Raw genomic sequence first — 55,923 nt, 5'->3', positions numbered from 1 at the left:
AAGGTGGATGGCCAGTCCGCGATCGACGCCAAGCGGGTGGAGAAGATCCGCCAGGCGATCGCCGACGGCAGCTACCAGGTCAATCCGGCCGCCATCGCCGACAAGATGATCGCGCTCGACGCGCAGATCGCCGGCCCGGCGAAGCCGTAACCGCACGTCATGAGCAAGCTGCTGCACCACGAGCTCGAAGCCGCGCTGGACGCGGTGGTGGAGGACCTGCACCGGGCCGCCACCGAGCTTTCGGCCGCCCTGGTCGCCGAGCGCGAAGCACTCGTCGGCGCCGATGCGGCCGCACTCGACCGCGCCGGCACGCGCAAGCAGGCGCTGATGCAGCGGCTGGAAGAACTGGACGCCGAACGCGTGCAGATGCTCAAGCTCGAGCCGAACGCAGCCGCGCGCACCGAGTCGCGCTGGCGCGAGGTGCTCGAGGTGATCCGCGGATGCCAGGAGATGAACCAGCGCAACGGCAGCCTCGTCAACCAGCGGCTGGCGCAGGTGCGCGAGGCGCTGGCCGTGCTGAGCGGCCAGGGCGGCGACGTGCGCAGCGTGTACGGACCCGGTGGCGAAGTGCGCACGGCCTTGCGCTCGCACCACCTGGCCTCGGCCTGACCGATACGAGTCCCACGGACACCGCGCCGCGAGGCCGGTGGCGATCCACCCCAGGCGGCCTAGCCCGCGAGTAGATCAAGACATGAGCGATACCGCCGTTTCCGCCCAGTCCCGCCTTGCCGGCAACCGCGACATCCCGCTGCCGGTGGTACGGGTGCCGATGCTGGACCAGAAACGCGAGCTGTTCGCCTACGAGGTGATGTTCCACCGCCACGCCGGCGACGAGCACGAGCTGATGCAGCGGGTGCTCTCGACCCTGGCCGATGGCGCGCTGACCCGGCTGGTGCGCGGCAACCGCACCTTCCTTACCCTTTCGCGCGAACTGCTGCTGGGCCAGACCGACGTGCTGGCGCACCAGCCGCGTTTCGGGGTGGTGCTGCAGCCGTCGATGGCCGACGACCCCGAACTGATGGACCGGCTCAACAAGATGGCCCAGCGTGGCTGCCTGTTGATGCTGGACGTCGGCGCGGCCGACCTGCATGGCTCGGTCGCGTTCGAGGCACTGCTGCAGATCGTGCAGTTCGTGCGGCTGGACGCCCGCGCGCTGTCCCCCGAGCAACTGCGCGAACGCGCGCAGCAGCTGCACGAGCGTGGCATCTGGGTGATCGCCGGCCAGGTCGACGACCACGCCACCTATCACCGCTGCCTGGAGCTTCCGCTGCAGGCGATCCAGGGCCGCTACCTGCTGATCCCCGACCAGGTGGAAGTGCCGGTGCTTTCGGCCAACCGCCTGTCGATGCTGCGCCTGATGCGCGAACTGCAGGAAAACAGCCCCGGCCCGGTGGAGCTCGGCGACATCATTCGCAACGACGCGATCCTTTCCTACAAGCTGCTCAGCTGCGTGAACTCGGCCTATTTCGGCCTGCCCAAGCAGCTCAAGTCCGTGCAGCAGGCGGCGATCTTCTTCGGCGTCACGCGCATGCGCAACTGGATCTACACCATGTCGCTCGGCGGCATGGACGACCGGCCGCCGGAGCTGTTGCGCACCGCGTTGATCCGCGCGCACATGTGCGAGCAGCTGGCTTCGCACATGCCGCGCCAGCAGAAAGAGATGGCTTTCACCGTCGGCCTGTTCTCCCTGCTGGACGTGCTGATGTGCGCGCCGATGGAGTTCGTGCTCGAACAGCTCCCGCTGGTGCCCGAAATCCGCGAGGCGCTGGTCGGCAACCGCGGTCCGTTCGGCCCGCTGCTGGAACAGATCCACGCGTGGGAAGCCGGCCAGCTGAGCGGCCAGGCCCAGCCCCAGCAGATCCAGCGAATGGCCGGCATCTACCTGGAAGCTACCCAGTGGGCGGACCAGGTGTACGCCTTCGCCGAGCCCAAGGCGCCGGCCGTCGCGGCCTGAGTCCCGCGGACGCGTCCCTCCTCGCCGGGGCCCCGAAAGGGGCCCTTTCCCGTCAGGGCCCAGGCTCCATCGCTGCACTGCCATCTGCAGGCCTTCGCGGGGCAAGGTTCCCGGACGAGGCGCCCTCCTTCGGTCCTTCCCCGCGCGTGGGGAAGGTGCCGACAGGCAGATGGGGCGCTCTTGAGCGGGACGCCCGGGCGAGCCTTTCGCAAGGCCTCCCCGTCCGTCCTTAGGGCACGTTCCCCCGTGAACGGGGGAAGGATTTCAGAATGGGGCGCTGCGCTTGCCGGAGCTTCCCGCGACCGCGGAGCGCCCGATCAATGCGCCCGGTCCGGCCGCCCCATCCGCCGGTGCAGCAAGACCACCACCAGCACGCCGGCGGCCGTCACCGCGAGCCAGCTCAACACGGGTGGCCAGTCACCGCCAAGCCAGGACGCGCACGACACCGCACCGATCGCCGTCACGCCCACGGCCGGCGCCAGCGCCACGTCGCCGACGCGCTGGCGGCGTTCCCACAGCAACAGGAACGCGCCCAGCGCGGCCAGCAGGATCGCGCCGAGACGACGCGCGACCGTGAACTCCGGCGGATCGGGCACGTCGGGCAGCACGTCGCTGAGCGAACGCTCGCCCACCTGCACCTGGTAGCCCTGGTCGTCCGCCTGGCTGGCCCGCACCAGCCGGTCGCCATCGAGGCGGGCGAAGATCGTGACCGGCTGCACCGGCACCGCCTGCCAGCTCACCCGTACGTCGCCCAGCCGCGGCGAGCCGGGGTCGACGCTGGTGGTGAGGTAGTCGTGATAGAGACTGAAGCTCGCGGCCAGGTTGGCCGGCAGGCGCGACGGGTCCGGCGCCACCGTTTCCGTGCCGGGCAGCGCGCGCACCAGCAGCGGTCCCAGCGCAAAGCCGCCGACCTGCACCTTGCCTGCCACCAGGCGCTGGCCCTGCAACGGCATGGTTTTCGGGTTGGCGTGCCCGCGCGGCTGCTTGAACCGGCCCGTGTCCTGCAGTTCATCCGACCAGTCCAGCTCGTAGTGCACGTCGTCGCCGACATGCACCTCGCGCCACTGGAACATTTCCACGCGGCGGGTAAGCACGGGCGTGGATACGGTCAGGTTGAAGTCCGCATCGTGCGGCGCCTCGATCACTTCCGGCGTGCCCGAAACCAGCACCATGCTGCCGTGCTGTCCCGGTTGCGGCCCGCCCGAGCCGACCTGGACCACGTCGCCGCCGTGGCGCGCCGCGGCCAGGTGATGCAGCAGCAGGCCGCGCTCTGTGACCGCCGCCAGTCCCAGGCCCGCAATCAGCAGCACGGCGCCGATGCCGCGCAGCAGCAGAGCCCGCGTGCCGACCCGCAGGTGGCGCCTCACCCCATCGCCCCGGCAGGCTGGCCACGCAGCCTCGCCTGTTCGTCCGTCGTGCCGAAGCGGCCGCGGTCATCGCGGGTCACCCTGGCCAGGGCGCAGGCGTGGTCATGGGTGAAGAACAGCCGAACGCCGCGCGCGAGCTTGTCTTCGAGGAAGCCGCGTTTCTCGTCGATCAGGGTCTCCGGCGCGCGGTCGTAACCCATGGTGATCGGCAGGTGCACCCAGGGCCGGCCCGGGATCAGGTCCGCGCAGAACACCACGCCGCCGACCTCGGACAGCATCAGCCCGGGCGTGTGGCCGTCGGAAAAGTGGAAGCGCACCGATTCGCCGAGCGCCTTCGAGTGCGGTCCTTCGACCAGCTCCAGCCGGCCGCTGGCTTCCAGCAGCCCGGCCAGTTCGGGAATGAACGAGGCGCGGTCGCGCGGGTGCGGCGACTGCGCGCGGCGCCAGTGCTCGGCACCAACGATGAAAGTGGCGTTGGGGAACAGCAGCCGCGGCGGCTGCCCTTCCGCCCACGGCGCCAGCAGGCCGCCGGCGTGGTCGAAGTGAAGATGGGAGAGGACCACCGCATCGATGTCCTCGTGCGAGAGGCCGGCTTCGGCCAGCGACTCGAGCAGCACGTGGCGGTCCTCGACCACGCCATAGCGCTCGCGCAGCTTCGGCTCGAAAAAGGCCCCGATACCGGTCTCGAACAGCACGTTGCGACCGTCCAGGTCCTTCACCAGCAGGCAGCGGCAGGCCAGCGGGATGCGGTTCTCCGCGTCCGGCTCGATCCAGCGCGCCCACATGGCCCGCGGCGCGTTGCCGAACATCGCCCCGCCGTCGAGTTTCTGGGTGTTGCCCTCAAGGGACCACAGCTGCATGACACGTCCCCTGTCCAAGGATGCTTCCCCGGATTCTACGCAGGGGGGGCACTGCTGTCTGCCGGGGGCGATGGTGGGGCGCAAGGCAAAGGCGCCCCCCCTTCCGCCTCCGGGCACCTTCCCCCGTTGAACGGGGGAAGGTGCCGACAGGCGGATGGGGGAAGCCTTGCGGGGAAGTGCGACCTACTGCACCTTGCCCAATCCCGAGGGCCGCCGCGGATCGCTGGCCGCCTGGAGCGTGTTGCTGCGGTGGTCCCAGGTGACCACGTTCATGAAGCCCCAGGGATCACGCGGGTGCAGCGTGTAGCCCATGCGCTCGAGCTCTTTCGTGGTGGCCGGGTCGAACACGCCCTGCTCCACGTCCACGCGATCGGGCAGGAACTGGTGGTGGTAGCGCTTCTGGGCAACGATGGCGCCGGCGTCCTTGCCGTCGATGAAGGCGAGGATGCCTTCGAGCACCTGGGTGATGATGGTCGAACCACCAGGCGAGCCGATCACCGCGGTGCGGTCCTGACCGATCACCAGGCTGGGCGACATCGAGGAAAGCATGCGCTTGCCGCCGACCGGCGCGTTGGCCTTGCTGCCGAGCAGGCCGTAGACGTTGGGCTTGCCCGGCACCAGGGCGAAGTCGTCCATCTCGTCGTTGAGCAGCACGCCGGTGCCGGCGGCGACGAAGGTGGAACCGAGCGTGTAGTTCACCGTCGAGGTGACGGCGATCATGTTGCCGTCCTTGTCGATGATCGAGAAATGCGTGGTGTGCGGACCGGGGTCGGAGGCGCCGGTGTGCGGCAGCATCGAGGAGGGCGTGGCCCTGTCCGGCAGGATGCTCTGGCGCAGGCCGTCGGCGTAGAACGGCGACAGCAGCATGTCCAGCGGCATCTTCACGAAATCCGGATCGCCGAGGTAATCGTTGTGGTCGCGGAAGGCGCGGCGCATCGCCTCGACCACGTAGTGCACGCGATGGGCGCGGTCGAGCTTGTCCATGTCCACGCCGCGCAGGATGTTGAGGATCTCGGCGATCGCCACGCCGCCGGAAGACGGCGGCGGCGCGGTGACGATGCGGTAGCCGCGGTAGTCCACGCTGATCGGCGCACGTTCCTTGACCTGGTAGCCGGCCAGGTCCGCCTCGGTCCAGTTGCCGCCGGCCGCGCGCACGGCGGCCACCAGCTTCCTGGCCACTTCACCCTGATAGAAGCCGTCGCGCCCCTCTTTGGCGAGGATCTCGAGCGTGCGTGCCTGGTCCGGGTCGCGCCAGAGCGTGCCTTCGACGGGCGGCTTGCCTTCGACGAAATACTTCGCCTCGGAGGCGGGCCAGCGCTTCAGATCGTCTGCACGCTCGGCGATCGCGTTGCGCAGGCGGCTGTCCGGCTTGAAGCCGTCACGTGCGGTGCGGATCGCCGGCGCCAGCGAGGCCGACAGCGGGAGCTTGCCGTAGTGCCGGGAGAGCCAGGCCAGGCCTGCCGGCTCGCCCGGAATGCCGGCCGAAAGTGGACCGTTCAGCGCCGCGTCGCGGTTGGGCGAGCCATCAGGATTGACGTAATCCTTGGCATCCACCGCCGCCGGCGCCACTTCGCGCGCGTCGATGAACACCTCGCGCCCGTCCGAGGCGCGCCGCAGCACGGCCATGAAACCGCCGCCCAGTCCCGAACTCTCCGGCTCGACCACCGACAGCGTGGACGCTACCGCCACCGCCGCGTCGAACGCGTTGCCGCCCCTGGCCAGTACTTCCAGGCCAGCGTTGGTGGCCAGGAAGTTGGCGCTGGCGATCGCGGCATGGCCGGGTTTCGGTGTTGCCGTGGTGGCGGGAGCGACGGGGTGCGCCTGGTGCGGCGGATCCGTTGCGAAGGCGGCGGTACTGGTCAGCAACAGGCTCAGCAACAGGGCTCGCCAACGCAGGGACAGACTCATGCCGTGGTCTCCTTGGCCATCAACTGGCGGTATTTCAGTTCGAGTTGCTCGCGCGTCTCGGCATGGCCCGGATCGAGGATGATGCATTCGACCGGACAGACGACCATGCACTGCGGTTCGTCATGGTGGCCCACGCATTCGGTGCACAGGGCCGGATCGATGACGTAATAGTCCTCGCCCATCGAAATGGCCTTGTTGGGGCACGCGGGCTCGCAGACGTCGCAGTTGACGCAGGTGTCGAGGATCTTCAGGGACATGGCGTCAATGGTAGCGCGGCGCGGCCATCCGTACCCGGGAAATCCCGTTCCGCGACACGCGCAGGGTGGGCTTCAGCCCACCTGGGGTTACACCGCGGCATGGGGTGGTGGGCTGAAGCCCACCCTACGTACCCGCAAACGAAAACGCCCGCGACACCTTGCGGCATCGCGGGCGTATCGAGCGCGTTGGCGCGTGGCTTACATCGCCACGAAGCGTACGGTCGCGCCGGTCGGCTGCAGCGCGGTCATCACGCGATCCTTGTCGGCCTCATCGCCGATGAACAGCACGATCACGTCCTTGAACGAACCCGGCTTGGCGCCCGCGAAGGCGGCGGTCACGAAGTCGGCGGTCTTGGTCGAGTTCGGGCCGGCAAAGGCCAGCAGGTTGCCCGGCAGCACGCCGCGGGCGATGACGTCCTGCACGTTGCTCAGCTGGCGGTCGTACTTGGCCTTGGCATCCTCGTCGTCGCCGGCCGGCACCAGGTAGGCGTAGGGGCGCTCGGCGGTCATGCCCTGCATGTTGTTCTGCACGATCTGGCCCAGGTAGGCGTTCCAGGCCTGCGCATCGTTCGGATTGGTCGGCTTGGGCGCGGCAGCCTGCTGGGTGGTCTGCTGGGTGTCGTCCTGGTTGTTGCAGGCGGACAGGGCCAGGCTGCCGGCCAGGGCGAAGGTTGCGGCGATCAGGAACTTACGCATGGGTGTCTCCCTGTGAGTGAGTGTGGGTTTGTCGCCAGCGCTGCCGCATGGCCTGTTGCACTGCCGGATGCACGAAACCGGAAATATCGCCGCCGAGGCGACCGATCTCGCGCACCAGCGACGAGGAAATGAAGCTGTACTGCTCCGCGGGGGTCAGGAACAGCGTCTCCGCCTGCGGGATCAGGTGCCGGTTCATGCTCGCGAGCTGGAACTCGTATTCGAAGTCCGACACCGCGCGCAGCCCGCGGATGATCACGCCCGCGCCCATCTCGGTGACGAAATCGGCCAGCAGGCTGTTGAAGCCACGCACCTCCACGTTGGGGAGGTCGGCCAGCGCCAGCCGCGCCAGCGTGATGCGCTCGTCCAGGCTGAAGCCGGGCCCCTTGCCCGAACTCTCGGCCACCGCCACCACCACGCGCTCGAACAGCGGCGCGGCGCGCGACACCAGATCGGCGTGGCCGTTGGTGATCGGGTCGAAGGTGCCGGGATACACGGCCAGGCGCTTGTTGACCGGGGCTTTGTTCACGTAGGGGCTGCAGCGCGAGAGTGGCGGCTAGCTTAACGGAAGCTCCGGGCAGCGGCGATAGAGCGCGTGGCGCACCTCGCCCGCTTTCCCCTCGCGGTGCAGCGACCAGTTCGCCGGCAGTGCCCGCACCTGATCACGCGGCGACTCGACATAGATCCAGGCCTGCGGCGTGAGCCAGCCGCCCTGCTCCAGCCGCTGCGCGAGTACCGGCCACAGGCCTGCGGCGAAGGGCGGATCCAGGAACACCAGTCCGAAAGGCGTTGCCGCGCCGTCCAGGAAGGCCGCCGCATCGGCGGCAGTCACCGTGCCCTCGACCTTCAGCCGTGCGAGGTTGTCACGCAAAGCCTTGGCCGCGCGTGCGTCGCGTTCGACGAAGCGCACCGCGCCGGCACCGCGCGACAGCGCCTCGATGCCCAGCGCGCCGGTTCCGGCGCACAGGTCCAGCGCCTGCACGCCGGCGATCACCGGCGCCAGCCAGTTGAACAACGTCTCGCGCACGCGCTCCGGCGTCGGTCGCAGCCCCGGCAGGTCGGGCACGTCCAGCCGCGAATTCCGAAGGCTGCCTCCGATGATGCGGATACGGCCGGTCACGCCCAGACCCCCTTGCAGGAGCGATCCCTGTGCGCGACCGCCCTCTTTGTGCAGGCCGGCATCGGTCGTCCCCGTGGACGGCACGAGCGCGAACGGCCCTCAGCGGGCAGTCTGGTAGCGGGTGATAGCATCCGCGCATTGTCTTGGAAACGCCGCCGCAATGCTCAAATTCTGGAAGAAGAAACCCACCGAAACGACTTCGGAGCAGCCGGCCGAACAGGGTCAGACGCCGCCGGGCGACGCGCACGCCGCCGACGCGACCGCCCTGGACAACGCCAGCCCGGTGCTGGACGAAGCGCGCGCCGAACTTGTCCCCGAGGAACCGGCCGTCGTCGACGAGCCGCCGCCGCCTGCGACCGTGGCCGAAACCGCGCCGGCCAAACGCAGCTGGCGCGAGCGCCTTGCCGGCAGCGGCTTCGCCAAGGGCCTCAGCTCGCTGTTCGTGCGCCACCCGAAGCTCGACGACGACCTGCTCGACGAGCTCGAAACCCTGCTGATCACTGCCGACGTCGGCGTGGAGGCCAGCACCACCCTGGTCGAGGGCCTGCGCAAGCGCATGCACAAGCGCGAATTCGCCGATGCCGACGCGCTGCTGGCCGCGCTGCGCGAAGCGCTGGTGGCGATGCTGGTGCCGGTGCAGCAGCCGCTGGACATCAGTGGCCGCAAGCCCTTCGTCGTGCTCACCGTGGGCATCAACGGCGTGGGCAAGACCACCACGATCGGCAAGCTCGCGCGCCGCTGGCGCGACGAGGGCCGCCAGGTGCTGCTCGCCGCCGGTGACACCTTCCGTGCCGCCGCGGTGGCGCAGCTGAAGACCTGGGGCGAGCGCAACAACGTACCGGTGATCGCGCAGGGCCAGGACGCCGATGCGGCCAGCGTGATCTTCGATGCACTGCAGGCCGCCCGCTCGCGGAACGCCGACGTGCTCGTCGCCGACACCGCCGGCCGCCTGCACACGCAGGGCGGCTTGATGGACGAGCTGTCCAAGATCGCCCGCGTGCTCAAGAAGATCGATGCCGATGCGCCGCACGAAGTGCTCATGGTGATCGATGGCACCACCGGCCAGAACGCGATCAGCCAGCTGCGCCAGTTCCAGCAGATCGTGGGCGTGACCGGACTGGTAGTGACCAAGCTCGACGGCACCGCCAAGGGCGGCGTGGTGTTCGCGCTGGCGCGCGAGTTCGGCCTGCCGATCCGCTTCGTCGGCCTGGGCGAAAGCGCCACCGACCTGCGCCAGTTCGACGCGCGCGCCTTCGTCGACGGCCTGCTGCCGGCCACGCTGGCGCGGACCTGAGCGGCGGATGTCGCGGCGGCTGCGCATCGCGCTGCTGGGCCTGGCTGGCGTCCTCGTCGCCGGGCTGGTGGCGTTACTGGTCACCGTCTATCTGCTGCTGCAGCCTGAGCGCTTCACCGCGATGCTGCAGGAGCAGGCGCGCCAGGCCGGGCTCGAGCTCAGCCTGGCCAGTCCCGCCAGCCCCACCCTGTTCCCGCGCCCGGCGCTGGAACTCGAGGGGCTCACGCTCACCGCGCAGGGCGCGACCATGCCGATCCTGCTGGCCGCCAACGGCCGCCTGGCGCTGCCCTGGAGCACCCTGTTCGGCGGTCCGACGGTCATCTCCCGGCTGGAAATCGATGCGCCGCGCGTGGATCTGGACGCCCTGCAGGCCTGGCTTTCCGGCTTGCCTTCGGGCGGCACCGGCGCACCCAACATCCCGCGCATCGACACCGGCGTGCGCATCGCCCGTGGCACCATCGTCAGCGGCAACAAGCTGCTGCTGCGCGATTTCTCGCTCGACGCCGGCAATCTGCTTTCCGGCCAGCCGTTCCCGCTGGTGATCTCCGCCAAGGACGCCGGCGGCACGCCGATGCAGCTGCGCCTGACCGCCACCCCGCGCATCCAGGGCAACGCGCTGCAGCTCAACGACATCGACCTGAACTTCACGCGCGGCGTCGCGCTGGCGATGAATCTGACCGGCGAGGCGCACTGGCACGGCGCCGCCGATGCCGCGGCCACGCTCGCCGGCTCGCTGGACCACGCCGACGCGGGACGCTATGACATCTCGCTGCAGCTGACCCCCGCCAACCAGAGCGACCCGCTGTTGCTCGCGCTCAAGCTCGACGGCCCGGGCAACCACCTGGAGCTGCGCCTGCCGCCGCTGGGCGTGGCGCGCTGGTGGTCGCACATCGGCGACGAGGAAGGCCCGCGGCTGGGCGTGCCGCCCGGCAGCGGGCACGTGGATGCGGCGACGCTGGATGTGGCCGGCGTGCACGTCGAAGGCCTGCAGATGACATTGACGCCCGCGCCGGCTTCCAGCGCCGGCCCGCCGGCGGCCCCGGCCAGCAGCGACGCCCGATGAGTTCCGCCCTCGCCGCCGACCTGCTGCCCTGGTTCGACCGCCACGGGCGCCACGACCTCCCCTGGCAAGCCGCCGCACCGGACGGCTGCCGCGACGCCTATCGCGTGTGGTTGTCCGAGGTGATGCTGCAGCAGACGCAGGTCGCCACGGTCATCCCCTATTTCCTGCGTTTCACCGGCGCGCTGCCGACGCTGCGCGACCTTGCCGCGGCCGACGAAGACCGCGTGCTCGCGCTGTGGTCGGGCCTGGGCTACTACCGCCGCGCGCGCTTCCTGCATCGCGCCGCGCAGCTGTGCGTGGAGCACCACGGCGGCGAGCTGCCACGCGACTTCGACGCGCTCGCCGCGCTGCCCGGCATCGGCCGCTCCACCGCCGGTGCGATCCTCGCGCAGGCGCACGGCCTGCGCTTTGCGATCCTCGACGGCAACGTCAAGCGCGTGCTCACCCGCTACCACGGCATCGAAGGCCACCCGGGCCTGAGCGCGGTCGAGAAGCAATTGTGGGAGCGCGCCGAGGCGCACACGCCGCAGGAGCGCGTAGCCGACTACACGCAGGCGATCATGGACCTGGGTGCCACCGTCTGCGTGCGCTCGCGCCCGTTGTGCCCGGCCTGTCCGCTGGCCGGCGGCTGCATCGCGCGTCGCGAAGGCCGCACCGCGCAGCTGCCTACGCCCAAGCCCGGCAAGACGCTGCCCACGCGCGGCACCACGATGCTCGTGCTGCGCGACGCTCGGGGCCGCGTGCTGCTGGAGCGCCGCGGCCCCAACGGCGTGTGGTCGGGCCTGTGGAGCCTGCCCGAAGCAACCGGTCACGAAGCCGCCTGGCGCCTGGCGCAGACGCACGCGCAGCTGGACGACGCGCAAGCGCTCACGCCCTTTGTCCATGTCTTCAGCCATTACCGGCTGGAAGTCGAGCCGCTGCTGTTCGACGGCGCGACAGGCCATCCCTCGATCGCCGATAATGCATCGCTGCGCTGGTACGCCCGCGACGAGTGGACGGACCTCGGACTGCCCGCTCCTGTGCGGACCTTGCTGGAATCACTGAGCCGCGATCCCGCATGCTCCTCCTGAGCCACGCCCCTTCCGATAAGCCCTCCCGAGCGCAGGCCGCGGACGGACGTCGAGGGACATCCGCCAGACCACGCACCGCTTCAACTCCGCTTGCCGCGCCAGCTACCCTCGGCGCGAACGCCACTTGAGCAACACCGGAAAACGCCATGCCCCGCACCGTCCACTGCGCCAAGCTCGGCATCGATGCCGAAGGCCTCGACTTCGCCCCCTGGCCCGGCCCGCTCGGCCAGCGCGTCTACGAGCACGTATCGAAACAGGCCTGGCAACAATGGCTGGCCCACCAGACCATGCTGATCAACGAGTACCGCCTGAACCCGCTGGAAGCGAAGACCCGCCAGTTCCTCGGCGAGCAGATGGAGAACTACTTTTTCGGAGGCGACGTCGCCCAACCCGCCGGCTACGTCGCTCCCGACGAGCCTTGACGCCCGCCTTCGCATCCGCTTAAATGCGCGGCTCCACGCAGCACGCATTCAAGCGTGGAAACTCTTCCCGGCCGGGTAGCTCAGTTGGTAGAGCAGGGGATTGAAAATCCCCGTGTCGGCGGTTCGATTCCGTCCCCGGCCACCAGGTGTCCAAAGGGCCTGCAGAGATGCAGGCCCTTTTCTTTTGCCCGCCGGTTGCCGTTCGGAAGCAACGCCCTCCTCGCCACGCGTTTCAGGCCGCTCATTTCACATGGCTTTCACCGGTTTAGACCGAACTAGCGCGGCTAGGCAAAGGGAATCGGCTCGTGAATCACCGAACCTGGACGTGTCTGCTGGCTGGCGGAAACCATCACGGAAAGATCGTCAGCAAGGTCACGGATGCCTCCCTCACGTTCCCGCCCTCCTTGAACGTCGACGGCGAGCTCTATCACCCCATGACGATGACCTCCGCGACCAGCGCCGGGCCGGAGTGGACAGGATCGTGCGTCATGGCGCACTGCTACGCCACGCTTGAACAGGTCAACGACGCCCATCGGCTGCTCCTGCTGAGCTGAAGCGGCCGCCTGTACGGCCGGTGCGCGATCAGGCCGGATCGGCGATCTCGCTCGCAGGCGCAGCCGGTTCGGGCACGAGCGCGACGAACAACTCGGCCAGCGCCTCGCCGCTGAAGGGCTTGCGCAGGAACGCATCCATCCCCGCCTCGCGCGCTCGCGCTTCCTCGTCGCCGCCGGAACGGGCGGTGACCGCGAGGATCGGAATGCGTCGGCCAGCCTCTTCGCGCTGGCGGATCAGGCGTGCGACCTGGAAACCGTCCACGCCGGGAAGATCCAGGTCCAGAAGGATGGCGTCGAAGCGCGACTGGTCCAGTTCGGCGAGCGCGCCCAGGCCGTTGGCGACGTAGCAGACGCGGTGGCGCTGGCGTTCGAGCTGGCCGCGGATGACCGCTGCGACGATCGCGTCGTCCTCGACCAGGAGCACGTGCAGCGAACGGCCGATCGGCGCGTGCGCGACCGCGATCGCGGCGGCGCCGCCGGCGGGTGGCTGCAGCGGCAGGCGCACGCGGAAGGTGGTGCCCTGCGCCACGCGCGACTCCAGCTCGATATCGCCTCCCATCATGCCGACCAGCTCCCGGCAGATCGCCAGTCCCAGGCCGCTGCCGGCGCGCCGTTGCGGTCCGTCGACCTGCTCGAAGCGCTGGAACAGCCGTGCCTGCGCCGATTCGGGAATGCCCGGGCCGGTATCGGCGATGCTGAAAACCAGGCCGTCGGCGTAGCGCTGCGCGCAGAGCTTCACGCTGCCGTATTCGGTGAACTTGAGCGCGTTGTGGGTGAGGTTGAGCAGCACCTGCTTGATGCGCACGGCATCGCCGACCACCCGGGGCGGCAGGTCGTCGGCCAGCTCCATGGCGAGCGAGAGGCGCTTGGCTTGCGCGTGGCCCAGTTGCAATTGCGCCACGTCGTCGACCAGCTGGCGCGGATCGAACGGCGCGAGCTCGAGATCGAGCCGTCCGGCCTCGATGCGCGCGAGGTCGAGCGCGTCGTTGAGCAGTTTCAGCAGCATGCCGCCGGAACGCTGCATGGCCAGCGTGTAGTCGCGCTGCTCGGGCTTCAGCGACGTGGTCAGCAGCAGTTCGGCCATGCCCATCACACCGGTCATCGGCGTGCGGATCTCGTGGCTCAGGGTGGCCAGGAACTGGGTCTTGGCCGCACTGGCCTCCTCGGCCAGGCAGCGCTGCTGCTCGGCCAGCGCGATCCTATGGCGCTGCGCGATGCGCCGGCGCCAGAACCGCAATGCCGTCCACACGCCCAGGACCAGGGTGATGGCGTAGGTCAGCCAGGCCCACCAGCGCGCCCACGGCGGCGCCTCGACATGGATGCGCAACGGCGTGCCCAGATGCGCCCAGGCGCCGCCGGCGCCCGCCGCCATCACGCGCAGCGTGTAGTCGCCCGCGCCGAGTCCGGCGAAGTCGCGCTGGCCGCGGCTGTCGACGTCGATCCAGCTGCTGTCCAGGCCATCGAGCCGGAAGCGGTAGCGGTTGGCCGAGGGATCGACGTAGGAAAACACCCTCGCCTCCACGCCCAGTTCGCGGTCGCGCCAGTCCACCTCGACCGGGCCGGGGCCCAGCGGCAGGTCGGTCAGCTTGCCGTGGCGACGCACCCGCACGCGGGTCAGCGCCAGCTGCGGCACCGTGGCCTGCTCGCACACGCGGTCGGGATTGAATGCGACCACGCCACCCAGCGTCGGCGCGTAGAGATTGCCATCAGGCATCAGCGCGAAGCCGCGCGAGAACTCGGTGTTGCTCAGGCCGTCCTGCAGGCCGAACGAGCGGAAGCGCCCCGTATCCGGATCGAAACGCCACAGCCCGTCGGTGCCGAAGATCCACACCCGCCCGCGCGCATCCACGCGCATGTCGACCACGCCGACCGAGGGCCAGCCGTGCGCCATGTCCACATGGCGCACCAGCGCCAGGCCGTCGCCGTGGTAGCGGTACTGTTCCAGCCCGTCGGGCGTGGCCAGCCACAGGCCGTCGGGCGAGAAGCTGAAGGCTTCCACCGAGATGCCGGTCGGTCCGCCGGGCACCGGCTCGAAGAAGCTGTGCGTGGGATCGAGCTGCATCAGCCCGCCCTCGCTGGCGTAGTAGAAAGTGCCGCGGTCGTCGAGCGTCATCTGCGCGCCCCACAGCATCTTGTCGTCGGCCTGGTGCATCGGCACGCGGGTCACCTCGAGCGTGTCGGGGTCGACGCGGAACAGGCCTTCGCGGAAGGTGCGCACGTACAGGCGCTGGTCGGGGCCGGGCTCGACTTCCAGCGGGCGGCGGAACATCAGGCCTTCGGGATCGACCGCCACGGCCTGCGGACCCTGGGTGCGGTAGAGCGTCCCCTGCACCGCGACCCACAGGCGCCCGCCCTTGCCTTCGGTCATGCCGAGCACGTCGCCGCGCAGGCCGGACAGTACGTGCTCGACCTCGCCGGTGTAGGGATCGAGCCGATCCACCCGGCCGTCGCGCTCGCCCACCCAGATGTGCCGGCCGTCGCGGCCGCGCGCCATGGTGGTCGCCACCGAGTCGCGCAGGCTGGCCGGGTTGTCAGGGACGTGCGTGTAGCGGCTGAAGCTGTACCAGCCCGGCGCCAGGTAGGCCACGCCGCCGTCGAGCGTGGTCACCCACAGGCCGCCTTCGCGGTCGACGTAGAGCTGCCACACCCAGGTACCGGGCAGGTTGCCGTAGAGCACCGGGCGGTTCATCACCGGGATGACCGGGCCATCCGGCCGCTCCTGCAGGAACAGGCCACGCTGGGTGCCGATCCACAGCCGCCCGGCGTGATCGCGGGCGCTGACCATCACGTTGGTGTCCGGCAGCGCGTCGCGGGCGACACGGTGGGCGCGGCCGTCCGGGCCCACCACCAGCAGCCCGCGCACGGTGGCGATGCGCACCTCCTCGCCGTTGCCGTCGATGCGCCAGGCATCCACCGTCTGCGCCGGATCGGCGGGCAGCACCTGGTGCCAGCTGCCATCGGCGTCGCGCCGGAAGATGCCATGGGCGCTGCCGACCCACAGCCGCTGGCGCGGGTCCACGTACAGCGCGGCCACTTCGCCGAAATCCGCTGGCGCCGGCCCGAGCAACGGGTTGACCACGTGCTCGAAGCTGCCATCGGCGCGCATCCGGTCCAGCCCGAAGCGGGTGCCTACCCAGAGGCTGCCGTCGGCCGTCTGCGCCAGCGCCCAGACCTTCTCGCTGACCAGGCTGCCGGGGTTGGCCGGATCGTGCTTCCAGTGGTCGAACTTGCCGGTGGTCGCGTCCAGCAGGTTCAGGCCGGCATCCAGGCCGGCGGCCCACAGTCGACCCTGCCTGTCGATCAACAGCGATGAGATGCCGTTGCCGGCCAGCGAGTCGGGATCGCCGGAGACGTGGCGGAAATTGCGGAACTCCACACCGTCGAAACGGGCAATGCCGTTCTTGGTGCCGAACCACATGGTGCCGTCAGGCCCCTGCACCGCGGTGTAGACCAGGCTGCTGGGCAAGCCATCGGCACTGCCGTAGCGGCGGAACTGAGGCGTCGGCAGGACCCGGTTCGGGGCCGCCACGGCCGGAGCGGAGGCCGGCGCGCTGGCGATCGCCGCGGGCGCCCCCAGCAGCAAGCCAATGCCCAGCAGCAAAGCGGACACCATGTGTTTTCCCCACACGCCTGAAGTCCTTCGCGGACGCATCGCTGTCCCCCGAGACTTCACGCTTTCGGCAAACCGCCGGATTCCCCTTCACGAAATGATGCCAAAAGCATCCCCCTGCCGCGACCTTTCCCGATGTACTAATATTAGTAACATGACCCTGACCCCCACCCGCCAGGCCCTGCTCGACTACCTGCGAGAGCACATCGCGGCACATGGCTACCCGCCCTCGCAGCTGCAGATCGCCGCCGCGCTGGGCCTGAAGCAGAACCGCTCGGCGCGGCTGCACCTGGAGGCGCTGGCGCGCGAGGGGCACATCGAACTGGTGCCCGGCCAGGCGCGCGGCATCCGCCTGCGCCCGGGCGAGCCGGTGCCGACGCTCACCGTGCCGTTGCTCGGCCGCGTGGCGGCGGGCCGGCCGATCGGCTCCGACGCCGAGGTGCGCCGCGAGGTCGCGCTGGACGCCTCGCTGTTCCGCCTCAAGCCGGACTACCTGCTGGAAGTGGTGGGTGAATCGATGCTGCTCGACGGCATCCTCCCCGGCGACCTGATCGGCGTGCACCGCACGCCCGAGGCACGCCACGGCCAGACCGTGGTGGCGCGGCTGGAAGGCGAGTTCACGGTCAAGCGGCTCGAGCACCGGGACGGTCATATCCGCCTGCTGCCGCGCAATCCCGCCTACGCCCCGATCGAGGTGGACCCGCGCGCCACCGACTTCGCCATCGAGGGTTTGTTCGCGGGGCTGGTGAGGCCCGGCTGATGAACGCCCACGCAGGCCGCGGCGGACGCGCGCGTCTCCCGGTGGCGGCCAGCATGGAAGGCCGCGCTCCGTCTCCCCCCATCCGCCCTGACTGGCGCCATCCATGGCGCTCGCCCCTACGGGGCCAGCTGCGCTGTTCCGCCGGCGCTCCAGGCGCCGGCAGGTCGGGCACCTTCCCCCCTCGAACGGGGGAAGGCTCGTCCTTGCAGCCGCGGGCTTCCGATCCTTCCCCCGCTTGCGGGGGAAGGTGCCCGCAGGGCGGATGGGGGGAGCCTTGCGACCACGCTGCATCTTGCGCCGCTCCCGCAGGGTGGGCTTCAGCCCACCATGGCCATAGGGAGCGGCGGCCTGCGGGAGCACGCGCATGAGCAACGTCGTCGCCCTCGATCACCTGTTCGACGCCCGCCGGCTCTGGCGCGGCCAGCCGCAAGCCCGTCCGCCCTCGCGCCAGCCGACCGGCTTCCCGCTGCTGGACGCCGCCCTGCCCAGCGGCGGCTGGCCCGAAGGTGCCTTGAGCGAAGTGCTGCTGCCACTCGATGGCATCGGCGAACTGACCCTGCTGTGGCCCACGCTCGCGCGTCTGACGCAGGCCGACGGGCTGGTCGCGCTGATCGCCCCGCCCTACCTGCCTTTCCCCGCCGCCTGGGCCAACGCCGGCGTGCGACTGGACCGGCTGCAGGTGGTGCGCGCCGAAGCGCGCGACGTGCCGTGGGCGACCGAGCAATGCCTGCGCTCGGCCGCCTGCGCCGCCGTGCTGTGCTGGCCGCAGCAGGCCGACGACCGCACGCTGCGCCGGCTGCAGCTGGCGGCGGAAACCGGCCAGTGCCTGGGGATAGCGATGCGCTCTGTCTCGGCGGCGGCCCATGCCTCGCCGGCGGCACTGCGCCTGGTGCTGGAAACCCGCCCCGCGCGCCTGCGCGTGCTCAAGTGCCGCGGTGGCAACCCGCCGGCGCAGCCGCTGCCCTGGCCGTTGCCGGCGGGCACGTCCGAAGCCATTCCGGACAGCCCGGTCACGGCTGTCCCGGATCGCGCCTGAGGGCCACGGCATGTTGTGGGCCTGCATCCTGTTGCCGCAGTTGGCGCTCGACGGCGTCCTCCGCCGCCACACCGCTCCGGAAGAACCGCTGGTGCTGGTCGACGGCCCCGTGCAGCGGCGCGTGCTGCGCGCGGTCAACGCCGCGGCCAAGGCACAGGGTCTGCGCGCGGGCCTGCCGCTGGCCACCGCGCAGGCGATCTGCGCGCGCTTTGCCACGGTCGAGCACGATCCGGTTGACACCACGCGCTGGCACGACTTCCTCGCCGCCTGGGCCTACCGCTACGGCGCGCAGGTCAGCCGGCAGATGCCGGCCTCGCTGCTGATCGAGGTGGAGGCGAGCTTCCGCCTGTTCGGGCCATGGCCGCGGATGGAAGCGCTGCTGCGCGAGGACCTGATCGCGCTCGGCTTCCGCCACCGCATCGCGCTCGCGCCCAACCCCTGGGCCGCGCGCGCGCTGGCCGGCGTGCACGACGGCCTGGCGATCACCCACGACGCGCCGCTGAAGCAGGCCCTCGGCCAGCTGCCGGTGGAACGCGCCGGCCTGCCGCCCGACGCGGCCGACAGCCTGCGCCGCATGGGCCTGCGCCGCCTAGCCCAGGTCTACGCCCTGCCGCGGGCTGCACTGGGCCGGCGCGTGGGCACCGATACCCTCGACCAGCTCGATCGCCTCAGCGGCACGCTCGCCACGCCGCTGGACTGCTACCAGCCGCCGGACCACTTCGAATCGCGCATCGAGTTCAACTACGAGGTGGGTGCGACCGGCCAGTTGCTGTTCCCGCTGCGCCGCATGACCGGCGACCTCGCCGCGTACCTCGCCGGTCGCGACGGCGGCGTGCAGCGCTTCGTGCTTCGTCTGGAACACGATCGCGGCGCCGCCACCGAAGTGCCGGTCGGCCTGCTCGCCCCCGAGCGCGACGCGGGCATGCTGTTCGAACTGGCCCGCGGCCGGTTGGACCTCGTGCAGCTGGCCGCGCCGGTGCGCGCCCTGCAACTGATCGCACGCGAGCTGCCGCCGTTCCTGCCGGCCGGCCGCGACCTCTTCGACGTGCGCCCGCAACAGGCGGTGCCGTGGGAACAACTGCGCGAACGCCTGCGCGCGCGGCTGGGCGACGACACCGTGCACGGCCTTTCGATCCACGCCGATCACCGTCCCGAACGTGCCTGGCGCGACCATGGCGACAGCGCCGACGCCCCCGCGTTGCCCCGCCCTGGCTGGCTGCTGCCGCAGCCGATTCCGTTGCGCGATCGCGAGCTGCGCATCCTGGCCGGCCCCGAGCGTGTCGAAAGCGGCTGGTGGGACGGCGACGTGCGACGCGACTACTACGTGGTCGAAACCGCCGCCGGCCAGCGCGCCTGGGCCTACTGTCCGGTCGGCGAGCGAGCGGGCTTCATGCTGCACGGATGGTTCGCATGAGCCTGCCGACCACGAGCCCGCGTTGCTGCCCGGCCGCGGCACTTCCTGCAGGAACGCACCCTGTGCGACCGCCATCCTTGCGTGCCCGCGGCGTACGGCGTTACCGGTCGCGCACAGGTGCGCTCTACCAGGAGCGGGCGGGAGGCTTGCGCCAGGGCAACCGTCTCGCGGGTGCATCCGCATGATCCCGGGCCAGGTTGCCGCCATGCATACCTTCCCTGCAGGACCGCACCCTGCGCGCGGCCGCCATCCCCACGTCCCCGCAACCCATGGTGTTACCGGTCGCGCACAACGTGCGTTCCTGCAAGGACGGAAGAGGCGCCGCCTGTCCGGAGCGCCCGGCAGAGCTGGAGGCTAACCGCATGAGCCTTCCCGACTACGCCGAACTCCATTGTCTTTCCGCCTTCAGCTTCCAGCGCGGTGCCTCGCTGGCGATCGAGCTGTTCGAGCGTGCCAGGCAACAGGGCTACAGCGCGCTGGCCATCACCGACGAATGCACGCTTGCCGGCATCGTGCGCGGGCTGGAAGCCTCGCGCGAAACCGGCGTCAGGCTGATCGTCGGCAGCGAGTTCCAGTTCGCAGACGGACCCCGATGCGTATTGCTCGTGGAGAGCCAGCAAGGTTACGCGCGACTGTGCCAGCTCATCACCACCGCGCGTCGCCGCGCACCCAAGGGCAGCTACGAAGCGCGACGCGAGGATCTGGGCGAAACCGCCGGCCTGCTTGCGCTGTGGCTGCCAGGCCCGCAGCCCGACGAGACCGAAGGCGCCTGGCTGAAGACGCGCTTCCCCGATCGCTGCTGGCTTGCGGTCGAACTGCACCGCGGTCCCGACGACGACGCACGCCTGGCGGACCTGCGCGCGCGCGGCGAGCGCCTAGGCCTGCCGCTGGTCGCCGCCGGCGACGCGCACATGCACGTGCGTGCGCGCCGCCCGCTGCAGGACGTGATGACCGCGATCCGCCACCACACCACCGTGGCGCAGGCCGGCCACAAGCTGTTCCCCAACGGCGAGCGTCACCTGCGCACGCGCCGTGCGCTTTCGGCCATCTATCCGTCCGACCTGCTCGCGACAAGCGTGGCGATCGCGCAGCGCTGCACGTTCAGGCTGGAGGAGCTCGAGTACACCTATCCCCACGAGCTGGTGCCCAAAGGCCACACGCCGGCCACCTGGCTGCGCCACCTGGTCGAGGAAGGCGTGCGCTGGCGCTGGCCGGCTGGCGAGAAGCCCGAGTGGCGCGCGCAGATCGAGAGCGAGCTGACCTTGATCCGGGCCAAGGACTACGAGTCCTATTTCCTCACCGTGCACGACATCGTGCACTTCGCGCGGTCGAAGGAGATCCTCTGCCAGGGCCGCGGCTCGGCCGCCAACTCGCTGGTCTGCTTCGTGCTCGGCATCACCGAGGCCGATCCGGAGACGAGCAACCTGCTGTTCGAGCGCTTCATCTCCGCCGACCGCGACGAGCCGCCGGACATCGACGTCGACTTCGAACACGAGCGCCGCGAGGAAGTGCTGCAATACGTGTTCGACCGCTACGGCCGCGACCGTGCCGCGCTCACCGCGGTGGCAACCGAATACCGCGGCCGCGGCGCGATCCGCGACGTGGCGCGCGCATTGGGCATGTCACCGGAACTGGCCGGCGAGCTTTCGTCCACGCTCGACCGCTGGAGCGGCGAAGTCCCACCGTCGGACCGCCTGCGCGAGCGCGGCTTCGATCCGGACACGCCACTGATCCGCCAGGTGCTCGCGCTCACCGTCCAACTGATCGGTTTCCCGCGCCACCTCTCCCAGCACCCGGGCGGCTTCGTCATTTCCGAGCATCCGCTCTCGACCCTGGTGCCGGTGGAGAACACCGCGATGGATGGCCGTACGGTGATCCAGTGGAACAAGGACGACCTGGACACGCTGGGCATGCTGAAGGTCGACTGCCTGGCGCTGGGCATGCTCACGGCGCTGCGCAAGACCTTCGACCTGTTGAAGGCGAACGGCCGCGGCGACTACACCATCGCCGGCATCAACAAGGACCACAAGGACGACAAGCCGACCTACGACATGATCAGCCGCGCCGACACCATCGGCGTGTTCCAGATCGAGTCGCGCGCGCAGATGGCCATGCTGCCGCGCCTGAAGCCACGCGCGTTCTACGACCTGGTGATCGAGGTTGCGATCGTGCGCCCTGGCCCGATCCAGGGCGACATGGTGCATCCCTACCTGCGCCGGAGGAATGGCGAGGAGCCGGTCGACTACCCCTCCGAGAAGCTGAAGGGCGTCCTCGAGCGCACGCTGGGCGTTCCCCTGTTCCAGGAACAGGTCATGCAGATCGCCATGGTCGCGGCCGGCTTCAACGGCAGCCAGGCCGATGCGCTGCGCCGCTCGATGGCCGCCTGGAAGCGCCACGGCGGGCTGGAGCCGCACCGCGACAGACTACTCGCCGGCATGCTGGAGAACGGCTACAGCCGCGAGTTCGGCGAGCACCTGTTCGAGCAGATCAAGGGCTTCGGCAGCTACGGCTTCCCCGAATCGCACGCGGCGAGTTTCGCCCTGCTCGCCTATGTCAGCAGCTGGCTGAAGTGCCATGAGCCGGCGGCGTTCGCCTGCGCACTGATCAACTCCGCGCCTATGGGTTTCTATTCGCCCGACCAGCTGTTGCAGGACGCACGGCGCCATGGCATCCGCACGTTGCCCATCGACGTGCGCCACAGCGACTGGGACTGCACTCTGGAGCCCGAGCGCGATGCACGGCTGCAGCCGGCGATCCGCATGGGCCTGCGGCTGATCCGTGGTTTCTCCGAAGCGACCGCCAGGGACATCATGGCCGCGCGCGAACGACGGCCGTTTGTCGACGTAGCCGATCTGAGCATGCGCGCGCAGCTCGACCGCCGCGACCAGGCCCTGCTCGCCGACTCCGGCGCCCTGCGCGCGTTGGCCGGCCATCGCCATCGCGCGCGCTGGGCGATCGCCGGCGTCGAACCGCAGCTGCCGCTGTTCCCCGGCTCCACGCCCGAAACCGAAGCCATCGCGCTGCCGCTGCCCACGCGCGGCGAGGACCTGCATGCCGACTACGCGCTCACCGGCACCACGCTGGGTCCGCATCCCCTGCGGCTGCTGCGCCCGCGGCTGCGCGCACGACACTACCGCGCCTCGAACGAGCTGGCCGGCGTGCCCAACGGCCGGCCCGTCCGCGTGGCCGGCATCGTCACCCTGCGCCAGCAGCCGCAGACGTCCAGCGGCGTCGTGTTCCTGACCATCGAGGACGAGTTCGGGCTGACCAACGTGGTGATCTGGAGGCGCGTGGTGCTGCGCCAGCGCCGCGTGCTGCTCGCGTCGCGGTTGCTGGCGATCGAGGGACATCTGGAGAGCGAGCACGGCGTGCAGCACCTGATTGCGCACGCGCTGGAGGACCTGACGCCGATGCTTGGCGAGCTGGACGTGCGATCGCGGGATTTCCATTGAGGCGGCGTGCGGTGGGCTGAAGCCTTCCCTACGCCATCTTTCCGAGCATGCCGGCGACTGCGCGCAGATCCGCCACCAGTTCGGCGAACGCCGCGTGGCGCTTCGCTTCCTCGGGCATGCGCAGCACGGCCGACGGATGCCACGTTGCCAGCCCCTGTGCATCCTCGCCCAACGGCCGCCACACGCCGCGCTCGCGGGTGATGCGGAAGGCGTTGCCGAACATCGTCTGCGCCGCCATCGCGCCCAGCCCCACCACCAGCTTCGGCCTCACCCGCAGCAGTTCGGCGGCCAGCCACATGCGGCAGGCCGCCTGCTCCGCGGCATTGGCGCGCTTGTGCAGCTTGGCGGTGCCGCGCGTTTCGTACTTGAAGTGCTTGACGGTGTTGGTCAGGTACAGCGCCGCGCGGTCCAGCCTCGCCTCGCCCAGCGCGCGGTCGAGCAACTGGCCGGCGGGCCCGACGAACGGTACGCCTTCGCGGTCCTCGTGCAGGCCCGGCTGCTCGCCGATCAACATCACCTGCGCCGACGCCGGTCCCTGCCCGAATACCGTCTGCGTGCCGTAGCGCCACAGCGGACAAGCCTGGCAGTCACGCGCCTTGCGCCGCAGCGTGGTGAGGGCGCCTGCCGGCACTTCGTCCACGGGTTTGGCGAGCGGGACGCCGAAAGGGTTGTTGACCGGACGCGTTGGCATGACCAGCGGACGCTAGCGCCGGGCGGGTGAATCCATCGGCAAGGGGCGCCGCAAGCCGGGGAGACCTTTCGCAAGACTTCCCCCATCCGCCCTTCGGGCACCTTCCCCCGCGCGCGGGGGAAGGATTCACGTGGCAGCGCACGGTTGGCAGGAAGGCTTCCAGCTGAGCGCCAAGTATCCCAGCAGCGCGAGAACGATCCCCCGCGACTTCGGGAAGGATTCGCTGGTCAGCCAACGGTTTGCAGGAAGGCTTCCAAGAGTGCTCCACGGTATTTCTGGCGGTGCAGCAGCAACGAGAGCGTGCGACGCAGGTCGAGGAATGGTGTCTTCAGTGCGACCAGCCGTCCGGTCGCCAGCGCATCGACCAACGCCACCTCGGGCAGGCAGGCGATGCCGAGGCCGGCGGCGACGGCCTGCTTGATCGCTTCGATCTGGTCGAGCTCGAGCACCGTCTCGCCCGGCGGCAGCTGCGCCAGCACCCGCTCGGTGGTGGCGCGGGTGGCCGAGCCCGGCTCGCGCAGCACCCAGCGGGCGCCGGCGAAGTCCGCCGGCTTGAGCGCGCGCTTGCGCGCCAGCGGATGCTCTGGAGAGGCGCACACGCGCAGCCGGTCTTCGCGCCAGGGTTCGAGTTCCAGTTGCGGATGCGCAACCGGGCCCTCCACGCAGCCGACATCCAGCGCGTGGTCGAGCAGCTGGGAGGCGATGGTGTCGGTATTGGCCACGCGCAGGCGGATCGCCACCTGCGGCTGCGCGCGCACGAAGCCGCCCAGCAGTTCGCCGACCAGGTAGTTGCCGACCGTGTTGCTGGCACCGACGCGCAGTTCGCCCGCCAGCGCCTGCGCGTCGCCCTGGCCGAAGCGGGACAGTTCCGCGTGGCGCTCGAGCAGTTCCTGCGCGCGCGGCAGCAGTTCACGCCCGCGCGGATTGAGGTGCAGCCGCCCGCGTTCGCGGTCGAACAGCGGCGCGCCTAGCTGCCGTTCCAGTTCCGCCAGCGCCATGCTGGCGGCCGGCTGGGTCAGGTGCACGCGCTCGGCGGCGGCACGCAGGCTGCCGTGCAGCGCGGTCTGCACGAACACGTCGAGCTGGCGGGGCGTGATGTTGAGCATTCAGCCGAGCTTATACCAATCATCAAACATGCAAAGTTTTGCTGAAGGCGTCGCGAGCGGACAATGGGCCCACTTCGCCACGAGCTGACCATGAGCGCCGTCGCAGCCACGCCCACCCGGACCCTTTCCGCCGCCCTGCCAGGCCTGGGCCTCACGCTCGCGATCGCGCTGCTGGCGCTGTGGCTGGGCCGGCTCGCTCCGCTGGTCGGCGGGCCGGTGATCGGCATCGTGCTCGGCATCCTGGTGCGCAACACCGTGTCACCGGGGGCGCGTTTCACGCCCGGCATCCAGTTCGCCGGGAAGCAGGTGCTGCAGTGGTCGATCGTCGCGCTGGGTTTCGGACTCAGCCTCGACCAGGTGGCGAAGACCGGCCTCGAATCCCTGTCGGTGACGCTGATCACCATGAGCGCGGCCTTCGTCGCGGCGTGGGGGCTGGGCCGGCTGCTCGGCGTGCCGGACCAGCTGAAGGTGCTGATCGGCGTGGGCACGGCGATCTGCGGCGGTTCGGCGATTGCGGCGGTGACGCCGATCATCAAGCCGGACGAGCACGACACCGCCTTCGCGATTTCCACCATCTTCCTGTTCAACGTGGTGGCGGTGCTGCTGTTCCCGCTGCTGGGGCACCTGATGCACCTGTCGGACCTGGGCTTCGGACTGTGGGCCGGCACGGCAATCAACGACACCTCGTCCGTCGTGGCGGCGGGCTACAGCTACAGCCACGCGGCAGGCGACTACGCCACCATCGTCAAGCTCACCCGCGCCACGCTGATCATCCCGGTGTGCATCACGCTGGCGGTCATGGTGGCGGTGCGCGAAAAGAGGAAAGGTGCCGCCGACTTCAGCCTCATGCGGATCTTTCCGTGGTTCATCCTGTGGTTCCTGGTCGCCTCGGCGGTGCGCACGGCGGGGCTGGTGCCGGTGGCGGCGCAGCCGTTGATCCACCAGCTGGCGGAGTTCCTGATCATCATGGCGCTGACCGCGATCGGGCTATCGGCCAACCTGCGCAGGATGATCTCCAGCGGGCCGCGACCGATCCTGCTGGGGCTCGGGGTGTGGGCCGCGGTGGCAGTGAGCAGCCTGTTGGTGCAGCTGGCGATCGGACAGCTTTGAGGGCGGGAAGCCAGGCCGGCGGACGCTCTGCGCGAGCCCACCGGCGGGCGATGCTTTTCGCCCGACCTGACGAGCGTGGCCCGCCAACGGGCTCTCGGGAACCGCAGCGCGGGCTGGTCGGGCGAGCGGCAGCTAGGGCGTCGCCCGCCCCTGCTCCGCCAGCGTCAGCGCCACCTTGTCGCGCAGGTACACCGGCAAGGCCAGCTCCGGCGCCACGGCGCGGCCCGCCTGGTACTCGCGCACGGCGAGCTCCGCGACGTGACGGGCCTGCGGATACCGATCGCCGTCGGCCTGCTTCAACTCGCCGGTGAGATGTCCGCGCAGCACGTCCGCGTATGTCGTCCAGCCGCTGCCGACCACGTTCCACCCGTCGGCTTGCGGCAGCACCAGCGCATCGGGCGGGCAGACACGCTCGTCGTCCAGAGCGACCAGGCCACCGTTGCCGTCGCGGCGATAGCACGCCGCGTAGATCTCGCCCATGCGCGCATCGATCACGGCGAGGATGGCCGCCTCGTCCTCCGGCGCCTCCAGCGCCAGTGCAGCGAGCGAGGACACCGGCACCACCGGCCGGTCCAGCGCCAGCGCCATGCCCTGCGCCAGCGCCACGCCCAGGCGCACGCCGGTGAATGCCCCCGGCCCGCGACCGACTGCGATCGCGTCCAGCGCGTGCCGGCCCAGCCCGGCTTCGGCGAGCAGTGCATCGGCCATCGGCAGCGCCAGTTCGGCATGGCGGCGCGGAGCCAGTTCGCTGCGGGCAATCACTTCCTGCCCGTGCACGAGGGCGACGGAACAGGCTTCGGTGCTGGTTTCGATGGCGAGCAGGTTCATGCAGGGAATTCTCGCACGCCCCCGCCCGCGGGGCCGGATGTCGATCCGCGGGCGCCCGGATCGTCGTCATGGCAGCTGATGCGCCCAGCCATCCCTGCCATGCTGCACGCCCGCCCGGAGCTCCCGCTTGAACATGCCGACCCCGACCACCCCCACCCGCGATGGCCGCTGGCTCGCCCTCACCGTGCTGTGCCTGGGCGTGCTGATGATCGTGCTGGACACCACCATCGTGAACGTGGCGCTGCCCTCGATCCGTGCCGAGCTGGGTTTCTCCGAGGCGACGCTGGCCTGGGTGGTGAACGCCTACGTGCTGACCTACGGCGGCTTCCTGCTGCTGGGCGGGCGGCTGGGCGACCTGTTCGGGCACCGCAAGCTGTTCCTGCTCGGGCTCACGCTGTTCACCCTGGCCTCGCTCGCCTGCGGCATGGCCGGCTCGCGCGAGTGGCTGGTGATCGCGCGCGGCATCCAGGGCCTGGGCGGCGCGGTGGTCACCGCGGTCGCGCTGTCGCTGATCATGGACTTGTTTACCGAGCCGGCAGAGCGGGCGAAGGCGATGGGCGTGTACGGCTTCGTCTGCGCCGGCGGCGGCAGCGTGGGCGTGCTGCTCGGCGGCCTGCTGGTGAGCACGCTGAGCTGGCACTGGGTGTTCCTGGTCAACCTGCCGATCGGCCTGGCGGTGTTCGTCGCCTCGCTGCGCCTGCTGCCGGCGGTACACGGCAGCAGCAGCGACATGCGCCATCTGGACGTCGGCGGTGCGCTCGCCGTCACCTCGGCGCTGATCCTGGCCGTCTATGCCATCGTCGACGGCAACCAGGCCGGCTGGCTGTCGGCGCGCACGCTGGGCATGCTTGCCGTGGCGGTGGCGCTGTTCGTGCTGTTCCTCGTCATCGAGACGCGCGTGCGTGCGCCCTTGGTGCCGCTGAAGCTGTTCCGCCTGCGCAACCTGGCGATCGCCAACGTGGTCGGCGTGCTGTGGGCCGGCGCGATGTTCGCCTGGTTCTTCCTGTCCGCGCTGTACCTGCAGCTGGTGCTCGGCTACGGGCCGATGGAAGTGGGCCTGGCCTTCCTGCCCGGCAACCTGGTGATGGCAGCCTGCTCGCTGGGCCTGTCCGCGCGCATCGTGATGCGCTTTGGCATCCGCCGTCCGCTGGCCGGTGGCCTCCTGGTGGCGGCGGTCGGCCTGGCGCTGTTCGCCCGCGCGCCGGCCGACGGGCATTTCCTGGTCGACGTGCTGCCGGGGATGGTGCTGCTCGGCCTGGGCGCGGGCATTGCCTTCAACCCCGTGCTGCTGGCGGCGATGAACGACGTGGAGCCGCGCGATTCGGGACTGGCCTCCGGCATCGTCAATACCGCTTTCATGATGGGCGGCGCGCTGGGCCTGGCGGTGCTGGCGAGCCTTGCGGCGGCACGCACCGGGACGGCGCTGGAGGCCGGGGCCGCGCAGGCGGTCGCGCTCAACGCCGGTTATCGCGTCGCGTTCCTGGCCGGCACCGGGTTCGCCGTGCTCGCGGCCCTGCTCGGTGGCCTGCTGCTGCGCCCGCGCGTGGCAGTGGCCGCCGGCGCGATGGAAGCCACGCCGGCGCCCTAGGCGCTAGCGCTCGTCGTCGCGCTCGCTCGCCGGGTCGATCGTCGGCGTGACGTGCCGCGCTTCGGCACGATAGGACGCATCGGTCTCCCCTTCGAGCAGGTCGTCGATGGGTTCCTCGCTCAGGCCGCCCTGGTGCGGGTCGAGCGCCCGCGTGCGGTCGTCCGCCCATTCGATGGTGTCCAGACGGTCGTGCCGCGGATCGCCGTGACCGCCCGCCGGCCGCGGTTCGTCCGCGGGATGGTCGGCCCCCGACGGTCCGGTCTGCGGGGGCGCAGCATCCTGCCTGGCCTCGTCTTGCCTGTGCTGCTTGCTCATGGCCTTTGCTCCGTCAGCAACGGTGCAACCAGCATTCCGTCCCTGACGTCGCGGCGGCGAGAAGCCGGCAGTGATGCGTCCCGCCACAAGATCGCCCTGCCCTAGCGGCGGCCGCAAGCTGTGCACACACCCACGCTTCGTCGGCCCATGGCCAGACCTTGCTGCGTTGGTGCTTTACATATGTAACACACCATGGCAGCCTGACGGCAACCGACCGGGGGTGACCATGCTCGAGCTCACCAACCTCAGCCATGTCTATGACAACGGCACACGCGCCCTCGACCAGGTGACGCTGTCGATCCCGCGGGGCATGTACGGCCTGCTCGGACCCAACGGCGCGGGCAAGTCCACGCTGATGCGCACCCTCGCCACACTGCAGACGCCGACGGAAGGGAGCATCCGCTTCGGCGAGACCGATGTCCTCGCCGAGCCCGAAAAACTGCGCCGCACGCTTGGCTACCTTCCCCAGGACTTCGGCGTCTATCCGCGCGTGTCGGCCTACGACATGCTCGACCACATGGCCGTGCTGAAGGGCATCGCGACGGCCGCCGACCGCCGGCAGACGGTCGAGACGCTGCTCCACCAGGTCAACCTGTGGGACGTGCGCAAGAAGCCGCTCGCCGGCTTCTCCGGCGGCATGCGCCAGCGCTTCGGCATCGCCCAGGCGCTGATCGGCCGTCCCGGGCTCATCATCGTGGACGAACCGACCGCCGGCCTCGACCCGGAGGAACGCAACCGCTTTCTCAACCTGCTGGCCGAGATCGGCGAAAACGTCGTGGTCATCCTCTCCACCCACATCGTCGGCGACGTCGCCGACCTTTGTTCACGCATGGCAGTGCTGGCCGGTGGGCGCATCCAGTTGGAGGGCGCACCGCAGGAGCTGATCGAGCGCACCCGCGGCCGGATCTGGCGCAAGGTGATCGAGCGTTCCGAGCTCGACGGCTATCGGGAACGCTACCGGCTGATCTCGACGCGCCTGCTCTCCGGCCGCACGGTGGTGCACGTCCTTTCCGACACGGATCCGGGCGACGGCTTCAGCGCGCTCGAGGGCGACCTGGAGGACGTGTATTTCTCCGCGCTCGCGCAATCCCGCCGCGCCGCCTGAGGAACGCCGACATGCTTGGCAAGATCGCGGCGTTCGAATTCCGCTACCAGGCCACCAGCCCGCTTTTCATCGCGGCCGCGGCCCTGCTGTTCCTCGGCGCGTTCGTCGACATGGCGGGGTTGAAGCTCATGACGGTGGGCGGCGGCAACGTGCTGTTCAACAGCCCGCACACGATCATCGTGTCCCATCTGCTCGTGTCGTTCGTGTTCCTGTTCATCGGCGCCGCGTTCGTCTCGAACGTGATCGTGCGCGATGACCAGACCGGCTTCGGCCCGCTCGTGCGCGCGACCTGCATCACGAAATCCGCCTACCTGTTCGGCCGCTTTCTCGGCGCCTTCGCGGCCGGCGCGCTGGTCATGGCGGCCGCGACGCTCGGCCAATGGCTCGGCACGCAGATGCCCTTCGCCAACCACGCGATGCTCGGGCCCAACCACCTCTCCGGGTTCGCCATCGGCTACGGCCTGTTCGCCTTGCCGAACGCGCTGATCATCTCGGCAACGCTTTTCGCGCTCGCCACCGCAACGCGCTCGACCGCCGGGACGTTCATCGGCGTGGTCGCGCTGCTGGTGGTCTATTTCCTCTCCCAGGGGCTCATGGCAGGCCAGCCACAGCTGCTGGGCTTGCGCGTGCTCGCGGACCCGCTCGGCATGTCCGCCTACATGGCAAGCTCGCGCTACTTCACGGCGGCCGAGCTCAACGCCGGCGCGATCCCGGTGTCGGGACTGATGGTGCAGAGCCGGCTGCTCTGGGTCGGCGTGTCGATCGCGCTGTTGGCGCTGACCTATCGCCGGTTCCGGTTTGCCGAACGGGGCATGTCGCGACGGCAGCAGCGCAAGCTTCGTCGGGCGGCGGCGAAGGCGACTCCGGCGACCGCTTCGGGCGCGCCGTATCCGCGACTTGCCGATGCCCGCTTCGATGGCCGCACCGCTCGCGCGCAGCTGGTCGCCCGTGCCGCGATGGAAGCACGCTACATCTTCAAGAGCCCGGTCTTCCTGGTGCTTCTCCTGATCGCCTTCGCGTTCACGCTCCCGAGCCTGCTGACCGCCTCGGGCTGGTACGGCGTGACGCTCTACCCGCTCACTTCAGTATCCGTGCCGGCCATCCAGGCGAGCTTCGACACGCTGCTGGTGATCATCGCGACCTATTACGGCGGCGAGCTCGTGTGGCGCGAACGCGAGCGCAAGGTGCACGAAATCATCGACGCGACGCCGCTGCCGGCGTGGGCGCTCATGCTCCCGAAGTTGATCGGACTGGCGTTGGTTCTGTTCGCGACGGAGTGCGTCGGCATGGCAGCCGGCATGCTGGTGCAACTGCTCAGGGGCGTCGATGCCACACCCGGCGAATACCTGCTCTGGTATCTCCTTCCGGGCACGGTGGATGCGGTCGTGGTCGCGGCGCTCGCGGTGTTCGTGCAGGCACTCAGCCCGGGCAAATACGCCGGGTGGGGCTGGATGGCGCTGTACCTCGTGCTGCGGTTTTTCGGACCCTCGATGGGGCTGGCGTACCCGCTCTTCCTCTATGGCAGCGTGCCTGCGGTGCCGCTGTCGGACATGGTCGGCACCGGCATTTTCTGGAAGGCCGCCTGGTGGTTCCGGCTGTTCTGGGCTGCGGGGGCGGTACTGCTGCTGGTCGCGGCGCACCTGCTCTGGCCGCGTGGCACCGCAGAGCGGCTGGTGCCGCGGCTGCGCCGGATATCCACGCGACTGACCGCCCGCACCGGACGGCTCGCCGCGGTGGCCGCGACGATCGTCCTCGCGAGCGGTGCCTGGATCGTCTACAACACGCTCATCCTCAACGACTTCCGCACGGCGGAGAACGAGCAGCGTTACCGCGCCGACTACGAAAAGCACTTTTTCCGCTACGCCGGCCTGCCGCAACCGGTGGTCAGGCATGTCGAGCTGGACGTCGCGCTGTATCCGGAGGCGATTCGCGCGGACGTGCACGGCCGCTATCGGCTGGTCAACGAAACCGCCGCGCCGATCGACCGGGTCCACGTGCGGCTGATGGACCCGGCGCTCGAACTGGTCGATCTCGATTTTCCCGGCGCCCGACTGGAACGCGACGACGAAGCATTCGGCTACCGCATCTATCGGCTCGACTCGCCCATGCAGCCGGGGGAATCGCGCTCGCTCGCCTTCCACACCCGCCGGGCCCAGGTCGGCTTCCGCGCCACCGGCACCGAGACGGGACTGGCGCCCAACGGCACCGACCTGAACTCGATCGAGCTCACGCCGCGGATCGGCATGAGCGACGTCGGCCTGCTCGAGGACCCGGCCGCGCGCCGCAGGTACGGCCTGCCGGAACGCCAACCGCTCCCGCGGCTGGACGACCTGGCCGCCACGCGCAGCCTGCCCAGCGGCGACCTCAGCTGGACGACCGCCGACATCACGGTATCGACCCGCGCCGACCAGACCCCGATTGCGCCCGGCAGGCGCGTGTCCGAGCGTGTACAGGACGGCCGCCGCACGGTGCGCTTCGTCTCCGACACGCCCATCAAGAACTACTTCGCGATCGAATCGGGGCGCTATGCCGTCCGTCGTCAGGCGCACGACGGCATCGAGTACGCGATCTACTTCCATCCCGCGCATCACTGGAACGTCGACCGCATGATGAAGGCGATGCAGGCCTCCATCGGCTACTACCGCCAGGCCTTCGGCCCCTACCAGTTCGACCAGGCAAGGATCATCGAAACGCCGGCCTACCGGCAGGGTGGCCAGGCCTTTGCGAACACGATCCCCGTGGGCGAAACCGCGTCCTTCGCGATGGACCTCAGGGATCCGCAGGCCATCGACATGGTCACCATGCTCACCGCCCATGAACTCGCGCACCAGTGGTGGGGGCATCAGGTGCTCGGAGCGCGGATGCAGGGGGCCGGGCTGTTGTACGAAACGCTGGCGCAGTACTCCGCGCTGATGGTGATGAAGCGCCTGCACGGCGAAGCCGGCATCCGCCGTTACCTTCAGTTCCAGCTCGATCGCTACCTGGCTGGCCGTCGCACCCAGGTGCTCGCGGAGCAGCCGCTCGCCAGCGTCGAACTGAGCCAGCAACATATCGCCTACGGCAAGGGCGCGCTCGCGATGTACCTGTTGCAGGAGCGGATCGGCGAGGACGCGGTGAACCGCGCGCTGCGGCGCTTCGTGGACCGCTACCGCTTCACCGTGGCGCCCTACCCGCGCTCACTCGATCTGATCGCGTTGTTGCGCGAGGAAGCCAGGACACCGGCGGACCTGCGACTGATCAGCGACCTGTTCGAGCGGATCACGCTTTACGACCTCAAGGTCCAGCAGCCCAGGGCCGTGCAGCGCGCCGACGGCAAATGGGACGTCAGCGTGCCGGTGGAGGCGCGGAAGTTCTACGCGGACGGCAAGGGCGCGGAACAGGAGGCGCCACTCGATGAACGCATCGAGATCGGCCTCTTCGCCGCCGAACCGGGCGCAGCCACGTTCCAGCCGGCCGACGTGATCCGCATGGCATGGCGGCCGGTGCACAGCGGCAGGCAGGTCTTTCATTTCGTCACGGAAAAAAAGCCGGTCTACGCGGGCATCGACCCGTACAACGCGTACATCGACCGGAATGCCGGCGACAACGTCGAGCCCGTCGGACTGTCCCGCTGAGCGCCGCGCCGAGGCCGCCCTTGGCGTGCCTGTAACCCAATGCGGAACGCGAGCGAACGCGCCGCATGGACACGCTCATCGACCGCTCCTGGCACGTGCTGCCGACCCTGCGGTATTGGTATGCGATTCCCCTGCGCCTGATCATCGGCGTCGGCATCGGCATCGGCATCGGCTTCGTGGAGCAGAGCCAAGCCAAGCCCGCTCGCGGGCCGGAGCCATCACCGGCTCCTGCATGCGCTGGGGGCGCCGGGCTCGCCTTACGTCCATGTTTCGTGCACGCCGTGGCAAACCCCATCCTTGCGGGGTCCTAGCCGTTCCTTAACGGATGCTGTGTTCGAGTGGGCGCCAACGAACCGGCCCCAGGTGAGCCCCATGCATACCACGCATCGCACGGCATCCACGGAGCGCCCCACCCGCCGCGCCTGACCGCCAGGCCAGGCCGTCTTTTCCGATTACCCCACCCTTCCCGTCCTGCCCGATGGCAGGCCGCTGCCGGGTCGTCCCCGACAGGAGTGCGTATGGCTGACATTGCGATCATTGGTGGAGGCGCTGCGGGCGCGGCGCTTTTCGGCGAACTGCTCCGGCGCGGCACGCGCGTGCACTGGATCACCGGCGACCGCACGGTGGCGGGTCGCGGCGTGGCCTACGCCGCCGGCAGCGACCGGCACTTGCTCAATGTGCGTGCGCACGCGATGGGCCTGTTTGCCGGGAGCGAGGGCGAGTTCCTGCAGTTCGCCATGCGGCAGGTCGATGGTGTGGGTGCCGACGACTTCCTGCCGCGCGGCCTGTTCGGCGATTTCATCGAGGCGCAGGTGCGTGGCTGCGCGGACCAGGCCCTGCAGCAGGGGCGGCATTTCCACATCCACGGCGAGGATGCGGTCCAGATCGAGCCGCTGTGCGACGGCGGCTACGCGGTCCGCCTGGCCGGCGGCGTGCTGATCAAGGCCGACGCGGTCGTGCTGGCGCTGGGCGCGCTGGCGCCGCGGCCGCTGAAGGCGGTGTCGCGCGAGGCACTGCAGAGCGGCGCCTATGTGCTCGATCCCTGGCGCATCGCCAGGCAGGAACCGGCACCGCGGCGCGTGCTGGTGATCGGCACCGGCCTGACCGCCGTCGACACGCTGCTCTCCGCCGCCGAGCGCTGGCCGTCCGCGGAACTGGTTGCACTGTCGCGCCACGGGCGATTCCCGTTCGAGCACACCGCGCTGCCGTCGGCCCCGTACGCGCGGCAGTCGGCGCTCAATGCCGCGCTGCTTGCCTGCGACAGCCCGCTCGCCATGCTCAGGCACGTGCACGCCGCCATCGAAGCGGCGCCACAGACGGACTGGCGCAGCCTGCTCGACGGCATGCGTCCGATCAACGCGCGGTTGTGGCGGCGGCTGGATGTGAAGCAACGACGGCAGTTCCTGCGCCACCTGCGCTGGCTGTGGGAAGCGGCGCGCCACCGCGTGGCGCCGGCCTCGGCAAGGGCACTGGACGCCCTGCTCGACCAAGGTCGGCTGCGGGTACACGCGGCACGCGTGCTGGGCGTCGACGGGCACGGGCCGCTGCAGGTGAGCGTGCGCCACCGCGCCACGCAGCAGTTGGACACGCTTGGCGCGGATCGGGTGATCCAGGCCACCGGCCTGGACACCGCCGTCGCATTCACCGAGCACACGCTGATTTCGCGGTTGCTGCGTGACGGGCTGGCCACGCCCGACGCGCTGCAGCTCGGCGTGGCCGCGCACCCGGACGGCCAATTGCTCAACGCCCGCGGCGAGCTGCAGATCGGGTTGTACGCGATCGGCGCGCTGCTGCGGGGCAACCTGTGGGAGTGCAGCGCCATGGCCGAAATACGCGTCGCCGCGCATCAACTGGCCCGCCGGCTCGCCGCGGCGGATGTGCAGGTGCCTGACAGCGCGAGAACCGCGCGCCCCGCGCTAGCCCCGTAGGCGGGTTCCGGGCCCAACCCCACCGTGAGAGCCCCCTGGCGGCGAGGGTTGCATGCGGCGCCGCCGAAGACGCCACGCGCACCTTGCCCTCGTAGGACTAGGCCAGCATGGCCAGCTCGTCGGCGTGGTGGAACAGGTGGGCAGGCCGCAGGCGTTGCAGGGACTGCGGCGTTCCGTAGCCCCAGGCGACGGCGCCGAAGGCCACGCCGGCGGCGCGCGCCGCCTCGGCATCGGTGATCTGGTCGCCAATGTAGATGGCGCGCCGCGGCGGGATGCCGGTCTTTCCGAGCACGCGCGCGATGCGCCGGCGCTTGCCGAAGATCGAGGCGCCGCATTCGACGCGCGCCAGCCGTCGCCAGTGATCGTCGCCGAGGATCCGGCGGCAGTTGTCGCTGGCGTTGGAGGAAACCAGCGCGATCGCCGCGCCCCGCCGATGCAGGCTGTCCAGGGCATCGCCCACGCCATCGAACAGCCGCACGTCCGCCTCGCGCATCAGTCGCACGAAGCTGCGCGCCACCAGCGGGAGCTTCCATCGCGGCAGGCCCACGTGCCGCATCACCTCACGCGCGGAAAGCATGCGCAGCGGCTCGATTTCCGCCGGCTGGATGCGGCGGAAGCCGTGTCGATCGGCCAGGCGGTTGTGGACGCTCACGAAGAACGGAAAGGAGTCGGCCAGCGTGCCGTCCAGGTCGAAGATGATCAGGTCGTAAGGCATGGGTGCCGCCGTGGGCGGCGTGCGCGTGCACGCCGCCGATGGGAGGGTCAGGCGTTCGGCTCGCCGCAGCGGCAGGGCTGGCCGATGCCGCAGCCGCAACCGCAACCGGTCTGGCTGGCCGAGGCGGCCTGGCAGCCGCAGGTGCAGGTGGCGCCGGCGCAGTTGGCGCAGCGGCAGGCGAAGGTGTCGGTGGTGTTCATGGGTGGTGTCCTCATTGGGTAGGGGTACGTGGGTAGGGGTACGGATGCTCGATCCGTGGCGCCATTGTCCGCAGCCCCCCTACCGCCGGCTTGAACCGAAGGGCTAACCTTTGCACGTTCCCGGGTACCGACGCGGAGGCGCAATGTCCCCTGCCATGGCAGCCAGCCAGGCCGTACCCGGCCGTGCCGCAGGCGGCGTCGGCCGGGTGTTGCTGTGGAAGGGCGCGAGCGTCTGGGTCGGGCGCGACACCGGCCAGGTGCAGCCGCACAGCCACCATGCCATCCAGATCACGCTCGCCGCGGCGCAGCCGATCCGCATCCGCGGCGCCGACGAAGCGGCGTGGCGCGAAACCCCGGCGGCCATCGTCATGCCGGATCGCTGGCACGCCTTCGACGGGTGCGGCCATCCCGTGGCGATGGTGTTCGTCGAACCGGAGACGAAGGCTGGCCGCGCCTTGCTCGCGCGCCATGGCGGACACGACGTCAGCCTGCTGTCCGACGACGACGCCCTGGCCGCCCTCGCCACCGCGCTGCACGCCGTGTTCGAGGCGCGCGGGACCGACCAGGCGCTGATCGAGGCCGCGCAACGGGTGGTCGAATACCTGGCAGCCACGCCCGCGGGACCGCAAGCGGTCGACCGGCGCATCGCAGTGGTGCTGGACCGCGTGCGCGAGCAGCCCGGTGCGGAACTCACGCTCGCGCAGGCAGCCGCGCTGGCGCATCTGTCGCCCAGCCGCTTCCGGCACCTGTTCGTGGCGCAGACCGGGATTTCCTTCCGCGCCTACCTGCTGTGGGCGCGGGTCGGTTTCGCGGTGGCGCGCGGCCTGGGCGGCGGCTCGTGGACCGATGCCGCGCAGCAGGCCGGCTTCGCCGATTCGGCCCACCTGAGCCGCACCTGCCGACGCATGTTCGGCCTGGCGCCGACGATGCTGGTCCCCGAAGACGCGGCCGGTCGCCCGCGCAAACCCGTCGCCGCGGCGGACCCGGCCTAGGCGGGCGGTTGCCAGAGTTCGATGCGGTTGCCTTCGGGGTCCATGATCCAGCCGAACGCGCCGAACTCGCTCTGGTCCACACGCTCGTCCACCTCGACGCCCTCGGCGCGCAGCCGCTCCAGCAAACCGGCGAGGTCATCGACGCGGAAGTTGACCATGTAGGCCTGCTGGCTCGGCTGGAAGTAGGTGGTGTCGGCGGGAAACGGCGTCCACAGCAGGTAGCCCGGTCGCGAGGCATCCTCCTGGAAACGCACACCGCCCCATGCCTCCGGTTCCATGCCGAGGTGTCGCGCATACCACGCGGTCAGCGCGGCCGGATCGCGCGACTTGAAGAAGATCCCACCCAGTCCGATGACCTTGGCCATGTCAGCTCCCCGTCCGCCGACGGCCGCGGGTGCGGCCGTTCCAGGCGCTGGCCGGATAGTGCGCCACCATGGCGCGGCGGGCCAGCCAGGCAACGCCGCCCCCCTGCAGAAGCACACCCATGTGCGCGACCGATGGCGTCACGCCGCCGGATGTTCGGCATGGCGGTCGCGCACAGGGTGCGCTCCTACAAGGGCAGCGGCAGCGCGGCGTCACGGAAGAACGCCTGCACGTGCGCCAGCTCGCGCGTGCGCGGCATCGGCGGCAGGCTGGCGAGGAACAGGCGGCCGTAGCCTTTGGTGGTCAGGCGCGGGTCGCACAGCATCAGCACGCCACGGTCGTGCACGTCGCGGATCAGGCGGCCGGCGCCCTGCTTCAGGGCAATCGCGGCGGCGGGCACCTGCCAGCCCATGAACGGGTTGATGCCCGATTGCTCCAGCGCGTCCAGGCGTGCCTGCAGCACCGGATCGTCGGGCGCGGCGAAGGGCAGCTTGTCGATCACCACGACGCTCAACGCTTCGCCGGCGACGTCGACGCCTTCCCAGAAACTGGCCGCGCCCAGCAGCACGCCGTGGCCGCTGGCGCGGAAGTCCTCCAGCAACTGGTGGCGTGGCGCGCTGCCCTGCACGAACAGCGGCCACGGCACCCGGTCGGCAAGCAGTTCGGCGGCCCGGCGGAGGGCGCGGTGCGAGGTGAACAGCAGGAAGGCGCGGCCGTGCGAGGCCTCGAGCACGGGTAGTGCCGCGTCGATCACCCGTTCGGTGTGGTCGCGTGCGTTGGGATCGGGCAGGCCCGCGGGGAGATAGCACAGCGCCTGGCTGGCGTAATCGAACGGGCTGTCCAGGTGCAGTGCCTGGGGGTCGTCCAGGCCGAGCTGGCGCGCGAAGTGGTCGAAGCTGCCGGCGACCGAGAGCGTCGCGGAGGTGTGGATCCACGCCGCGCCGGTGCGTTCACGCATGGCGCGCAACGGCGCGGCCAGATCCAGCGGCGTGGCGTGCAGGGCAAAGCCCCGCGGGAACAGTTCGTACCAGCGCACGTCCTCGGCGCCGCCGCCTTCGACGATGCGGTCGAGCCGCTCCGTCAGCGCGGCGGCGCGCTCGTGCACGTTGGCCAGGCCGCGCGAGCGTTCCGCCTGCGAGGCGAGCAGGTCGGTGAAGGCGGCGAGCAGTTCGCCCAGATCCTGCAGGCCTTCGTGCACGGTGGCCAGCGCATCCAGTTGCTGGAACGGGCCGCGCGTGGGCAGCGCGTCCATCGCCAGGCGCAGGCGGCGCAGCGCGCCCTGCAGGGCCTCGGCCGGTTCCAGCAGCAGGCCGATCGCGCCGGTGACGCCGGTGCATTCGCGCAGGGCGTCGGCAGCCAGGTCGGCGAGCTGGCGCGCGCTCACGCTCTGCGAGAAGAACTGGCCGGCCAGCTCCGGCACCTGGTGCGCCTCGTCCAGGATGAAGGCGCCGGCGCCGGGCAGGATCTCGCCGAAACCTTCCTGCTTGAGCGCGAGGTCGGCGAACAGCAGGTGGTGGTTGACCACCACCAGGTCCGCCTCCAGTGCTTCGCGGCGCGCCTTCACCACATGGCAGTCGTCGAAGAACGGGCACTCGACACCCAGGCAGTTCTCCGGCGTGGAGGTCACCCGCGGCCACAGCGGTGACTCCTCCGGTACCTCGGCCAGTTCCATGCTGTCGCCCGCACGGGTACGCGCGGACCAGGCGCGGATCGCCGCCAGCTGCGAGGCTTCCGTGCGCTCGAAGGTGCTGCCCTCGCGCACCGTCTGGTCGAGCCGGTACAGGCACAGGTAGTTCGCGCGACCCTTGAGCAACGCGGCCTTGCCGCGCGTGCCGAGCACGGCACGGACCTTCGGCAGGTCGCGGAAGTAGAGCTGGTCCTGCAGCGCCTTGGTGCCGGTGGAGACGATCACGCGCTCGCCCGAGAGCAGCGCGGGCACCAGGTAGGCGTAGGTCTTGCCGGTGCCGGTGCCGGCCTCGGCGATGAGCGTGTCGCGGTTGGCGATGGCGTCGGCGACCGAGCGCGCCATCGCCTGTTGCGCCAGGCGCGGGGCGAAGTTGGGCAGCTCGCGGGCAAACGGGCCGTCGGCGCCGAGCAGCGCGCCGATGTCGTCGGGATCGGTCATCCCGCAAGTATCGCCGAGCCGCCGCACGCGCGCACTGGCGAGCGCCCCCCGGACCGGCGCAGGATGCGCCCTACCTCAACCTGGGAAGCGGAACGATGGGCATCGAACTGCACATGCTGGTGTGGAGCGTGATCCTTGGCCTGGTGCAGATCGCCCTCGCGGCGACCGGCTCGATGGCCCAGCGCAGCCCGGCATGGGCCGCCAGCGCGCGCGACCGCCCGGGCGCGCCGCTCACCGGCGTGGCCGGCCGGCTGGACCGGGCGCGTGGCAATTTCCTCGAGACGTTTGCGTTCTTCGCCGCACTGGTGCTCGCGGTGATCGCGATGGGCAGGCAGGATGCAACCAGCGCGCTCGGCGCGCAGCTTTATTTCTGGGCGCGGCTGGTCTACGTGCCGGTGTATGCGGCGGGGATTCCCTATCTGCGCACGCTGGTGTGGGCGGTGAGCATGGCCGGCATCGTGCTGTTGCTGGTGGCGGTGCTCTAGTCGCCTGCTCCTCTCCCCGGAGGGCGAAGGACCCGGAGCCTAGTAACGCGGGATGCCTTCCTTGTGGCAATCCTGCACGCCTTTGCGCGCCGCCACGGCGCCGGCTTCGTCGCCGGCCTGCAGGCGCATCTCCACGACTGTCTGCCAGTTGCGCGCGCACAGCGGCCCGAGCTGGGGCCCCAGCGACCAGGACCGCCGCGCGAGCCGCTCGGCGGTGGCGTAGTCGTGCAGGCGGATGGCGACTTCGGCGCGGTCCTGCAGCAGGTCGGGCGAGTCGGGATTGAGCTTGAGCGCCTGGTCGAGCTTGGCCGCGGCGTCGGTGTACCGGCCGGCACGCTCGTCTGCCTGGGCGGCATCCTGCCAGGCCGTGACGCCCGGATCGCGCAGCGGGGCCACGTCGATGATCGACTGCTCGCGTGCCCCTGCCGCGCGAATCGCCGCGACCATGTCATGCGCCGGGACGACCGGCTTTTCTTCCTGCGGCGGAACGCTGAAGCAGCCTGCAAGCAGCAGGGTGGCGAGGACGGCGGAGCCAAGGCGCAAACGTGAAGCGGAAAACATCGAAGGTTCTCTATTGGACCGTGGATGCGGCGGGCGCCGGCGTGCTGCCGTCACCGCCGAAGAAATCGCCGATGCGCTGCCAGAAGCAGCCTTCGGTATCAGGGGAAAGCGACCCGGCGACGACCGGGAACTGGCGCGCACCTTCGCACTCCGGCTGCGTCGGCTTGCCGTTGGTCGGGTCGATCCAGGCCATTTCCAGGCCCTCGCCCGGCTGCGCCGGAAGCGGACGCGTCGGCAGGTGGCGGAACAGGTCCTGCCAGGCGCGCAGGCCGCCGGTGGCGCCGAACAGGCCGGTCGGCTTGTTGTCGTCGCGGCCCATCCAGAACACCGCCAGGCGGTCGGCGGTGAAGCCGGCGAACCAGCTGTCGCGCATGTCGTTGCTGGTGCCGGTCTTGCCGGCGGCGTTGAGCCAGGCCAGCGAGGAATCGCCCAGGCTGTGTGCGGTGCCGTACTCGGCCACCTGCTGCATCGCCCAGGTGATCAGCCGCACCGCTTCCTGGTACTCGCCCTTGCCGCCCTCGACCTCATAGCGCTTGACGGTATGTCCGGTACCGTCGACCACGCCGCGCACCGCCAGCAGCGGCAGCGCGTGGCCGTCCGCGGCCAGGTATTCGTAGAGTTGCGCGACCTGGAACGGCGAGAGGTCCACCGCACCGATCAGCATCGAGGGACTGGGATTGATGTCGGTGAAGCCGAACGATTCCAGGAACGCCTTGACCCGCTGCACGCCGACGGCGAGGCCCAGGTGGATGGTCGCCAGGTTCCACGAGTGCGCCAGCGCGTCGACCATCGGCACGAAACCGTGCGACTGGTTGTCGTCGTTCTGCGGCATCCAGGTCTTGCCGTTGGGCTGGCGCAGCATGATCGGCGAATCGTCCAGCGGCGTGCCCAAGTTCCAGTGCGCCGGGTCGGTCAGCGCGACCAGGTAGACGAACGGCTTGACCAGCGACCCGATCGGCCGGCGCGCGTCGAGCGCTCGGTTGAAACCGGGATCCCCCGGCGTCTTGCTGCCGACCACCGCCAGCACGCTGCCGGTGTCGGTGTCGGTGACCACGCCGGCCGCCTGCACCTTGTCGCCGCGCTTGCCCATGTTCTTGATGGCCGTGGTGATCGCCTGTTCGGCGTACAGCTGCGCGGCCGGATCGAGCGTGGTGAAGATCGACAGGTTGCCCTTGCGCAGCGTGTCGTCGTCGAAGTCGTTGGTGATCTGCGCGCGCACCAGCTGCATGAAGGCCGGAAAGCGGTTGTGCGGGAGCTGCGCGTTCGGGGCGATGTCCAGCGGCGCCGCCTGCGCCGCATTGACCTGGCCCGCATCAAGCAGGCCGGTGTCGTAGAACTCCTTCAGCACCAGGTTGCGCCGCGACAGCGCGCGCTTGGGGTAACGGCGCGGGTCGTAGTAGCTCGGGCCCTTGACCATGCCGACCAGCAGCGCGATCTCCTGCGGTCGCAGGTCCTCCAGCCGGCGACCGAAGTAGAACTCCGCGCCCGCGGCGAAGCCGTGCACCGCCTGGTTGCCCTGCTGGCCGAGGAACACCTCGTTGATGTACGCCTCCAGGATGCGGTCCTTCGAGTAGTGCGCCTCGATCAGCAGCGAGAGCAGCGCCTCGTTGAACTTGCGCACCAGGTTCTGGCTGCGGTCGAGGAACAGGTTGCGCACCAGCTGCTGGGTCAGCGTGGAGCCGCCCTGCACGGTATGGCCGGCGCGCAGGTTGGCGAACGCGGCGCGCAGGATCGCGCTGAAGTCCAGCCCGATGTGGTGCTTGAAGTCGCGGTCCTCGACCGCCTGCAGGCCGCTGGCCAGCAGCGGCGGCACGTCGGCCAGGCGCACGATGCGGCGCTCTTCCTGCTGCGCGCCATAGACGGTGGCGATGCGTGCCGGGTCCAGGTGGGCAAGCTTGATCGGCTCGCCGCTGGCCGCTTCGGCGAGCGATTCGACGACCTGGCCATGGCCGAGCGTCACGCGGATGCGCTTGGGCAGCTCGCCGCCATCGGGGCCGGCGTAGCCGCGCGAGGAGATCACGTAGCGGCTGCCGTTGCGCGTCCAGCTGCCGGGCACCTTGCCCGCGCCATCATGGCCGTAGCCGGCGAAGGTCAGCTCCAGCTCCAGTGCGGAAGGCGACATCGGCACGCCCGGGGCCAGCGTCAGCGGGCGCGCATACACGCGCGTGGGCACCGCGAACACCAGGTCGTTGAAACGGTCCTGCACGCGCTTGTTGAGAATCAGCGTGTACGGCAGCACGAAGCCCAGCCCCAGGCCGAGCGCAACCCAGAACGGGATGCGCAGCCAGCGCCAGCTGTGGCGCGCGAACGCGCCCATGCGAGAAGTCAGTGCCAAGGTCGGGAACCGGGATCCAGGGTGGCTCCGATGATAGGGCGTGTCACCCCGCGCGCATCTGAACGTCACGGGCGATACGTGGCAGGCGGGTGGCGCGGTCGTGGCTGCGAGGTGGCGTGCGATGGTTGCGCGCAGGGAGGGTGGTTATCGGCAAGACTTCCCCCATCCGCCCTTCGGGCACCTTCCCCCGCGCCGCGGGGGAAGGATCAAAGCCGCAGCGCCCGTTCCCGAGCCTTCCCCCGCGCGGCGAGGGAAGGACCAATGCCGCAGCCCCGTTCCCGAGCCTTCCCCTGCGAACGCGGGGGAAGGTGCCGACAGGCGGATGGGGGCGCTTTTGGGCCGGATGCATGACTGGGGCTCTTCGCAAGGCTTTCCCACCCACCCATCGATACCCTTCTCGCGCAGCGCGGTAGGCCCAGTGTGCTCTGCGCGGCGCCTCTGCGAGGGACGCCTCAGCGCCGCCAACACCGGGGATCCGGCCTGAATGGCCGCGGGTGCACGCCGAGCACGCGTTCCAGCTCGGTGTTGTCGGCGACCAGGTCCGATGCCAGCCGCGCAAGTGGCCCGCGCAGGCGCGGGATCAGATGGCGCGCCTGACGCAGCAGCCACGCCGGCACGGGCAGTGGCAGCGTCGCCACCGGCAGGCTGTGCTGCACGCGGGCAAACATCTCACCGGCCCGCAATCGCTCGCCACCGCCCAGCATCAGTATGCGGTTGGCGGGACGGTCGATCGCCGCCAGCGTGGCCAGTGCAATGTCGTCGGCGTGCACCGGCTGGCGCAGGCCGCCGCCGGTGGGCCGCGCAAAAACCCGCGTGCGCATCGCGCGGTGGGCCAGCGGCGTCAGGCTCCTGTCGCGCCCCGCCCCGTAGATCAGCGTGGGCCGCAACACCGTCCAGTCGCAGCCCAGCGCCGCGCAGGCGGCGATCAGCTCCTCCTCGCCTTGCCTGAGCTGGCGCGCGATATCGCGCTCGTCGGGCACCTCGGATCCGGCTTTGCTCTGCGCACTCATGGAACTGGTGGCGACGATGCGCGGCGAACCGGCCGGCGCCGCCGCGGCGAGCCAGTGCGCGAACGGTTGCAGCGGCCCGTAGCTGACGATGGCGGAAACGGGCGGCAGCGCGGGCACCGCATCAGGCAGGCCACCGCGCATCCAGCACACGCCCTCGCTGTCGGCATGCGGCTCGCGACTCACTGCGATCACCTGCTCGCCGCGTCCGCGCAGGCGCGGCAACAGGAAATGGCCGATCTGGCCGCTCGCCCCGAATACCACGACGCTCATGCGTGCCCGGTCAATGGCCGGATTGCAGGCGCCGCGAGAGCTCGCTCACACGCGGCAGGTAGGGCGCGAGCCGGCGTGCCTGTTCGATCGACTGCGCCGCATTGGCGCGATCGCCGCGGTCGAGCTGCTGCTCGGCCTGGTCCAGCCAGGCATCGACCAGCCGCTCGCGCAGCACGCTTTCGTTGGAATCGCCCGGCGACAGGTCGCCCAGCGCGCCGAGCAGTTCGCCGGCCTTGTCCAGGTCACCGCTGGCGAGGGACTGGTTGAACAGCTGCACCACCAGGTTGGGCAGGTCTTCCAGGCCCTGCAGCGCGGCCTGGTTGTTGCCGTCGATGGCCAGTGCATTGCGGTAGAGGTCGTACGCGCTCTCGCCCGGCGGCAGCATGATCTGTCCCTGCGTGGCGGCGGTGCGGGCGCGACGCACCAGTTCGGCGACCTGCTCGATCTGGTCGGCGGTCAGCGCCGGCGGCGGAGGCGGCGGGGGCTCCGCGGCTTCAGGCGCGGGCTGCCTGGGGGCCGCGGCGGTCGGCGGCGTGGCTGCGGATTGCGTGGACGCCGACGGCCGGGCTTGCGGGGCCTTGGTGGTCAGGCGCGCCTTCGCGGCAGCGAGGTCAGCGGATTTGGGCGCCAGCGCCTCGGCCTGGTCGAGCAGGCGCGAGGCCTGTTCGGTGTCGTCGGCATCGAGCGCCGCGTTGGCCTGCACCACCAGCGCCTGGGCGACCTGGCCCAGGCCGGCGCGCGCCTGCACGTTGTTCGGGTCCAGCTTGAGCGCGGCCTGGAAGTGCGCCAGTGCCGTGTCGTCGCCCGCGCCCGCGATGCGGCCGTCGCGCAGCGCCTGCTGGCCCTGCGAGATGGCCTCCAGCAGCGCGCCGTCATCCTGTTGCCGGGCCTGCGCGAGCGCGGCGCGCAGCGCCGGGAGGTCGCCGTAGCTGGGCAAAAGGGCGGCCAGCTGGTCGATGGTGGACGCGGCGGTCGTCGCGTCGCCATGCGCCAGCGCGGCGCGCACCTGCGCGGCCAGGGCTGCGCCCACCTGGTCCAGGCCGTGCTGGGCAACGGCGTTGTCGCCGTCGGCGGCGAGCATCTGCTGGTACAGCGCGCCGGCGCCGTCCTTGCCGGTGAGCCTGCCGGCATTGAACGCCTGCTGCGCGCGCTCGACCAGGTCGTCGGCCGGCTGCGCGGCCCCGCGCGCCTGCCTGATCAGGCGATCGAGCCGGTCGACGTCGCTGCCGCCGCCGAGCAGTTCGCGGGCGACGGTGAGTTCCTGCTGCGCTTCGTCCAGGCGGCCGGCGCGGAACGCGGTGTCGGCACGCGAGAGCTCGGCCATGCCGACCTGGTGCAGGCCGTCGCGGGCGCGGTCGTTATCCGGTTCGAGCGCGCGCGCGCCCTGGTACAGCTCGCGCGCGCTGGTGCCGTCGGTGCCGTCCAGGTGACCGTCCTGCAGCGCCTTGTCGGCGCGGCTCAGGACGTCGTTGAGTTCCGTGCGCGGCACCATGTCGCGCAAGCTGTTCTGGTATTCGCGCATCGCCCACACGCCGGCGCCCAGGATCAGCACCGCCACCAGCGCGACGACGTGCCAGGTGCGCAGGCGCACGCGCCGATGGCGCGCCGGCGGCGTCGTGCGCGGCGTGTGGAAGGAAATCGGCGGCAGGCGATCGTCCGGATCGTCCGCGCGCGGGCGCGGCGACTCCAGGTCGCCCAGATCGCCCAGCGTCGGTTCGGCACGCCCGTCGCGGCCGTTTTGGTCTCTGCGTCCGCTCATGCTCGATCGCTGTCCTGGCAACGCATTCAGCTTAGCATCGCCCACTTCACGCGCCCGGCGGTGAAGTCCGCGCATTCAGCTTGCGCTGACGCGCCGCGCTTCCACCACGTTGGGCAGCGCCACCAGCTTGCCGAGCAGCGAGGACAGCTGCTCGAAGTCCTTCACGCGCAGGGTGAAGCGCATCTCCACCTCGCCGGTGCGGCCTTCCAGCCGGCTGGAGGAGGCGACGATCGGCGTGCCGACGTTGCTGATCAGGTTCAGCACGTCCTTCTGCAGGCCCTTGCGGTCGAAGCCGTGCAGTTCGATGTCGACCTGGTAGGACTGCGCAGTCGCACGGCCCCACTCGACCTCGATCACCCGATCCGGATCGCGCCGGGCCAGCCGCGCCAGGCTGGCGCAGTCGGCTCGGTGCACCGACACGCCGCGCCCCTTGGTGATGAAGCCGCGCACCGCATCGCCCGGCAGCGGCTGGCAGCAGCGCGCAAGCACCGTAAGCAGGTTGCCCACGCCTTCGATGCGCAGCGCGCCGTGGTCGGGCGTGGCATGCCGCGCGAGCGGCGGCGCCGGCGGCGGCGCGGGCTCGACCGGGTGGGCGGCCTCCTGCAGCACGCGGGCGATCTGCCCGCCGCTGACCTCGCCCAGCGCGAGCGCGACCAGCAGTTCCTCGTGGGTCTTCAGATGGAAGTGCGCCGGCAGCTTCGAAAGGTCGGCACTGGGCAACGCCAGGCGCTTCAGCTCGCGCTCGAGCAGCGCGCGGCCGGCGGCGAGGTTGGCGTCGAAGGCGATGCGGCGGAACCACGAGCGGGCCTTCTCGCGCGCACGGCTGGTGTTAAGATAGCCATGGTGCGGCGAGAGCCAGTCGCGGCTCGGCTCGGCGTTCTTCGCAGTGACGATCTCGACGCGATCGCCGCTGCGCGGCTGGTGGGTGAGCGGCACGATGCGCCCGTTCACCTTGGCGCCGCGGCAGCGGTGGCCGACCTCGGTGTGCACGTAGTAGGCGAAGTCGAGCACGGTGGCACCGTGCGGCAGGTCGAACACCTCGCCCTTGGGCGTCAGCAGGTAGACGCGGTCTTCCAGCAGCTCGGTGCGCAGCTCAGCGGCGACTTCCTCGTCCGCGCGCGGTTCGAGCAGCTTGCGCATCCAGGCGATCTTCGCCTCGAACTCGGCATCGGCGCCGCCACCTTCCTTGTAGCGCCAGTGCGCGGCGACGCCCAGCTCGTTGTCGCGGTGCATGGCGTGGGTGCGGATCTGCACTTCCAGCGTCTTGCCCTGCGGCCCGATCACCGCGGTGTGCAGCGAGCGGTAGCCGTTGCCCTTGGGGCGGGCCAGGTAGTCGTCGAACTCGCGCGGCAGGTGCTGCCACTGCGCGTGCACCACGCCCAGCGCGGCATAGCAGTCGGCCACGCTGTCGACCAGGATGCGCACGGCGCGGATGTCGTACAGGTCGGAAAAGTCCAGCCCCTTGCGATGCATCTTCTTCCAGATGGAATAGATGTGCTTCGGGCGGCCGGCGAGATCGGCCTTGATGTCGGCCGCCTGCAGTGCCGCACCGAGCTCGGCCAATACCTGGGCGATGAACGCCTCGCGGTCGGCGCGGCGCTCGTCCAGCAGGCGCGCGATGCGCTTGTAGGTGTCCGGCTGCAGGTAACGGAAGGCGAGGTCCTCCAGTTCCCATTTGAGTTGCCAGATGCCCAACCGGTTGGCGAGCGGCGCGTGGATGTCGCGGGTGAGCTTCGCCAGCGCTACGCGATCGGCTTGGGGCAGCGCCGTGGCGCCGCGCATCTTGGCCAGCTGGCGTGCGAGCAGCACGAACACCACGCGCAGGTCGCGGATGATCGCCAGCAGCAGCCGGCGCAGGCCTTCGTACGTGGTGGCCTCGCGCTGCGCGTGCAGCGCCCACACTTTCTCCGCGGCACGCTGGCCCTCGACCAGGCGCTGCACTTCCAGCGGCAGCGCGGGGGCATGGGACTGCCACGCCGGCAGATCGCGCTGCGCCAGCTCGAACCACACCGCCGCGGCCTGGGTCTGCGCGTCGCAGCCGAGCATCGCCAGCAGGTCGAGCACGTCGGCGCATTCGGCCCCGCTCGAGGGCGTGCAGGCTTCCAGCGCGGCCGTCAGCAGGGGCGACGCGGACGCGCGTGCCTGCCATTGGGCCAGGCGGGTCGAGGCGGGTTGGGCGGGCTGGGACATGGGAAGGGGCATTCTAGAAGAAGGCCTGCGCCGGGGTCGCGGAGGGAGGTCTTCCGCAAGACTTCCCCCATCCGCCCTTCGGGCACCTTCCCCCGCGTGGCGGGGGAAGGATTCCGGCAAAGGGTGAGATGGGCGGCCATTGTTCCTTCCCCCGCTTGCGGGGGAAGGTGCCCGGAGGGCGGATGGGGAGGCGCGGATCGCGCGCTTCACCCCGCTCGCGAACCGATCACCCCGGCTCGATCACCCCAGCTCGATCACCCCAGCCCAATCACCCCAAGGCTTCCAGCGCCCGCGCCAGGCGCTTCGCCGAGACCGGTTCGGCGGTCTTCAATTCCTGTGCGAAAAGCGACACGCGCCATTCCTCGATCAACCAGCGCAGCTCGTCGAGGTCCGTCCTGCCGCCGGCCTGGTGCCTGAGGTACTCGCGCCAGTACGGCAGCACCTGCAGCATGCGTTGCTGGTCCTTGGCCGGGTCCTGGCGCAGGCGTTCGGCACGCAGGCGCATGGCCTTCAGGTAACGCGGGTAATGGGCCAGGCGAGCATTGGGCAGTTCGCGCGAGAAGCCCGGCGCGAGCAACGCGTCGAGCTGTTCGCGCAGGTCGTCGTAGCTGGCGCGGGCGAAGCCGATCAGCGGCGGTTCCAGCCAGGGTTTGAGCTCGGCCTGCGCTTCAATGACCGGTTCGACCAGCTTCAGCCGCTCGACCGCCGCAGCGAAAACTTCGCGCGCGAGCGCGGTACGCAGGGCCTCGAAATCGCCGGCCGTGCGCGCGTCCAGATCATGCGTCGCCAGCAGGTCGGCGAAGCCGCCCTCGACCAGGTCCTCGCGCAGCGAGTCGACGCTGCCCAGCGGGGCGTATTTCAGCGACAGCGGATTGGCGATCGGCAGGCGCCGCCGAGCCTGCTTCATCTCGCTAGCCAGCGCGTTGCGCAGCAGCCGCTCGACGCCTTTGAGGTGCGCGGCACGTGCCTCGTCGCGGCGTTCGAACACGCGCAGCGCAACCGCCTCGCCCAGGTCGACCAGCGCCGGGAACGCAGCGAGGCCGCCCTCCGAGCGCACCTGCGCGGGGATCTCCTCGAAATCCCAGCGGGTGACGTCCTCGCGGGTCAGTTCCACGTCGGTCTTGCGAGAGAAGGCTTCGCGCGCCTGCGTTTCCCATTGCGCGCGCAAGACGGCGAGGTCGCGGCCGGTGGCGAGTGTCTTGCCGCGCTCGTCGTGCAGGCGGAAGCGCATCTTGAGGTGCGGCGGGAGCTCCACTGCCGCGAATTCGGCGGCGGGTGCGTCGGCGCCGGTGGCGCGCCTGAGGAACGCGGCCAGGGCGTCGACCAGGGGCTGGTCGCGCGGCGCTTCGGCTTCGACAAAGGCGCGCGCGAAATCGGGCGCGGGCACGAAGTTGCGGCGCAATGCCTTGGGCAGGCCGCGGATCAGTTCGGCCACCTTGTCCGCCAGCAGACCCGGCACCAGCCACTCGCAGCGGTCGGCGGGCAGCGCGTTGAGCATCGCCAGCGGCAGTTGGAGCGTGACGCCGTCGGCCTCGTCGCCGGGGACGAAGCGGTATTCGAGCTTGTAGCGCTGCGGCGCGAGGTCGAGCGTGGCGGGAAAGGCCTTCGGATCCAGCCCGCTGCCGCCCGCCATCACCTCGTCCAGCGACCAGCGCAGTGCGGCCTGCTCGGCGGGACGTGCCCGGCTGTACCAGGCGTCGAGTGCGCGCGTGCTGGCGACGTCCTCCGGCAGCTTGCCTTCGAAGAACCGCGCCAGCTCTTCCTCGCTGCGCAGCAGGCCCTCGCGCCGTTGCTTGGCTTCGATCTCGTGCGCCTGCGCCAGCACGCGCTGGTTGGCGCGCACGAAGTCGGCGCGCACGTCGAGGTCGCCGCGTGCCAGCGCCTCGCGCAGGAAGATCGCGTGGGCGAGCGCCGGGTCCTGCTTCTGGAAGGTGACCGCGCGGCGCTCGACGAGGGCCAGTCCGAACAGGCTGACCTGCTCGTACGCGACCACCGTGCCGCGCTTGCGCGACCAGTGCGCATCGCGGCAGCTGGCCTTGACCAGGTGCGCGGCCTGCTGCTCGATCCAGGCCGGCTCGACGCGGGCGCAGCTCATTCCCCACACGCGGCCGCCGACGTCCAGGATCTGCGCGGCGAAAATCCATGCCGGCGGCGCCTTGGCCAGCGCCGAGCCGGGGAACACCTGGAAGCGGCGCTCGCGGGTGGAGCGGTAGACCCCCTTTTCGTCCCTGTGGCCGACCTGGGTCGGCAGGCCGGCGAGCAGCGAACGATGGATGGCTTCAAAAAGACGCGCAGCGTCTTTTTCATCAATAACGCGCTCTTCGCGTTCGCCTCCTCTCCCCTCCGGGGAGAGGATTGAGGTGAGGGGCCGGGGCTCGCCATGAGTCTGCTTTTGGCGTTTGCCTCCTCTCCCCGCCGGGGTGATGGGCCGGGGCTCGCCCGAAGCTTCCCTGGTGCGACGCGAGCCCTGCGCTTCGCTGTGCGAGGTGCGAATAGCGGCCCGTTCGGCTCCGGTCGGACTCTGCCGCGAGAACGCCCCCTCACCCCGGCCCTCTCCCCGGAGGGGAGAGGGAGCAGATCCGTCGAGCTTCCAGCCCAGCTCCGCCACCACCAGCAACAATTGCCGATGCAGCTCGCGCCACTCGCGCATGCGCATGAACGACAGGAACTGCCGCCCGCACCAGTCGCGCAGCTTCGATTGCGTGAGCTCCTCGTGCGCCTTCGTGTACTCGCGCCACAGATTGAGCACACCGACGAAATCGGAATTCGGATCGGCAAACGCCGCATGCGCCGCATCGGCCTGCTGCCGCGCATCGGCCGGCCGTTCGCGCGGGTCCTGGATGGACAGGAACGCCACCACCACCAGCAGCTCGCGCAGGGCATGGCGTTCGTGCGCCTCGACCAGCATCCGCGCCAGCTGGACGTCGATCGGCAGCCGCGCCAGCTGGCGGCCGATCGCGGTCAGGTGGCGGCGTTCGTCGATGGCGGAGATTTCCGCCAGCCGGCGGTAACCGTCGGCGACCATGCGCGGATCGGGCGCCTCCAGGAAGGGAAAATCCTCCACCTCGCCCAGCTTCAGCGAGAGCATGCGCAGGATGACGTTGGCGAGCGAGGAACGCAGCAGCTCCGGATCGGTGTAACGCGGCCGGCTTTCGAAATCCGCCTCGCCATAGAGCCGATAACAGATGCCAGGACCGATGCGCCCGCAGCGGCCCTTGCGCTGGTCGGCAGCGGCCTGCGACACCGGTTCCACGTGCAGGCGTTCGAGCTGGCTGCGCTGGCTGTAGCGCATCACCCGCGCGCTGCCGTTGTCGACCACGTAGCGGATGCGCGGCACGGTCAGCGAGGTCTCGGCCACGTTGGTGGCCAGCACGATGCGCCGCTTCGGGCCGGGCTTGAACACGCGATCCTGGTCCGCGGCCGACAGCCGCGCGTACAGCGGCAGCACCTCGGTCTCGCGATACTGGCGACGCGAGAGCAGCAGGTGCGCGTCGCGGATCTCCCGCTCGCCGGGGAGGAACACCAGCACGTCACCCGGGCCGCCGCCCAGGCTGCGATCGGCCATGATCTCGTCGAGCACCAGGCCGAGATGTTCGGCACTGCCCTGCTGGACGCGGTCGGACGTGTCGCGGGCGTGCGGGCCGCGGTCGCGCGCGGAGTGCGTCCCGACGGCGTCCGCCGGACGCCAGCGCACCTCGACCGGATAGGCGCGCCCTTCGACCGAGACCACCGGCGCATCGTTGAAGTGTTCGGCGAAGCGCGCCGTGTCGATCGTCGCCGACGTGACGATGATCTTCAGCTCCGGCCGCTTCGCGGCGAGCCGCTTGAGGTAACCGAGCAGGAAATCGATGTTGAGGCTGCGCTCGTGCGCCTCGTCGATGATCACCGTGTCGTAGCTCGACAACCACGGGTCACCCTGGGTTTCGGCCAGCAGAATGCCGTCGGTCATGAACTTGACCAGCGTGCGCTCGGACACCTGGTCGGTGAAGCGCACCTGGAAGCCGACCTGCTCGCCCAGCGCCGTGCCCAGTTCCTCCGCCACGCGCCGGGCCACCGAACGTGCGGCCAGGCGGCGCGGCTGGGTGCAGCCGATCATGCCCGCCTCGCCGCGTCCGGCGGCAAGGCACAGCTTGGGCAACTGGGTGGTCTTGCCCGAGCCGGTCTCGCCGGCGATCACCACGACCTGGTGCCTGCGGATCAGTTCGACGATCTCGTCCGCACGCGCGCTGATCGGCAGCGATTCGTCCAGCCGGATCGCCGGCTTGGCCGCGGCGCGCGCCTGCCGCTTCGCGGCCGAGGCGGCGATGTCGGCCGACAGCGCCTCGAGCTTGCGCGCATCCGGTTGCCGCGAAAGCCCGCGCCAGCGGCCCAGCAGGCGGCCGAAGTCGCGGCTGGAAACCGTCGCAAGCGCCTCGCGCAGGCCGCGCAGGCGCTCTTCAGGGGGCGGGGTGGGCGGAATGTCGTTCATGGGACCGCACATGATAGCCGCAGGCTATGGGCCCCATCGGAACGATTCATTTCACCCGGCAGGCGCCAGCCGGTACCTTGGAACGCGTACCCACTTCACGAGGAGGGATTACCCATGGCCAACATCGGCATCGCACAGCAGGACCGCCAGACCATCGCCGAACAGCTCTCCAAGCTGCTCGCGGACACCTACTCGTTGTACCTGAAGACGCACAGCTTCCACTGGAACGTCACCGGCCCGCAGTTCAACAGCCTGCACGCCATGTTCGAGACCCAGTACAACGCGCTGTGGCTGGCCGCCGACGAGATCGCCGAGCGCATCCGCACACTGGACGTGTTCGCTCCCGGCTCCTACAGCCAGTTCGGCAAGTTGACCTCGATCAAGGAAGAGGCAGGCGTGCCCGACTGGAAGGACATGGTCGGCCAGCTCGTCGAAGGCCACGAGATCGCCGCCCACACCGCCCGCGGCGCCATCAAGGTTGCACAGGACGGGGGCGACGAAGGCACCGCCGACATGCTCACCGGCCGCTTGAAGGAACACGAGAAGACGGCATGGATGCTGCGCTCGCTGTTGAAGTAAGGACCGCGCGACCGGACGCACCGCTCGCCGACGCGGACGCCTCAGCTGTCTCGCCAGTGGTGCGCGGCCGCGGTCGGCAACTGGCCGAAGGTGGGGCGCTCTGCCCAGGTCGCCAGCAGGTGCGAGCGGATGTCCCGCTCCAGGAAGCGCAACGTCCTCGACTGGGCGAACCCATGGGCCACCACCAGGAAGGCCAGCGCCGCCAGCATCAGCACGAGCTCGCTGGGGAAGTGCGAAAAAACCACGTAAAGCGCCATGGTCGAGATTCCGGCTGTGATCGCCACCGACTGGCGCAAGGCCTTCAGGCGCATCGACGCGATTTCCCGGCGCCAGTCTTCCAGGCGCGCTGCCTCGATTTCGATGAATGCTTCCATGGGTGGCTCTTTGGTTGATCCCGCCGGCGTCGCCGGCGGGATGGTTGGCCTGCTCAGCTCAGATAGAAGAGCGCGGCGGCAATCGGCAAAGCGAAGCAAAAGGTAGCGGGACCACCCATGGCGCCGAGCGCCAGGATCATATCCGCACCCTCGTTGGCGTCGATCACGCCACCGCCCACACGGACAATCTGCTCTTCAGTCAGGATCTGCATTTTCATTCCTTTGGTTGCTTGCCGGAAGTCAACCGCTCCGGCGATCGGCTTGCGCCAGCGCAACGCTGGCGCAAATTCCTGGCGCCCTCCCCCGGACCCTCGGTGGCCGTGATCGGCGAGCGCACAAATCGTTGTACCCACAGGCTCAATCCTGATGCGGCGGCGCGAATGCCTGGTCCCTGCAGCGAAATAGGAGAGGTCGCCTCGCACAGCCCCGCGGCTCGATGCGGGACAGCAGCGGCGGACGGCTCTGCAGGCAGCGGAGTGCACTGATCGCCATCGCGAACCGCAAGGACCGGTTCTGGCCCGACGAACGGACAGCCGTTAACCTCGACCCTGGAGGAGTGTCACCAGGGCAGCGATGGAAGTCAGGATGGCGGCAATGACAAGGATGTACCTGAGCCACCCGGAGTGGACGAATACCAGCCCCACGAGCAGCAGCCCAACCCCCGCCAGAGCCATTCCATAACCGATGGTTTCTCTATCGATCAGATTCATTGTTGGTGCTCCCTGCCCGGCTTTGAAACGGGTGTGGCCCGAGGCCACACCCGTCACCCATCAACATCCAGACTGACTGACGCCGCATGTCCGCGTGCGCGGACCGCAGCACCATCCGCCGGACGGCTTACTGCGCGTTGTCGCGCTCGGCCATCTGCTTGCCGAGGTCGCAACCGAGGCTGAAGATGGCAACCGCCAGCGTGCCGGCGGCGATGACCGCGCCGACGACGGCGAGCACGACGCCACCGGAGGCCGCCTCGGCCTCGGCGATCGTCAGTTCACGCATGGATCCCGCCCGATTCAGTGCAATGGAAGCGGACATGATCTAACTTCTGTTTTCGTATGAAGGTTTACTTCGCGTTGGCGTAGTAGCCGGCCAGCATGCCCAGCCCGAGCAGGGGGCACACCGCCAGCGCAATGCCGATCTCGACTTTGGTCGCCGTGCTCATCTCGCCACCCGCGACGAATGCGACTTCGCCCATGGTCAACTCTTGCATGACACCTTCCTTGTTTTGTTGATCTGCAGAGAGGCTCTGCAAGGCATCCGATTCCTTTCCTCAATGGTAGGCGTGAACGGATTCTGTTTTCCCCTGTTTCAGGGAGATGACGTGTTCGACGGCAGCCATCGTTTCGGGGCGGTGCGCGATGACGACGCGAGTGATCCTGATCTGTTGTATGGCCGCGTTCACCAGTCGTTCCCGCTCCACGTCCAGATGGCTGGTGGCCTCGTCGAGGACGAGCAGTTGCGGGCGCCGGTACAGCGCACGAGCGAGGATCACCCGCTGGCGCTGCCCGCCCGAGAGAGAGGAGCCCATGTCGCCTACCAGCGTCTGGTATCCCATCGGCATCGCGGCAATGTCCGCGTGCACGGAGGCCGTGGCCGCCGCGGCGCCGATCAAGTCCCAGTTCGGCTGCGGATCGAAGAAGCAGATGTTGTCCGCTATCGACCCGGCGAAGAGCTGGTCGTCCTGCATGACGGCCGCCACCCGCGCGCGATAGCGCGCGAGGCCGAGCTTCTTGATCGGGATCCCGCCGAACAGCACCTCGCCCTCGTCGGGCTCGAGCAGCCCCAGCATGATCTTGGCGAGCGTGGTCTTTCCGCAGCCGGACGGGCCCGCGATGGCGATCGAGGCACCCGACTCCACCCGCAGGTTGCAGTTCCTGAGGATCCAGGGCTCCCCTCCCGCATACCGGAAGCTGACGTCGCGCAGTTCGATGCTCGCGTCTGCCGGATCGCCGACCCAACCCGGCTCGCCGGCTTGTTCCGGCGCTGACATGGCGATGTCGGCCAGCCGCTCCGCATGCAGCTTGAGCATCCGGAAATCGACCCCCTTGTCGATCAATGCGACAGCCCGGCCGATGAACTGGTCCGCATAGGCGATGAAAGCAATGAGCATGCCGGCCGACAGCCGTCCTTTCAGCGCCTGCACGGCAGCAATCCAGACCAGCGCAACCCTGCCGATGCCGAAGATCAATTGGTTCACCGTATTAAACGTGATCGCCAGCTGCTGGATGCCGATGTCACGGTTGGTCATGCGCACCGTGGCGTTGGCATAGCGCGCACGACGTTCGTCCTGCTGGTTGGCCAGCTTGATGGGCAGCACGCCACGGATGGCTTCGAGCAGCTCGCTTTGCTGGCGCGCCGCGCAGACGATCTGGTCCTCGTTG

49 protein-coding genes and 1 tRNA gene (2 of these 50 cut by a window edge) are annotated in these 55,923 nt (G+C 70.0%); 22 read left to right on the top strand and 28 right to left on the bottom strand.

What is annotated here, in order from left to right; translation table 11 throughout:
• The 3 genes from flgM to ACFWZU_RS03920 all read left to right on the top strand — a co-directional run.
• A protein-coding gene (gene flgM, locus ACFWZU_RS03930) for a flagellar biosynthesis anti-sigma factor FlgM (protein ID WP_439700098.1) crosses the window boundary here: on the top strand, window positions 1-150 show its 3' portion. 177 nt of this gene lie to the left of the window's left edge; the window shows 150 of its 327 coding nt (coding positions 178-327); its start codon lies beyond the left edge, outside the window; the stop codon is at window positions 148-150.
• A 9-nt stretch (window positions 151-159) separates the two neighbouring features.
• Entirely contained in the window at window positions 160-609 is a 450-nt protein-coding gene (locus ACFWZU_RS03925) for a flagella synthesis protein FlgN (protein ID WP_439700096.1), read from the top strand.
• A gap of 82 nt (window positions 610-691) precedes the next feature.
• Window positions 692-1,954, top strand: coding sequence for an EAL and HDOD domain-containing protein (locus ACFWZU_RS03920; protein WP_439700094.1), 1,263 nt, complete (start codon window positions 692-694; stop codon window positions 1,952-1,954).
• A gap of 317 nt (window positions 1,955-2,271) precedes the next feature.
• On the opposite strand, the gene ACFWZU_RS03915 is transcribed toward ACFWZU_RS03920, so the two are convergent.
• The 7 genes from ACFWZU_RS03915 to rsmD form a co-directional block, all read right to left on the bottom strand.
• Window positions 2,272-3,321: a TMEM43 family protein gene (locus ACFWZU_RS03915; RefSeq protein WP_439700093.1), complete on the bottom strand. Its 1,050-nt coding sequence runs from the start codon at window positions 3,319-3,321 to the stop codon at window positions 2,272-2,274.
• Window positions 3,318-4,181, bottom strand: a complete 864-nt coding sequence (locus ACFWZU_RS03910) for an MBL fold metallo-hydrolase (RefSeq protein WP_439700092.1) — start codon at window positions 4,179-4,181, stop codon at window positions 3,318-3,320. The genes ACFWZU_RS03915 and ACFWZU_RS03910 overlap by 4 nt, the downstream gene beginning before the upstream one ends.
• A gap of 183 nt (window positions 4,182-4,364) precedes the next feature.
• Window positions 4,365-6,089 carry a gamma-glutamyltransferase gene (ggt, locus tag ACFWZU_RS03905; RefSeq protein WP_439700091.1) on the bottom strand — a complete coding sequence of 575 codons (1,725 nt, stop codon included), beginning with the start codon at window positions 6,087-6,089 and terminating at the stop codon, window positions 4,365-4,367.
• Window positions 6,086-6,346 (bottom strand): YfhL family 4Fe-4S dicluster ferredoxin, encoded by a 261-nt coding sequence (locus tag ACFWZU_RS03900; protein ID WP_209615844.1) that lies wholly within the window; start codon window positions 6,344-6,346, stop codon window positions 6,086-6,088. The genes ggt and ACFWZU_RS03900 overlap by 4 nt, the downstream gene beginning before the upstream one ends.
• A gap of 198 nt (window positions 6,347-6,544) precedes the next feature.
• Window positions 6,545-7,042 (bottom strand): hypothetical protein, encoded by a 498-nt coding sequence (locus ACFWZU_RS03895; protein ID WP_439700090.1) that lies wholly within the window; start codon window positions 7,040-7,042, stop codon window positions 6,545-6,547.
• Entirely contained in the window at window positions 7,035-7,568 is a 534-nt protein-coding gene (coaD, locus tag ACFWZU_RS03890) for a pantetheine-phosphate adenylyltransferase (protein WP_439700089.1), read from the bottom strand. Before coaD ends, ACFWZU_RS03895 begins: the two co-directional genes overlap by 8 nt.
• 27 nt (window positions 7,569-7,595) lie before the next feature.
• Window positions 7,596-8,165, bottom strand: coding sequence for a 16S rRNA (guanine(966)-N(2))-methyltransferase RsmD (gene rsmD, locus ACFWZU_RS03885; RefSeq protein ID WP_439700178.1), 570 nt, complete (start codon window positions 8,163-8,165; stop codon window positions 7,596-7,598).
• Between the two features lie 154 nt (window positions 8,166-8,319).
• Here rsmD and ftsY point away from each other — a divergent pair, with 154 nt between their 5' ends.
• The 6 genes from ftsY (at window position 8,320) to ACFWZU_RS03855 (ending at window position 12,562) form a co-directional block, all read left to right on the top strand.
• Window positions 8,320-9,453, top strand: coding sequence for a signal recognition particle-docking protein FtsY (gene ftsY / locus ACFWZU_RS03880; protein ID WP_439700087.1), 1,134 nt, complete (start codon window positions 8,320-8,322; stop codon window positions 9,451-9,453).
• Between the two features lie 7 nt (window positions 9,454-9,460).
• Complete coding sequence (locus ACFWZU_RS03875; RefSeq protein ID WP_439700086.1) at window positions 9,461-10,516, top strand: AsmA family protein; 1,056 nt, start codon at window positions 9,461-9,463, stop codon at window positions 10,514-10,516.
• Entirely contained in the window at window positions 10,513-11,586 is a 1,074-nt protein-coding gene (mutY, locus tag ACFWZU_RS03870) for an A/G-specific adenine glycosylase (RefSeq protein ID WP_439700085.1), read from the top strand. The genes ACFWZU_RS03875 and mutY overlap by 4 nt, the downstream gene beginning before the upstream one ends.
• Window positions 11,587-11,732: 146 nt before the next feature.
• Window positions 11,733-12,008: an oxidative damage protection protein gene (locus ACFWZU_RS03865; RefSeq protein ID WP_439700084.1), complete on the top strand. Its 276-nt coding sequence runs from the start codon at window positions 11,733-11,735 to the stop codon at window positions 12,006-12,008.
• Window positions 12,009-12,077: 69 nt separating this feature from the next.
• Window positions 12,078-12,153, top strand: a tRNA-Phe gene (locus ACFWZU_RS03860).
• Between the two features lie 160 nt (window positions 12,154-12,313).
• Window positions 12,314-12,562, top strand: coding sequence for a hypothetical protein (locus tag ACFWZU_RS03855; RefSeq protein ID WP_439700083.1), 249 nt, complete (start codon window positions 12,314-12,316; stop codon window positions 12,560-12,562).
• 28 nt (window positions 12,563-12,590) lie between these two features.
• On the opposite strand, the gene ACFWZU_RS03850 is transcribed toward ACFWZU_RS03855, so the two are convergent.
• Window positions 12,591-16,175, bottom strand: a complete 3,585-nt coding sequence (locus ACFWZU_RS03850; protein WP_439700082.1) for a two-component regulator propeller domain-containing protein — start codon at window positions 16,173-16,175, stop codon at window positions 12,591-12,593.
• 151 nt (window positions 16,176-16,326) lie between these two features.
• Between ACFWZU_RS03850 and lexA the strand changes: the two genes are divergently transcribed.
• From lexA to ACFWZU_RS03830, 4 genes are all read left to right on the top strand, one after another.
• Window positions 16,327-16,932 carry a transcriptional repressor LexA gene (lexA, locus tag ACFWZU_RS03845; RefSeq protein WP_439700081.1) on the top strand — a complete coding sequence of 202 codons (606 nt, stop codon included), beginning with the start codon at window positions 16,327-16,329 and terminating at the stop codon, window positions 16,930-16,932.
• A 364-nt stretch (window positions 16,933-17,296) separates the two neighbouring features.
• Window positions 17,297-17,968: a translesion DNA synthesis-associated protein ImuA gene (imuA, locus tag ACFWZU_RS03840; protein WP_439700080.1), complete on the top strand. Its 672-nt coding sequence runs from the start codon at window positions 17,297-17,299 to the stop codon at window positions 17,966-17,968.
• A gap of 10 nt (window positions 17,969-17,978) precedes the next feature.
• On the top strand, window positions 17,979-19,382 hold the full coding sequence (locus tag ACFWZU_RS03835) for a Y-family DNA polymerase (protein ID WP_439700079.1): 1,404 nt from the start codon (window positions 17,979-17,981) through the stop codon (window positions 19,380-19,382).
• 362 nt (window positions 19,383-19,744) lie between these two features.
• Entirely contained in the window at window positions 19,745-22,834 is a 3,090-nt protein-coding gene (locus ACFWZU_RS03830; protein WP_439700078.1) for an error-prone DNA polymerase, read from the top strand.
• Between the two features lie 28 nt (window positions 22,835-22,862).
• Here ACFWZU_RS03830 and ACFWZU_RS03825 read toward each other — a convergent pair whose 3' ends face one another.
• Together ACFWZU_RS03825 and ACFWZU_RS03820 are read right to left on the bottom strand one after the other, a co-directional pair.
• Window positions 22,863-23,525 carry a UdgX family uracil-DNA binding protein gene (locus ACFWZU_RS03825; protein WP_439700077.1) on the bottom strand — a complete coding sequence of 221 codons (663 nt, stop codon included), beginning with the start codon at window positions 23,523-23,525 and terminating at the stop codon, window positions 22,863-22,865.
• Window positions 23,526-23,752: 227 nt separating this feature from the next.
• Complete coding sequence (locus ACFWZU_RS03820; RefSeq protein ID WP_439700076.1) at window positions 23,753-24,631, bottom strand: LysR substrate-binding domain-containing protein; 879 nt, start codon at window positions 24,629-24,631, stop codon at window positions 23,753-23,755.
• A gap of 90 nt (window positions 24,632-24,721) precedes the next feature.
• Here ACFWZU_RS03820 and ACFWZU_RS03815 point away from each other — a divergent pair, with 90 nt between their 5' ends.
• A complete protein-coding gene (locus ACFWZU_RS03815) occupies window positions 24,722-25,741 on the top strand; it encodes a YeiH family protein (RefSeq protein WP_439700075.1) in 1,020 nt (339 codons plus the stop codon).
• A gap of 132 nt (window positions 25,742-25,873) precedes the next feature.
• Here ACFWZU_RS03815 and tsaB read toward each other — a convergent pair whose 3' ends face one another.
• Window positions 25,874-26,569: a tRNA (adenosine(37)-N6)-threonylcarbamoyltransferase complex dimerization subunit type 1 TsaB gene (gene tsaB, locus ACFWZU_RS03810; protein WP_439700074.1), complete on the bottom strand. Its 696-nt coding sequence runs from the start codon at window positions 26,567-26,569 to the stop codon at window positions 25,874-25,876.
• A 133-nt stretch (window positions 26,570-26,702) separates the two neighbouring features.
• On the opposite strand from tsaB, the gene ACFWZU_RS03805 reads away from it, so the two are divergent.
• Window positions 26,703-28,157, top strand: a complete 1,455-nt coding sequence (locus ACFWZU_RS03805) for a DHA2 family efflux MFS transporter permease subunit (RefSeq protein WP_439700177.1) — start codon at window positions 26,703-26,705, stop codon at window positions 28,155-28,157.
• Between the two features lie 3 nt (window positions 28,158-28,160).
• Here ACFWZU_RS03805 and ACFWZU_RS03800 read toward each other — a convergent pair whose 3' ends face one another.
• A complete protein-coding gene (locus ACFWZU_RS03800; RefSeq protein ID WP_439700073.1) occupies window positions 28,161-28,472 on the bottom strand; it encodes a hypothetical protein in 312 nt (103 codons plus the stop codon).
• 226 nt (window positions 28,473-28,698) lie between these two features.
• Between ACFWZU_RS03800 and ACFWZU_RS03795 the strand changes: the two genes are divergently transcribed.
• The 4 genes from ACFWZU_RS03795 (at window position 28,699) to ACFWZU_RS03780 (ending at window position 35,119) form a co-directional block, all read left to right on the top strand.
• Window positions 28,699-29,577, top strand: coding sequence for an ABC transporter ATP-binding protein (locus tag ACFWZU_RS03795; protein ID WP_439700072.1), 879 nt, complete (start codon window positions 28,699-28,701; stop codon window positions 29,575-29,577).
• An 11-nt stretch (window positions 29,578-29,588) separates the two neighbouring features.
• Window positions 29,589-33,191, top strand: coding sequence for an ABC transporter permease/M1 family aminopeptidase (locus tag ACFWZU_RS03790; RefSeq protein ID WP_439700071.1), 3,603 nt, complete (start codon window positions 29,589-29,591; stop codon window positions 33,189-33,191).
• 65 nt (window positions 33,192-33,256) lie between these two features.
• A complete protein-coding gene (locus ACFWZU_RS03785; RefSeq protein WP_439700070.1) occupies window positions 33,257-33,502 on the top strand; it encodes a hypothetical protein in 246 nt (81 codons plus the stop codon).
• A 207-nt stretch (window positions 33,503-33,709) separates the two neighbouring features.
• Window positions 33,710-35,119, top strand: a complete 1,410-nt coding sequence (locus ACFWZU_RS03780) for an FAD/NAD(P)-binding protein (protein WP_439700069.1) — start codon at window positions 33,710-33,712, stop codon at window positions 35,117-35,119.
• Window positions 35,120-35,216: 97 nt separating this feature from the next.
• Here ACFWZU_RS03780 and ACFWZU_RS03775 read toward each other — a convergent pair whose 3' ends face one another.
• Window positions 35,217-35,834: an HAD hydrolase-like protein gene (locus ACFWZU_RS03775; RefSeq protein ID WP_439700068.1), complete on the bottom strand. Its 618-nt coding sequence runs from the start codon at window positions 35,832-35,834 to the stop codon at window positions 35,217-35,219.
• 47 nt (window positions 35,835-35,881) lie between these two features.
• Complete coding sequence (locus ACFWZU_RS03770; RefSeq protein WP_439700067.1) at window positions 35,882-36,034, bottom strand: hypothetical protein; 153 nt, start codon at window positions 36,032-36,034, stop codon at window positions 35,882-35,884.
• Window positions 36,035-36,177: 143 nt separating this feature from the next.
• Between ACFWZU_RS03770 and ACFWZU_RS03765 the strand changes: the two genes are divergently transcribed.
• Window positions 36,178-37,026 (top strand): helix-turn-helix domain-containing protein, encoded by an 849-nt coding sequence (locus ACFWZU_RS03765; protein WP_439700066.1) that lies wholly within the window; start codon window positions 36,178-36,180, stop codon window positions 37,024-37,026.
• On the opposite strand, the gene ACFWZU_RS03760 is transcribed toward ACFWZU_RS03765, so the two are convergent.
• Complete coding sequence (locus ACFWZU_RS03760; protein ID WP_209616806.1) at window positions 37,023-37,391, bottom strand: VOC family protein; 369 nt, start codon at window positions 37,389-37,391, stop codon at window positions 37,023-37,025. The two genes, ACFWZU_RS03765 and ACFWZU_RS03760, sit on opposite strands and share 4 nt — an antisense overlap.
• Before the next feature lie 185 nt (window positions 37,392-37,576).
• Window positions 37,577-39,514, bottom strand: coding sequence for an ATP-dependent DNA helicase (locus ACFWZU_RS03755; protein ID WP_439700065.1), 1,938 nt, complete (start codon window positions 39,512-39,514; stop codon window positions 37,577-37,579).
• Between the two features lie 95 nt (window positions 39,515-39,609).
• Here ACFWZU_RS03755 and ACFWZU_RS03750 point away from each other — a divergent pair, with 95 nt between their 5' ends.
• A complete protein-coding gene (locus ACFWZU_RS03750; RefSeq protein ID WP_439700064.1) occupies window positions 39,610-39,999 on the top strand; it encodes an MAPEG family protein in 390 nt (129 codons plus the stop codon).
• A gap of 39 nt (window positions 40,000-40,038) precedes the next feature.
• Here ACFWZU_RS03750 and ACFWZU_RS03745 read toward each other — a convergent pair whose 3' ends face one another.
• The 6 genes from ACFWZU_RS03745 to hrpA form a co-directional block, all read right to left on the bottom strand.
• Window positions 40,039-40,446: a tetratricopeptide repeat protein gene (locus tag ACFWZU_RS03745; protein WP_439700063.1), complete on the bottom strand. Its 408-nt coding sequence runs from the start codon at window positions 40,444-40,446 to the stop codon at window positions 40,039-40,041.
• Window positions 40,447-40,570: 124 nt separating this feature from the next.
• Window positions 40,571-42,877 (bottom strand): penicillin-binding protein 1B, encoded by a 2,307-nt coding sequence (gene mrcB / locus ACFWZU_RS03740; protein ID WP_439700176.1) that lies wholly within the window; start codon window positions 42,875-42,877, stop codon window positions 40,571-40,573.
• Window positions 42,878-43,347: 470 nt separating this feature from the next.
• Window positions 43,348-44,175, bottom strand: a complete 828-nt coding sequence (locus ACFWZU_RS03735; protein ID WP_439700062.1) for an NAD-dependent epimerase/dehydratase family protein — start codon at window positions 44,173-44,175, stop codon at window positions 43,348-43,350.
• A 10-nt stretch (window positions 44,176-44,185) separates the two neighbouring features.
• Window positions 44,186-45,934, bottom strand: a complete 1,749-nt coding sequence (locus ACFWZU_RS03730; protein ID WP_439700061.1) for a hypothetical protein — start codon at window positions 45,932-45,934, stop codon at window positions 44,186-44,188.
• 75 nt (window positions 45,935-46,009) lie between these two features.
• Window positions 46,010-48,124, bottom strand: coding sequence for a RelA/SpoT family protein (locus tag ACFWZU_RS03725; protein ID WP_439700060.1), 2,115 nt, complete (start codon window positions 48,122-48,124; stop codon window positions 46,010-46,012).
• 268 nt (window positions 48,125-48,392) lie between these two features.
• On the bottom strand, window positions 48,393-52,592 hold the full coding sequence (gene hrpA / locus ACFWZU_RS03720) for an ATP-dependent RNA helicase HrpA (protein ID WP_439700059.1): 4,200 nt from the start codon (window positions 52,590-52,592) through the stop codon (window positions 48,393-48,395).
• Window positions 52,593-52,706: 114 nt separating this feature from the next.
• Here hrpA and ACFWZU_RS03715 point away from each other — a divergent pair, with 114 nt between their 5' ends.
• The gene (locus ACFWZU_RS03715; RefSeq protein ID WP_209616784.1) at window positions 52,707-53,171 is read left to right on the top strand and encodes a Dps family protein; all 465 of its coding nucleotides are present in this window, start codon (window positions 52,707-52,709) and stop codon (window positions 53,169-53,171) included.
• Window positions 53,172-53,212: 41 nt separating this feature from the next.
• Here the strand turns inward: ACFWZU_RS03715 and ACFWZU_RS03710 are convergent, their stop codons facing one another.
• From ACFWZU_RS03710 to ACFWZU_RS03685, 6 genes are all read right to left on the bottom strand, one after another.
• A complete protein-coding gene (locus ACFWZU_RS03710; protein WP_301143813.1) occupies window positions 53,213-53,545 on the bottom strand; it encodes a hypothetical protein in 333 nt (110 codons plus the stop codon).
• A gap of 53 nt (window positions 53,546-53,598) precedes the next feature.
• Window positions 53,599-53,757 carry a hypothetical protein gene (locus ACFWZU_RS03705; protein WP_439700058.1) on the bottom strand — a complete coding sequence of 53 codons (159 nt, stop codon included), beginning with the start codon at window positions 53,755-53,757 and terminating at the stop codon, window positions 53,599-53,601.
• A 324-nt stretch (window positions 53,758-54,081) separates the two neighbouring features.
• Entirely contained in the window at window positions 54,082-54,255 is a 174-nt protein-coding gene (locus ACFWZU_RS03700) for a hypothetical protein (RefSeq protein WP_439700057.1), read from the bottom strand.
• A 127-nt stretch (window positions 54,256-54,382) separates the two neighbouring features.
• Window positions 54,383-54,577 carry a hypothetical protein gene (locus tag ACFWZU_RS03695; RefSeq protein WP_439700056.1) on the bottom strand — a complete coding sequence of 65 codons (195 nt, stop codon included), beginning with the start codon at window positions 54,575-54,577 and terminating at the stop codon, window positions 54,383-54,385.
• 28 nt (window positions 54,578-54,605) lie between these two features.
• Entirely contained in the window at window positions 54,606-54,752 is a 147-nt protein-coding gene (locus ACFWZU_RS03690) for a hypothetical protein (RefSeq protein WP_439700055.1), read from the bottom strand.
• A gap of 60 nt (window positions 54,753-54,812) precedes the next feature.
• Window positions 54,813-55,923: the 3' portion of a peptidase domain-containing ABC transporter gene (locus ACFWZU_RS03685; RefSeq protein WP_439700175.1), read on the bottom strand. 56 nt of this gene lie beyond the right edge of the window; 1,111 of the gene's 1,167 nt are visible here — the last part of the coding sequence; its start codon lies beyond the right edge, outside the window — the gene reads right to left on this strand; it ends in the stop codon at window positions 54,813-54,815.

This window comes from Frateuria sp. GZRR33 (assembly GCF_051900425.1).
GTDB lineage: Bacteria > Pseudomonadota > Gammaproteobacteria > Xanthomonadales > Rhodanobacteraceae > Frateuria_A.
Note: the sequence above shows the minus strand (reverse complement) of the source record. Positions and strands in the feature narration are given on the sequence as shown.

Bases quoted from the DNA above. Each gene is read 5' to 3' on its own strand.
- ACFWZU_RS03820 (WP_439700076.1), bottom strand. From the start codon at position 24,631: ATGCTCAACATCACGCCCCGCCAGCTCGACGTGTTCGTGCAGACCGCG.
- ftsY (WP_439700087.1), top strand. From the start codon at position 8,320: ATGCTCAAATTCTGGAAGAAGAAACCCACCGAAACGACTTCGGAGCAG.
- tsaB (WP_439700074.1), bottom strand. From the start codon at position 26,569: ATGAACCTGCTCGCCATCGAAACCAGCACCGAAGCCTGTTCCGTCGCC.
- ACFWZU_RS03815 (WP_439700075.1), top strand. From the start codon at position 24,722: ATGAGCGCCGTCGCAGCCACGCCCACCCGGACCCTTTCCGCCGCCCTG.
- lexA (WP_439700081.1), top strand. From the start codon at position 16,327: ATGACCCTGACCCCCACCCGCCAGGCCCTGCTCGACTACCTGCGAGAG.
- ACFWZU_RS03910 (WP_439700092.1), bottom strand. From the start codon at position 4,181: ATGCAGCTGTGGTCCCTTGAGGGCAACACCCAGAAACTCGACGGCGGG.
- ACFWZU_RS03765 (WP_439700066.1), top strand. From the start codon at position 36,178: ATGTCCCCTGCCATGGCAGCCAGCCAGGCCGTACCCGGCCGTGCCGCA.
- ACFWZU_RS03715 (WP_209616784.1), top strand. From the start codon at position 52,707: ATGGCCAACATCGGCATCGCACAGCAGGACCGCCAGACCATCGCCGAA.
- ACFWZU_RS03775 (WP_439700068.1), bottom strand. From the start codon at position 35,834: ATGCCTTACGACCTGATCATCTTCGACCTGGACGGCACGCTGGCCGAC.
- ACFWZU_RS03850 (WP_439700082.1), bottom strand. From the start codon at position 16,175: ATGGTGTCCGCTTTGCTGCTGGGCATTGGCTTGCTGCTGGGGGCGCCC.
- ACFWZU_RS03835 (WP_439700079.1), top strand. From the start codon at position 17,979: ATGTTGTGGGCCTGCATCCTGTTGCCGCAGTTGGCGCTCGACGGCGTC.
- ACFWZU_RS03730 (WP_439700061.1), bottom strand. From the start codon at position 45,934: ATGAGCGGACGCAGAGACCAAAACGGCCGCGACGGGCGTGCCGAACCG.
- ACFWZU_RS03805 (WP_439700177.1), top strand. From the start codon at position 26,703: ATGCCGACCCCGACCACCCCCACCCGCGATGGCCGCTGGCTCGCCCTC.
- ACFWZU_RS03875 (WP_439700086.1), top strand. From the start codon at position 9,461: ATGTCGCGGCGGCTGCGCATCGCGCTGCTGGGCCTGGCTGGCGTCCTC.
- hrpA (WP_439700059.1), bottom strand. From the start codon at position 52,592: ATGAACGACATTCCGCCCACCCCGCCCCCTGAAGAGCGCCTGCGCGGC.
- ACFWZU_RS03830 (WP_439700078.1), top strand. From the start codon at position 19,745: ATGAGCCTTCCCGACTACGCCGAACTCCATTGTCTTTCCGCCTTCAGC.
- ACFWZU_RS03755 (WP_439700065.1), bottom strand. From the start codon at position 39,514: ATGACCGATCCCGACGACATCGGCGCGCTGCTCGGCGCCGACGGCCCG.
- imuA (WP_439700080.1), top strand. From the start codon at position 17,297: ATGAGCAACGTCGTCGCCCTCGATCACCTGTTCGACGCCCGCCGGCTC.
- ACFWZU_RS03710 (WP_301143813.1), bottom strand. From the start codon at position 53,545: ATGGAAGCATTCATCGAAATCGAGGCAGCGCGCCTGGAAGACTGGCGC.
- ACFWZU_RS03825 (WP_439700077.1), bottom strand. From the start codon at position 23,525: ATGCCAACGCGTCCGGTCAACAACCCTTTCGGCGTCCCGCTCGCCAAA.
- ACFWZU_RS03785 (WP_439700070.1), top strand. From the start codon at position 33,257: ATGGACACGCTCATCGACCGCTCCTGGCACGTGCTGCCGACCCTGCGG.
- ACFWZU_RS03865 (WP_439700084.1), top strand. From the start codon at position 11,733: ATGCCCCGCACCGTCCACTGCGCCAAGCTCGGCATCGATGCCGAAGGC.
- ACFWZU_RS03800 (WP_439700073.1), bottom strand. From the start codon at position 28,472: ATGAGCAAGCAGCACAGGCAAGACGAGGCCAGGCAGGATGCTGCGCCC.
- ggt (WP_439700091.1), bottom strand. From the start codon at position 6,089: ATGAGTCTGTCCCTGCGTTGGCGAGCCCTGTTGCTGAGCCTGTTGCTG.
- ACFWZU_RS03700 (WP_439700057.1), bottom strand. From the start codon at position 54,255: ATGAATCTGATCGATAGAGAAACCATCGGTTATGGAATGGCTCTGGCG.
- ACFWZU_RS03895 (WP_439700090.1), bottom strand. From the start codon at position 7,042: ATGCGTAAGTTCCTGATCGCCGCAACCTTCGCCCTGGCCGGCAGCCTG.
- ACFWZU_RS03695 (WP_439700056.1), bottom strand. From the start codon at position 54,577: ATGTCCGCTTCCATTGCACTGAATCGGGCGGGATCCATGCGTGAACTG.
- ACFWZU_RS03750 (WP_439700064.1), top strand. From the start codon at position 39,610: ATGGGCATCGAACTGCACATGCTGGTGTGGAGCGTGATCCTTGGCCTG.
- ACFWZU_RS03735 (WP_439700062.1), bottom strand. From the start codon at position 44,175: ATGAGCGTCGTGGTATTCGGGGCGAGCGGCCAGATCGGCCATTTCCTG.
- ACFWZU_RS03920 (WP_439700094.1), top strand. From the start codon at position 692: ATGAGCGATACCGCCGTTTCCGCCCAGTCCCGCCTTGCCGGCAACCGC.
- ACFWZU_RS03690 (WP_439700055.1), bottom strand. From the start codon at position 54,752: ATGCAAGAGTTGACCATGGGCGAAGTCGCATTCGTCGCGGGTGGCGAG.
- ACFWZU_RS03795 (WP_439700072.1), top strand. From the start codon at position 28,699: ATGCTCGAGCTCACCAACCTCAGCCATGTCTATGACAACGGCACACGC.
- ACFWZU_RS03770 (WP_439700067.1), bottom strand. From the start codon at position 36,034: ATGAACACCACCGACACCTTCGCCTGCCGCTGCGCCAACTGCGCCGGC.
- mrcB (WP_439700176.1), bottom strand. From the start codon at position 42,877: ATGGGCGCGTTCGCGCGCCACAGCTGGCGCTGGCTGCGCATCCCGTTC.
- ACFWZU_RS03745 (WP_439700063.1), bottom strand. From the start codon at position 40,446: ATGGTCGCGGCGATTCGCGCGGCAGGGGCACGCGAGCAGTCGATCATC.
- mutY (WP_439700085.1), top strand. From the start codon at position 10,513: ATGAGTTCCGCCCTCGCCGCCGACCTGCTGCCCTGGTTCGACCGCCAC.
- ACFWZU_RS03790 (WP_439700071.1), top strand. From the start codon at position 29,589: ATGCTTGGCAAGATCGCGGCGTTCGAATTCCGCTACCAGGCCACCAGC.
- ACFWZU_RS03760 (WP_209616806.1), bottom strand. From the start codon at position 37,391: ATGGCCAAGGTCATCGGACTGGGTGGGATCTTCTTCAAGTCGCGCGAT.
- ACFWZU_RS03925 (WP_439700096.1), top strand. From the start codon at position 160: ATGAGCAAGCTGCTGCACCACGAGCTCGAAGCCGCGCTGGACGCGGTG.
- ACFWZU_RS03900 (WP_209615844.1), bottom strand. From the start codon at position 6,346: ATGTCCCTGAAGATCCTCGACACCTGCGTCAACTGCGACGTCTGCGAG.
- ACFWZU_RS03780 (WP_439700069.1), top strand. From the start codon at position 33,710: ATGGCTGACATTGCGATCATTGGTGGAGGCGCTGCGGGCGCGGCGCTT.
- ACFWZU_RS03705 (WP_439700058.1), bottom strand. From the start codon at position 53,757: ATGCAGATCCTGACTGAAGAGCAGATTGTCCGTGTGGGCGGTGGCGTG.
- ACFWZU_RS03725 (WP_439700060.1), bottom strand. From the start codon at position 48,124: ATGTCCCAGCCCGCCCAACCCGCCTCGACCCGCCTGGCCCAATGGCAG.